43 protein-coding genes and 2 pseudogenes (1 of these 45 cut by a window edge) are annotated in these 48,530 nt (G+C 63.8%); 23 read left to right on the forward strand and 22 right to left on the reverse strand.

Annotated elements, in window-relative coordinates:
* Both Q322_RS0103645 and Q322_RS0103650 read left to right on the forward strand, forming a co-directional pair.
* Positions 1 to 329, forward strand: partial view of an MmcQ/YjbR family DNA-binding protein gene (locus Q322_RS0103645; RefSeq protein ID WP_029476034.1) — the 3' portion only. 28 nt of this gene lie to the left of the window's left edge; only the last 329 of its 357 coding nucleotides appear in the window; the start codon falls outside the window, past its left edge; the stop codon is at positions 327 to 329.
* Positions 326 to 889, forward strand: coding sequence for a hypothetical protein (locus Q322_RS0103650; RefSeq protein WP_029476037.1), 564 nt, complete (start codon positions 326 to 328; stop codon positions 887 to 889). Before Q322_RS0103645 ends, Q322_RS0103650 begins: the two co-directional genes overlap by 4 nt.
* A gap of 2 nt (positions 890 to 891) precedes the next feature.
* Here the strand turns inward: Q322_RS0103650 and Q322_RS0103655 are convergent, their stop codons facing one another.
* Positions 892 to 1,662, reverse strand: coding sequence for a class I SAM-dependent methyltransferase (locus Q322_RS0103655; RefSeq protein WP_029476039.1), 771 nt, complete (start codon positions 1,660 to 1,662; stop codon positions 892 to 894).
* A gap of 70 nt (positions 1,663 to 1,732) precedes the next feature.
* Between Q322_RS0103655 and Q322_RS0103660 the strand changes: the two genes are divergently transcribed.
* Positions 1,733 to 2,611 (forward strand): LysR family transcriptional regulator, encoded by an 879-nt coding sequence (locus tag Q322_RS0103660; RefSeq protein ID WP_029476041.1) that lies wholly within the window; start codon positions 1,733 to 1,735, stop codon positions 2,609 to 2,611.
* A 50-nt stretch (positions 2,612 to 2,661) separates the two neighbouring features.
* On the opposite strand, the gene Q322_RS21530 is transcribed toward Q322_RS0103660, so the two are convergent.
* The 4 genes from Q322_RS21530 to Q322_RS0103680 form a co-directional block, all read right to left on the reverse strand.
* On the reverse strand, positions 2,662 to 3,387 hold the full coding sequence (locus Q322_RS21530; RefSeq protein ID WP_051668105.1) for a c-type cytochrome: 726 nt from the start codon (positions 3,385 to 3,387) through the stop codon (positions 2,662 to 2,664).
* Positions 3,388 to 3,671: 284 nt separating this feature from the next.
* Positions 3,672 to 4,061 carry an MGMT family protein gene (locus Q322_RS0103670; RefSeq protein WP_245593123.1) on the reverse strand — a complete coding sequence of 130 codons (390 nt, stop codon included), beginning with the start codon at positions 4,059 to 4,061 and terminating at the stop codon, positions 3,672 to 3,674.
* Positions 4,062 to 5,939, reverse strand: a complete 1,878-nt coding sequence (locus Q322_RS0103675) for an N-acetylmuramoyl-L-alanine amidase (protein WP_029476047.1) — start codon at positions 5,937 to 5,939, stop codon at positions 4,062 to 4,064.
* 207 nt (positions 5,940 to 6,146) lie between these two features.
* Complete coding sequence (locus Q322_RS0103680) at positions 6,147 to 7,058, reverse strand: peptidoglycan-binding domain-containing protein (RefSeq protein WP_029476049.1); 912 nt, start codon at positions 7,056 to 7,058, stop codon at positions 6,147 to 6,149.
* Between the two features lie 148 nt (positions 7,059 to 7,206).
* On the opposite strand from Q322_RS0103680, the gene Q322_RS0103685 reads away from it, so the two are divergent.
* Positions 7,207 to 7,887 (forward strand): winged helix-turn-helix domain-containing protein, encoded by a 681-nt coding sequence (locus tag Q322_RS0103685; protein ID WP_029476051.1) that lies wholly within the window; start codon positions 7,207 to 7,209, stop codon positions 7,885 to 7,887.
* Positions 7,888 to 7,931: 44 nt separating this feature from the next.
* Here the strand turns inward: Q322_RS0103685 and Q322_RS0103690 are convergent, their stop codons facing one another.
* The 10 genes from Q322_RS0103690 to Q322_RS24395 all read right to left on the reverse strand — a co-directional run bounded on the left by Q322_RS0103690 (position 7,932) and on the right by Q322_RS24395 (position 21,307).
* A complete protein-coding gene (locus tag Q322_RS0103690; protein WP_029476053.1) occupies positions 7,932 to 8,813 on the reverse strand; it encodes a TAXI family TRAP transporter solute-binding subunit in 882 nt (293 codons plus the stop codon).
* 22 nt (positions 8,814 to 8,835) lie between these two features.
* Positions 8,836 to 9,030: a hypothetical protein gene (locus Q322_RS0103695; RefSeq protein WP_029476055.1), complete on the reverse strand. Its 195-nt coding sequence runs from the start codon at positions 9,028 to 9,030 to the stop codon at positions 8,836 to 8,838.
* 13 nt (positions 9,031 to 9,043) lie between these two features.
* The gene (locus tag Q322_RS0103700) at positions 9,044 to 9,817 is read right to left on the reverse strand and encodes a hypothetical protein (protein WP_051668108.1); all 774 of its coding nucleotides are present in this window, start codon (positions 9,815 to 9,817) and stop codon (positions 9,044 to 9,046) included.
* Between the two features lie 126 nt (positions 9,818 to 9,943).
* Positions 9,944 to 10,963 (reverse strand): C39 family peptidase, encoded by a 1,020-nt coding sequence (locus Q322_RS0103705; protein ID WP_051668110.1) that lies wholly within the window; start codon positions 10,961 to 10,963, stop codon positions 9,944 to 9,946.
* Positions 10,964 to 11,357: 394 nt separating this feature from the next.
* A complete protein-coding gene (locus tag Q322_RS0103710; RefSeq protein ID WP_029476062.1) occupies positions 11,358 to 12,395 on the reverse strand; it encodes an NADP-dependent oxidoreductase in 1,038 nt (345 codons plus the stop codon).
* Positions 12,396 to 12,462: 67 nt separating this feature from the next.
* On the reverse strand, positions 12,463 to 13,719 hold the full coding sequence (locus Q322_RS0103715) for a cation:proton antiporter (RefSeq protein ID WP_029476064.1): 1,257 nt from the start codon (positions 13,717 to 13,719) through the stop codon (positions 12,463 to 12,465).
* A 64-nt stretch (positions 13,720 to 13,783) separates the two neighbouring features.
* Complete coding sequence (locus Q322_RS0103720) at positions 13,784 to 14,614, reverse strand: WecB/TagA/CpsF family glycosyltransferase (protein ID WP_281173613.1); 831 nt, start codon at positions 14,612 to 14,614, stop codon at positions 13,784 to 13,786.
* A 3-nt stretch (positions 14,615 to 14,617) separates the two neighbouring features.
* Complete coding sequence (locus Q322_RS0103725) at positions 14,618 to 16,177, reverse strand: O-antigen ligase family protein (RefSeq protein WP_245593124.1); 1,560 nt, start codon at positions 16,175 to 16,177, stop codon at positions 14,618 to 14,620.
* A gap of 519 nt (positions 16,178 to 16,696) precedes the next feature.
* On the reverse strand, positions 16,697 to 17,905 hold the full coding sequence (locus Q322_RS24390) for a hypothetical protein (RefSeq protein WP_156952860.1): 1,209 nt from the start codon (positions 17,903 to 17,905) through the stop codon (positions 16,697 to 16,699).
* Between the two features lie 327 nt (positions 17,906 to 18,232).
* Positions 18,233 to 21,307, reverse strand: a complete 3,075-nt coding sequence (locus Q322_RS24395; RefSeq protein ID WP_029476071.1) for an alanine--tRNA ligase-related protein — start codon at positions 21,305 to 21,307, stop codon at positions 18,233 to 18,235.
* A gap of 444 nt (positions 21,308 to 21,751) precedes the next feature.
* Here Q322_RS24395 and deoC point away from each other — a divergent pair, with 444 nt between their 5' ends.
* The 5 genes from deoC (at position 21,752) to Q322_RS0103760 (ending at position 26,570) form a co-directional block, all read left to right on the forward strand.
* Complete coding sequence (gene deoC, locus Q322_RS0103740) at positions 21,752 to 22,414, forward strand: deoxyribose-phosphate aldolase (protein WP_156952861.1); 663 nt, start codon at positions 21,752 to 21,754, stop codon at positions 22,412 to 22,414.
* A complete protein-coding gene (locus Q322_RS0103745; RefSeq protein WP_029476074.1) occupies positions 22,414 to 23,019 on the forward strand; it encodes a Maf family nucleotide pyrophosphatase in 606 nt (201 codons plus the stop codon). Before deoC ends, Q322_RS0103745 begins: the two co-directional genes overlap by 1 nt.
* Positions 23,016 to 23,798: a rod shape-determining protein MreC gene (gene mreC / locus Q322_RS0103750; RefSeq protein WP_029476076.1), complete on the forward strand. Its 783-nt coding sequence runs from the start codon at positions 23,016 to 23,018 to the stop codon at positions 23,796 to 23,798. The genes Q322_RS0103745 and mreC overlap by 4 nt, the downstream gene beginning before the upstream one ends.
* Positions 23,798 to 24,418 carry a Rod shape-determining protein MreD gene (locus tag Q322_RS0103755; protein ID WP_245593125.1) on the forward strand — a complete coding sequence of 207 codons (621 nt, stop codon included), beginning with the start codon at positions 23,798 to 23,800 and terminating at the stop codon, positions 24,416 to 24,418. The genes mreC and Q322_RS0103755 overlap by 1 nt, the downstream gene beginning before the upstream one ends.
* A 70-nt stretch (positions 24,419 to 24,488) precedes the next feature.
* A complete protein-coding gene (locus Q322_RS0103760) occupies positions 24,489 to 26,570 on the forward strand; it encodes a penicillin-binding transpeptidase domain-containing protein (RefSeq protein ID WP_051668114.1) in 2,082 nt (693 codons plus the stop codon).
* Between the two features lie 28 nt (positions 26,571 to 26,598).
* Here the strand turns inward: Q322_RS0103760 and Q322_RS0103765 are convergent, their stop codons facing one another.
* On the reverse strand, positions 26,599 to 26,913 hold the full coding sequence (locus tag Q322_RS0103765; RefSeq protein WP_245593126.1) for a metal-sensitive transcriptional regulator: 315 nt from the start codon (positions 26,911 to 26,913) through the stop codon (positions 26,599 to 26,601).
* Between the two features lie 82 nt (positions 26,914 to 26,995).
* On the opposite strand from Q322_RS0103765, the gene Q322_RS0103770 reads away from it, so the two are divergent.
* On the forward strand, positions 26,996 to 28,381 hold the full coding sequence (locus Q322_RS0103770; RefSeq protein WP_029476083.1) for an MBL fold metallo-hydrolase: 1,386 nt from the start codon (positions 26,996 to 26,998) through the stop codon (positions 28,379 to 28,381).
* Positions 28,382 to 28,390: 9 nt separating this feature from the next.
* Here the strand turns inward: Q322_RS0103770 and Q322_RS0103775 are convergent, their stop codons facing one another.
* The 3 genes from Q322_RS0103775 to Q322_RS0103785 form a co-directional block, all read right to left on the reverse strand.
* The gene (locus Q322_RS0103775) at positions 28,391 to 29,839 is read right to left on the reverse strand and encodes a mercuric reductase (protein WP_051668115.1); all 1,449 of its coding nucleotides are present in this window, start codon (positions 29,837 to 29,839) and stop codon (positions 28,391 to 28,393) included.
* 434 nt (positions 29,840 to 30,273) lie between these two features.
* Positions 30,274 to 31,212, reverse strand: a complete 939-nt coding sequence (locus Q322_RS0103780) for a PEGA domain-containing protein (RefSeq protein WP_034417473.1) — start codon at positions 31,210 to 31,212, stop codon at positions 30,274 to 30,276.
* Positions 31,213 to 31,322: 110 nt separating this feature from the next.
* Positions 31,323 to 31,820 carry a hypothetical protein gene (locus Q322_RS0103785; RefSeq protein WP_034417475.1) on the reverse strand — a complete coding sequence of 166 codons (498 nt, stop codon included), beginning with the start codon at positions 31,818 to 31,820 and terminating at the stop codon, positions 31,323 to 31,325.
* 97 nt (positions 31,821 to 31,917) lie between these two features.
* Here Q322_RS0103785 and Q322_RS0103790 point away from each other — a divergent pair, with 97 nt between their 5' ends.
* The 12 genes and pseudogenes from Q322_RS0103790 to Q322_RS0103815 all read left to right on the forward strand — a co-directional run bounded on the left by Q322_RS0103790 (position 31,918) and on the right by Q322_RS0103815 (position 44,723).
* A complete protein-coding gene (locus Q322_RS0103790; protein WP_245593127.1) occupies positions 31,918 to 33,807 on the forward strand; it encodes an outer membrane protein assembly factor BamB family protein in 1,890 nt (629 codons plus the stop codon).
* A 330-nt stretch (positions 33,808 to 34,137) separates the two neighbouring features.
* Entirely contained in the window at positions 34,138 to 35,454 is a 1,317-nt protein-coding gene (locus Q322_RS0103795) for a nucleotide sugar dehydrogenase (protein ID WP_029476092.1), read from the forward strand.
* Positions 35,451 to 36,440 (forward strand): Gfo/Idh/MocA family oxidoreductase, encoded by a 990-nt coding sequence (locus Q322_RS0103800; RefSeq protein ID WP_051668118.1) that lies wholly within the window; start codon positions 35,451 to 35,453, stop codon positions 36,438 to 36,440. Before Q322_RS0103795 ends, Q322_RS0103800 begins: the two co-directional genes overlap by 4 nt.
* A gap of 1 nt (position 36,441) precedes the next feature.
* The gene (locus Q322_RS0103805) at positions 36,442 to 37,044 is read left to right on the forward strand and encodes an acyltransferase (RefSeq protein WP_029476096.1); all 603 of its coding nucleotides are present in this window, start codon (positions 36,442 to 36,444) and stop codon (positions 37,042 to 37,044) included.
* The gene (locus Q322_RS0103810) at positions 37,041 to 38,159 is read left to right on the forward strand and encodes a DegT/DnrJ/EryC1/StrS family aminotransferase (RefSeq protein WP_029476098.1); all 1,119 of its coding nucleotides are present in this window, start codon (positions 37,041 to 37,043) and stop codon (positions 38,157 to 38,159) included. The genes Q322_RS0103805 and Q322_RS0103810 overlap by 4 nt, the downstream gene beginning before the upstream one ends.
* Positions 38,149 to 39,372: a lipopolysaccharide biosynthesis protein gene (locus tag Q322_RS23045; protein WP_156952862.1), complete on the forward strand. Its 1,224-nt coding sequence runs from the start codon at positions 38,149 to 38,151 to the stop codon at positions 39,370 to 39,372. Before Q322_RS0103810 ends, Q322_RS23045 begins: the two co-directional genes overlap by 11 nt.
* Entirely contained in the window at positions 39,369 to 40,475 is a 1,107-nt protein-coding gene (locus Q322_RS22195; RefSeq protein ID WP_084147769.1) for a glycosyltransferase, read from the forward strand. Before Q322_RS23045 ends, Q322_RS22195 begins: the two co-directional genes overlap by 4 nt.
* Positions 40,476 to 40,510: 35 nt before the next feature.
* Positions 40,511 to 40,675, forward strand: a pseudogene (locus tag Q322_RS24885) (hypothetical protein); the annotation flags it as partial.
* An 87-nt stretch (positions 40,676 to 40,762) separates the two neighbouring features.
* A pseudogene (locus Q322_RS24890) lies at positions 40,763 to 40,930 on the forward strand (DapH/DapD/GlmU-related protein); the annotation flags it as partial.
* 340 nt (positions 40,931 to 41,270) lie between these two features.
* A complete protein-coding gene (locus Q322_RS22200; RefSeq protein ID WP_162176578.1) occupies positions 41,271 to 42,161 on the forward strand; it encodes an O-antigen ligase family protein in 891 nt (296 codons plus the stop codon).
* Positions 42,162 to 42,256: 95 nt separating this feature from the next.
* Positions 42,257 to 43,087, forward strand: coding sequence for a glycosyltransferase family 2 protein (locus Q322_RS21540; protein ID WP_084147771.1), 831 nt, complete (start codon positions 42,257 to 42,259; stop codon positions 43,085 to 43,087).
* A 64-nt stretch (positions 43,088 to 43,151) separates the two neighbouring features.
* Positions 43,152 to 44,723 (forward strand): hybrid nucleoside-diphosphate sugar epimerase/sugar transferase, encoded by a 1,572-nt coding sequence (locus tag Q322_RS0103815; RefSeq protein ID WP_029476100.1) that lies wholly within the window; start codon positions 43,152 to 43,154, stop codon positions 44,721 to 44,723.
* A 22-nt stretch (positions 44,724 to 44,745) separates the two neighbouring features.
* On the opposite strand, the gene Q322_RS0103820 is transcribed toward Q322_RS0103815, so the two are convergent.
* The 3 genes from Q322_RS0103820 to Q322_RS0103830 all read right to left on the reverse strand — a co-directional run bounded on the left by Q322_RS0103820 (position 44,746) and on the right by Q322_RS0103830 (position 48,020).
* Positions 44,746 to 45,591: a hypothetical protein gene (locus tag Q322_RS0103820; RefSeq protein ID WP_029476102.1), complete on the reverse strand. Its 846-nt coding sequence runs from the start codon at positions 45,589 to 45,591 to the stop codon at positions 44,746 to 44,748.
* A gap of 34 nt (positions 45,592 to 45,625) precedes the next feature.
* On the reverse strand, positions 45,626 to 46,732 hold the full coding sequence (locus tag Q322_RS0103825; RefSeq protein WP_029476104.1) for an LptF/LptG family permease: 1,107 nt from the start codon (positions 46,730 to 46,732) through the stop codon (positions 45,626 to 45,628).
* Positions 46,733 to 46,976: 244 nt separating this feature from the next.
* Positions 46,977 to 48,020: an LptF/LptG family permease gene (locus tag Q322_RS0103830; RefSeq protein WP_245593128.1), complete on the reverse strand. Its 1,044-nt coding sequence runs from the start codon at positions 48,018 to 48,020 to the stop codon at positions 46,977 to 46,979.
* A gap of 141 nt (positions 48,021 to 48,161) precedes the next feature.
* Between Q322_RS0103830 and Q322_RS23790 the strand changes: the two genes are divergently transcribed.
* Positions 48,162 to 48,530: helix-turn-helix domain-containing protein (locus Q322_RS23790; protein ID WP_162176577.1), on the forward strand; the 369-nt coding region annotated here is incomplete at its 3' end.

The following is a 48,530-nucleotide window of genomic DNA, read 5'->3' on the forward strand; positions in this document are numbered from 1 at the left end:
CGTGCGCGCGGCTGGCCTGCTCGGAGGAACCCTTTCCCTTCGGCCCTGGAACGCTGGTGTTCAGCGTAGGTGGCAAGGTCTACGCCCTGAGCGACATCACGGCGGACCCCCTCACGCTGTCGCTCAAGGTGCGCCCGACCTATGGAGAAGAACTACGCACCGGCCACAACGCCATCGTGCCCGGCCCTCACCTGAACAAGCGCCGCTGGATCACGGCGACGCTGGACGGCAGTTTGCCAGACGCGCTCGTGGAGGGGTTGCTGGAGGGCAGTCACGCGCTGGTGGTGGCCGGGCTGACGCGGGCGCAGCGGGCGGCGCTGGTCCTGTGAATTCCCAGCGCCGCCCCCGCCTGGCCCGCACCCTGGGGCTGGGCGGGCTGTGGCTGGCCGCCGCGCTGGTGCTGGCGGTGTGGGTGGGGGTGTTCACGGCGCTGATTCCGGCCCGCGCCGTGCTGGAACGCACCGACCGGCAATTGCTGACTCTGGAAACCCGCCTGGCCGACGCACAGGCCACCCTCGCGCCGTTTGATCCGCTGGCCGGTCCGCAGACGCTGGGAGCGGTGCAGGCGCTGAACCGGCTGGCGGTGGGCGCACGCGCCGCGCCCTTTCTGGACCGCGCCTTTGGACCTGAGGCCCTGAACGCCGCCGTGACCCTGACCGCCGGGTGGGAGGAGGCCCTGAAAACCCGTCCGCCCCTGCCCGCGCTGGCCGAGGCCCGTGCGGCGGCGGCGGACGGGCGGGCAAGCGTGCGGCGCATGGGGCGACGGCTGACGCTGGGCGCGTGGGCGCTGTGCGGGCTGGTTACGCTGCTGGGTGCGTGGTTTGCGGCGGGGCAGTGGGCGCTGTACCGGCTGGCATTGGAGGCCGAGGCCCGGCAACTGGCGAGGTGAAGTCAGGGCCTTTCCAGCCGCACCACCATCATCTGCTCGTGGTGGGCGGTCAACTGGCCCCCGGCGTCGTACTCCAGCCCGGCAGCCTGCCGTTCGGATTCGCTCAGGGCGTCGGCATGGGCGCGCAGGCGCTGAACCGTTTCGGGGGTGCAGCCGGACTGCGCCGTCCACCACATGAAGTCCAGGCGGTAGGGAACCAGCGTGTGCTGCGTCCACACGAAGCCCGCCGCCTCCGCCAGTTCCCGCCACGCCTCCACGGTGCGCTGGGCGTGGTGGCTGGGATCGCGTGTGCTCTGGTACTCGTCCATCCACAGTTGCGCGGCGGGGGTGGGGCTGATCTGATCGGCGATGACCAGCCGCCCGCCCCCTTGCAGCACGCGAAAGGCCTCGGCCAGAAAGCGGTCCAGGTGCAGGAAATGGTGCGGGGCGTGGCGCGACGTGACCAGCATGAAGCAGGCGTCGGCGAAGGGCAGGGCCTCGGCGCTGCCCACCACGAAGCGGGCGTTGGTCTGCCCGTCGTCCTGTGCGCGTCGGCGGGCGTGGGCCAGCATCTGGTCGGCCAGGTCCAGGCCCACGACTTCGCTTACAAAAGGAGCCAGGGCGTGTGCTGCATTGCCCGTGCCCGTCGCCACGTCCAGCGCGCGGTCCTGCTGGGTGGGCGCGGCAAAGTCCAGCAGCACCGGCAGGCTGGGGCCGTGGCGGTGGACCTCGCTGGCGGCGTACTTGCTGGCGTTGGCGTTGAACTGCGCGCGGCTGGACGAGTCGTCTGTCATGTCCCGATTGTGCGCGGCCCCGGCCATGACTTCAAATCATGGCTGATGTTCAGGGGTATAACAGAAGCTGATGGCCACAGCAGAGGCGTTCCGGGTATTCGTGGCGATTTACCGGGCGGGCAGCGTCAGCGGCGCGGCGCGCGAACGCCACCTGACCCAGCCCGCAGTCAGCGCGCAACTGGCGGCGCTGGAAGCCCGCGTGGGCGAGGCGCTGTTTACCCGCACGCCGCGCGGCGTGACCCCCACCGAGCGCGGCAAGCTGCTGTACGCCGCCCTGGACGACGCCGTGGACCGGCTGGACAACGTGGCCCGCAGCCTGCGCGTGTCCCGCCTGCCGTCCTCCGGCACGCCGCTGCGTCTCGGCTCCACCCCGGAGTTTTTTCAGGGTCACGTGCTGCCGCGCCTAGGCGACTGGACCCAGCCGCTGCTTCTGAGCTTCGGTGAGGCGCGTGGCTTGCTGGAACGGGTGGAGGCCGGGGCGCTGGACGCCGTGCTGGTGGGCCTGTCCCCCCAGAGCCGCGCCCTGAGCGAACGTCCGCTGGCCGAGGTGCCCTACGTGCTGATCGGCCCTGCCGACTGGCCCGCGCCGGACGTGGGCTTGGGCGGGCTGGCCGCGTGGCTCAGCGCCCGCCCCTGGGTCAGCTCCAGCGTGGAGTTGCCCGTGACCCGGCGCTTTTTTCTGGGCGTTCTGGGGCAGAGATTCGCGGCCCGGCAGGCGCTGGTGGCCCCCGATCTGCGCGCGGTGGTGGGGGCGGTAGAGGCGGGACTGGGAGCCACGCTGGTGCCGCTGTTCGCCGTTCAGGACGCCCTGGCGCGGGGCCGCGTGCGCGAACTGTGGGACGCCCGGCCATTGATCGCCCCGGAACGCTGGCGCATGGTCTACCGCGTGGCGGACGAGGACCGGGCAGACCTGCGGGCGCTGGCCGGGCGGCTGGGCGCGGACCGGTAGAGAAAACCGCCGCCCCGTTGATGTGGGCGGCGATTTCAGATAGACAACCTTCAGTTCAGGGTCTTGATGTGCGCCAGCACGTCGGCAATCTGGGTGTCGCTGAGCTGGGCCTCGGCAAAGCGGGGCATCACCGCGCTCAGCTCGCGGCCCTCGGGCAGTACGCCCTTACGCAGCACGGTGGTGAACTGCGCCAGCGTCCAGCCCTTGGGTCCCTGATCGGTGAGCAGGCTGGGGCCGATGCCGCCGCCGCCGCCCGCACCGTGGCAGCCCGCGCAGTTGCTGGCGAAGATGGTGGTTCCGGCCTCCGCATTGCCCTCGGCAGCGTTGGGGGTGGGGGCAGCGTCGCCCTGGCCGCTGGCGGCCACCGACTCTGCCGCCGCGTTGGTGTCCTGCTGGGGCGGATTGCCGGTAGTGCTGTTGGCCACGGCGGGAGACTGCGCGGCGGGCAGTTCGCCCCCGCTGGTCTGGTTATCGGCGGGCGTCTCGGTGGTGGGGGCGCTGGTGGTGGCCGTTTCGGGGGTGCTGGACGTGTCGGGCTTGGCTGCGGTGCCCGTGGCCGGTTTCTCCGATCCGGTCATGGCCGAGCCGCCGGGGGTGGAATCCGCGCTCTGCTCGGCTGCCGTGGGCGCTTTGGCCATCTCGCCGGGAGCGGCCATCAGGCGGGGGGTCACGATCAGCAGGGTGACGCCCAGGACCACGCCCAGGGTCACGCCGCCCATCCAGGAGACCAGGCTCCCCTCTACCCAGAGGTTGCGGCGATTGTGCGTTCTGTTCATGCGCTCAGCATACGCTGGGAGCGCCGGGACGTGCCGCCCCTGCCCCTTTTAGGCGGCCTTTAAGCAGGTGCTAACGGCCCCTTCCGGCGCGGCTCTGGAACAAGCGTGGGAGAGAATTGCCGTATCAGGCGAGGCGCTAAAAACGCAGGCGGCTGGATGTCCTGAGCGCCTGTCCGCCGCTGAGCTGTTCCTCTCCCATCCTCTCCCGCGCCGAGCTGTGCCAGTCCCGCGAAAGGACGGAGGAATGCTCTCACCATTTGCCACCGTATGAAATTGCCGCTGTATTAAAACAGCGCCTCAGGCGGCGCGGCGCGGTCCTCCTCGGGCCACCACTGCTGCGTGGGCAAATCGCAGCGTCCGGAAGCGTCGAAGACGACGCCCTCGGCGGTCAGCAGCCGCTCCTGAAGGTCCCCGAACCCCAGTTTGTGGGTGCTGACGCGGCCCTGGGCGTTGATAACCCGTTGCCACGGCAGCTCGGCCCCCGCCCCGTCCTGGCCGCCCATCAGGCCGTTCATGACCTGGCCTGCCTGCCGCGCCGCGCCCGGCTGCCCGGCCAGCAGCGCCAGTTGGCCGTAGGTCACGACCCGGCCCGGCGGAATGCGTGCCACCAGCGCCAGCACCCGCGCCTGAAAATCGCCGGAAACCTGACGGCTGTGCTCAGGCCCCTCTGGCACCTACTTGCCTGCGCCGCCCACTGCGCCGCCGTCCACGATGCCCGTGACCAGCGCCTCGCGAATGCCCGTGGCAATGCCCAGCGCCACGCGGTCACGGTAGTTGGTGTCCTGCAAATTCAGGCCGTCCACGGGATGGCTGGTATAGCCGATCTCGACAAGCGCGGCGGGAATGCGGCTGTTGCGCAGCACGGCCAGCGACTGGCTGTTCTTCAGGCCCTGCGAGTACGCCCCGGTTTCATTCACCACGTTGTTCTGGAGCAGCGCCGCCAGAGTGCTGGACAGCGGGTGGTTGGGGTTCCACCACGTCTCGACGCCGTAGCCGCGCAGGGCGCTGCGGGCGTCCATCGCGTTGACGTGGATACTCACGAACAGTTGCGTGCCGGGGGTGCCCATCTTGGCGCGCATGGTCAGGTCAGTGTTTTTGTCGGTACTCAGCGCGCTGTCGCGGTCACGGGTCAGGACCACGTCCACCCCAGCGGCGCGCAGCAGGGCGGCCACCCGCAGGGCCACGTCCAGCACCACTTCTTTCTCGATCACGGTCCCCACCGCGCCGGGGTCCCTGCCGCCGTGGCCAGGATCGATCACCACGCGCGGGCGCACGTAGCTGGCACTCAGGGCCAGAATTGCCGTGCCGCGCGCCGCCGAAATGGCGGGAACGGTGGCCAGCAACTTTTGCTGTGGGGTTAGCGGCGTCAGATCGGCCAGCGCGGGCGACAGGTCGATGGCCAGCCGCGACAGCTCGCCGCTGGTGGGCGGCAGCAACTGGGCACGCCAGCCGCTGCGCGGCGTGGTGGGCGAGGCGGTCAGCAGCATAAAGGTGGCCCCGCCCGGCGTCGCCTCGGCCCGCCAGGAGCGCAGTTCGGGGCTGATGTTCTGCACCACCTGCGGCATGACGCTCACGCCCGTGAGTTCCACCCGCAGGCCGATCCCGCCCGGCACGATCCGGTAGGCAGTGCCCGGCGGCAGATCCAGCACCACGCGCGTCTGCCCCGGATTCTTGCCGATGCGCGGCGGAGTCAGCAGCGCGCCCCTGGCCGTGCCCGGCACCTGGCCCTCCAGGGCGCTGGGCATTTCCGGGTTGACGCCGGGCAGCGCGGGCGCGGGCGGCAGTGGGCCGCCGGGTGCGGGGGCCACATCATCGCCGGGGGGCAGCGTGGCCGGTACCACTGTCGCCGTCGGCACAGGAGGCGTGGGCGCGGCGGCGCGCGGCACCGACAGCACGGGGGGGGCCTTCAGGATGGGGGCCGTGGTCGCTCCTTTTGTGACCACTGGCGGCGTTGCTGCGGGTTGGACCGCCGCTGACGGCACACTGCCCTGCGCCACCGTGCGGACCAATCTGCCCAGTTCCGGGCTGGCCCCGCCGCTGAGGGCTGCGCCGAAGTCCAGGATCAGCACCCGCGCCCCGTTGGCCAAGGTGGCCTCGGTGGCCTGCCAGCCCCCGGTCAGCGACAGCGGGTAGGGCGTGATCAGGGTGGCCTGCCCGCCCCCGGCGCGGTACTCGCTGACGCTGCTGCCCAGCTTGCCGGAGACGGTGGGCAGCACCCGCGCGCCCTGCACGTCCAGCCGCAAGCCGTTAAAAGTGGGGGTCAGGGTGTAGCTGACGCCGGCGGGCAGATCAAAAACCACGCGCGTTGCTGTGCCGCTGCTGCTGGAACGCGGCGGCCCGAAGGAGGCGCTTTGCACGCCGGTCAGGCTGATGGGGGTCAGGTTGCTGGGGGCCGGGGCGGTGCCGGGCATGCCTTGCAGCATGGGCGCGGCCTGTGTGGGGCCTTCGCGCACAAAGGGGTCGCCGCCCTGTACCTGCCCCGGTTGTGCCAGCCCGGTTCCAGCCGCCCCTAGAAGCAGGGCAGATGAGAAAAGAATGATCTTCTGCTTCATAACGCTTTCCACTATTCAAGATTTTAAGTGAGAAACGCCGTGCTGGTCCTCATCAAGGCCACTTCTGGAGGGTGTTAAGAATCTCATAGAATATCTCAACTTGTATTCGAGTGAGGTCTAGGAGCGCGCCTGCGACAGGGTAAAAGGCTTCTCACGCCTGCTGCTCGGCCTCTGACCTCTTCCAGAAGCAACGTTAAACGCTGGTTCTCAGGGCGTCCGGGGGGCGTCGAAGTGCTGGGCGCTAGCGGAAAACAGGCGCTCCCAGGTCTTGCGGTCCACCACGCCGGTCACGGGCAGTCCGTTGGCCTGTTGAAAGGCGCGCACGGTCTGGGTGGTCACCGGGCCGTACCAGCCGTCGCCCTGCCCGGCGCGTTGCGGGCGCATCAGCGCGATCAGCCGGTTTTGCACCGCCAGCACGTCGGGGCCGTTCAGCCGCCTGTTCTGCAATTTCAGCGCGCGGCCAAACGGCACGGGCGCGAGATTTGGAGTGGCGGCCACTGCGGCATCCGAGGTGGGCGCTGTCTTGCGAGTGGGCGCTGTGGGCTTTGCAGTGGAATCGGAGGGCTGTGGTGAAGGCGGCGTCTCGGCAGACGGGCTTGCGGCGGATGTGGGCGCGGCAGGCGCGGCGGCCTCTGCCGGGGTGGCCGGTTTGGGCGGGGCGCTGGCCGCTGGCGTCAGGGTCACGCCGCCGATCTGCGTTCCGTCGTTTGGTGGGCTTGCGTCTGATCCGGCCTCCGACTGCGCGGGCGGCAGGTCCAGGTAAATCAGCGTCTGGGCGCGGCCATTCGGGTCCGGCTGAAGGCGCAGGTAGACGTAGCCGCCCGCCGTCCTCAGCCAGTTGTAGACGCTGCGCTGCCCATCGCGGCTGCGCCACACCCCGTACAGTTCTTTCGGCAGCGCCGCGCTCAGCTTCAGGCGTGCGTCTTCCACCGTGTTGCCCACACCCACGCACTGTTTTTCGGGCGTGCCGATCCCGGCAAAACTGGTCGGGCAGTCCCGCAGGACACCGCCCAGCATCTGCGCCGACTGCGTGGCCGCCGCTTCCAAGTCTGTCCTGCCCGGCGCGGTAGCGGCGGTGGCGACGAGCAGGGAGAAAGCCAGGGCAGCGGCGCGCTTCATACCTGTAGTGCTAGCACGCGCAAGCTGATGATGGCTGAGTGATTGGGCGGCCCGCTGTTGATCCGGCGTTGATTGATCCTGCGTTAATCCGGCGAACTTTCAGCCGTGGCCCGCGCGCGCTGAAAGTGGGGCGTTCAGACTGGGCGGCATGACCCCCACTCCCGCCGATGTCCAGCGCCTGACCGATGCCGACACCGCCCGTGCCCTGCGGCAGAACGTCGCCTTCCTGACCCTGTTCGTCGCCCCCCACTCGCCCAGCGAGATCGCCGTCTCGGCGGGCATGGCGGCCAACCTGGCACACCACCACGCCCGCAAACTGGCCGGGCTGGGCCTGCTGCTGGAGGTCCGGCGTGAGGGGGGCCGGGTGTTCTACCAACTGGCGGCGCGGGAGTTCCGGGTGCCGTGGACGGTGCTGCCGCCCGTCGATCCTGAAGGCGGCGAGGTGCTGACCCTACGGCGGATCACTGACAACTTTCAGCGGGCCTACGAGCGCTCCTTCCTGCCGCTGGGCAGCGAGGACGAGGAGGCCGTCATCGGGTTCAGCAACGCCCCAGGCGAGGCGGAAGTCCCCCCAAAACTTACCTCCAGACCGCTGGAATCGCATCCCAGCCATCTGGAAGCGCTGACCCTGCGGCTGACACCGGAGCGCTACCGCAAGCTCGTCGGTGACCTCAGCCAACTGCTCAAGGCAGCGGCGGCGGACGGCCTCAAAGATCAGGGCCAGGTCTGCACGCTTGCCGTCCTGGCCTCTCGCGGCGCGCTGGACGGCCAGGGCGAGTTCGTGGGGCGCACCTCGCACACCACCAGTTCTTTCCTGGGCGCGGATTGACCGTGCTGCCGCTTCCCTGTACTCTGGCCTCGCTGTACTCCGGCCTACCTGTACTCCGGCCACGGCCAGGTCTTGAAGGTCACCTGCTGCCATTTGGGGTGCATGCCCTCGTCTTCCTGAAGGTTGACCAGCCTGCCCTCGGCGCACTTCTTGTAGGCCAGCAGGCGCTGTTTCTTGTCCGGGGTCTTGAAGTCGCGGGTGACCAGCACGCTCTGCACGGCGACGGTGGGCACGCCCGAGACGCTCAGGTTGGGGTACAGCAGCTTGGCACCGGTGTAGATGCCCTCCAGCGGCGGGCTGAACGGCACCGGCACCAGCCGCACCCCGCTGAGGCCCTTGACCCACGCGGCAGGCTGCCCGATGACCGCCAGCACGGCGTCCACCTGCCCGGCGTTCAGGGCGGCGAAAGCGGCGGGCTGGTCCTTGACGGGCACGATGCTGTACGGCACCGCCAGTTTGGCGCTCAGCACCTTGGCGGTGATCACGCTGCCGCCCCAGGCCGCCACCCGCTTGTCTTTCAGATCACCGAACGTTTGCACGCCCGTTACGGTGGTCTTGCCCAGAAAGCTCTTGCTGGTCACGGGCGGTTTGGCGAACAGGTGAATTTCCTCGTCGTACAGCGGCAGCAGCGCCTTGATGTTCGCCACCCTGGGATCCTGATCGATCTGCTGGCGGGCCTTAAGAACGTCACTCTGCACGAAAGCCAGCGAGACTTCGTTGTTCATCAGCAGATCGATGTTGTCCAGGCTGCCGCCGGTGCCGCGCTCCTTGAGGTACGCGCTCTGGGTGCAGACCTGCCCGATGTTCTTGAACATGGCGCTGTAGGTGCCGGTGGGGCTGCCGGTGGCAACGTTAAACGAGGTGGGATCGGCGGCGTGGGCGAGGCCCAAGGTGGACAGCAGGAGCAGGCTCAGAGCGCGGGTCATAGTGGACCTCCAGGACAGGGATTCATTTCAGTTCGCCGTAACCGTCGCCGTTGGTGGTGGCTGGGGGCGTAACCGGACGGGATGGCGTGGCGGGCACAGAGGGAGTGGACACCGTGGCCCCGCCGCCAAAAAACCCCTGCTGATCCAGATAGACGGCGGCGGCACACAGGAGCAGGACGGCGGCCAGCACGGCGGTCAGGACGCGGGCGCGGGTCATCTTCTGGCCCCGCTCACGCGCCAGCTCCCCGCGCGTGGCCTGACTGAGCGCGGCCCGGCTGCCCGCCTGCCGCCAGCGCCTCGTCCAGCAGGGTGGCGTTGCGGCCCGCGCGGCGGGCGATCTCGCTCAGGGCGCTCTCGGTCACGTGGCGGTCCTCGGCGCTCAGGTTGGCCTGTTGCAGCGCGGAGGCCACGTTGCCCTTGGCCTGGCTCAACTGCGTGTCGATGCGCGCCTTCTTGATCTGGCGGTCAAACTCGCCCAGATCGGCGCGCAGGTCCGAGAGGTGGGTCTGGGCGCGGGCAAAGGCGTCGCGGCTGACCTGCAAGTCGTTTTCCCATCTTCCGGTATCGGCGGCGTCCATGTCGGCCCGGTTGGTATCGATCAGGCGGCGAAAGTCTTCCAGGTGCCCGTTGGCCTCGGCCAGTTGGCGACCCTTGGCGGTGATCAGGTCCTCGAACTGCTTGCGTTGCAAGATCAGCGTCTCCAGCGGCATGGCCCGCGCCACCGCCTCCTTGGCTCGCACCCGGCCCGCGCTCAGCGCCAGCATTAAAGCGGGCAGCAGCGCGATCACCGCCAGCAACGCCACGCCGAAGGCCAGGATGGTCACGGTGGTCAGCGCCACATTGAACAGCGCCACCACCGCGCCGCCCAGCACCGCTAGGGCCAGCACGCCGCCGCCCGTCGCCAGCGCGATCTTGCCCGCCGTGACGGGCCGGGGGGCCAGTTCGGTGCCGCTGCTCTCAGGCCGCAGCTTGATCACCGTCTCCTGGGGGACAGGTTCGTTCATGCTTCTTTATACGGCTGGCGAGGCTGGGAAGTTGCCGGGGAGGGTGGGGGAGAGGACACGGAGGGCGGCAGAGACATGTCCATCATTCACTGCCACAGCCGCTCTCTCAGAAGGCAGCCAGGGGGATCACAACTTCGCCAGTTCCGTCTGTGCCGCCAAAAAACCGGGGCGCAACCGCAGCGCCTCGCGGTAGGCGGCCTTCGCGTCGGCCACGCGGCCCAGTCCGGTCAGGGCGCGGCCCCGCCAGTAGTACATCTCCTCATGGGCGGGAGCGTCGCGCAGCACCGCGCTGGTCAGACGGAGGACGTCGTCGTAACGGGCGTTGCGGGTGTACGCCTCCAGCGGGCCGAAGGAATACCACAGCGTCCGCCACGGCAGGCCGCCCACGGCGTGCGCCGGGCGGGTGGGATCGAGTTTCGGATCTGGCCGGGCCGCGAACGCCGCGTCGAAGGCCCGCACCGCGCCGCGCGAATCGCCCAGATTCAGTTTGGCCTGTCCCACATTCAGCCACGCCACCGCGTCGTTCTTCTTCTCGGCCTCGTTCAGCGCCACGCGCAGGGCGGCACGTTTCGAGACGCGCGCGTCGGCGTGGTAGCCCAGCGCCGCGTCCAGTTCGGCCTGCCGCGCTCTGGGGGCGATCACCAGATAGGTGCGCCCGAACGCACGCCACAGCTCGTCCAGCTCGGCGTAGCTGAAACCCAGGCGGCCCATATACGAGTCCAGCGCCGAGAAGGTGCCTCCCGCGTCGTCGTAGCCGGTCAGCAGGCGGTAATGACCCATGCCGCCGCTGTCGTGTGTGACGAACCACGTTTCGGCGATCACCGGGAACCCGGCGGCCAGCAGCCGCCTGAGCATCAGCGGTGTGCCGCCGCGTGCCAGATGAACGCTCATGCTCTGGCTGCGCGCAAAGGCGGCCAGTTCCTCCGGCGACACGTTCACGTCGCCCCCATTGGTCTTGAGCTTTGGGGCGATGTCGTACTGGTTCAGGGTGCTGCCCCAGCGGCTCAGGGCCATGCCCACCGTCACCGGGCCGCAGTTGTTCAGCCGCTGGTACTCGTGCGTGATCTTGCCGACGCTGACCTGCGCGGGCAGCGCCGAGGCCACTCCGAGCAAGCCGCAGGTGAGCAGGGAAAGGAAGACGCGCACTGCCGTCCATCATGACCAGCGCTCATGATCTGCGACTGAGGCGGGAAAGTGACGGGGAGGGCATTCACAGGATCGGGCGGCGTTATGACGGCATCAGAGAACAAGGATAAATGAGAGCATCCATTGTCTCTAATGCTCGGCAACATTCAATCACCGTCCTGGGCAGAACAGACGACAGACGCCCATGAGGACGCTCGCCCGCCCATTCGGTCAACAGCACACAACCCTTTCGACAAACGCTCCAACGGGGCGTTTCTGACCGCTGGCAACAGGAGACCGCCCGGCCACCATAGATCGATTCTGGAGTGAGCTTGACAGCGCCTTGCTGAGCCTTTTTCGGAGGTGATCCCCTCAGGCATCGGAGGTGAGGGGATCACCTTCGAGACTTTTGAGGCTACAGCTTAACCACCATCTTTCCGGTGTTCTGGCCGTCCAGCAGGCCCATGAACGCGCCGGGCATGCTGCCAATGCCCTCCACCACCGTCTCGTCGTAGTGTAGCTCGCCGGACGCGATCCAGCCGCCGACCTCCTGAACGAACTGGGAAAACAGGTGGCTGTAGCTGCTGACGATAAAACCCCTGAGCGTGAGCTGTTTGCCGATGGCGAGGGCCAGATTGCGCGGGGCGCTGGGGGCCTCGGTGGCGTTGTACTGGCTGATCGCCCCGCACAGCGCCGCCCGCCCGAAGGGGTTAAAGGAAAACAGCGCCGCTTCCAGATGATCGCCGCCCACGTTGTCGAAATACACGTCGATGCCGTCTGGCGCGGCCTCGCGGAGCTGCTTGCCGACCGGGCCATCTTTGTAATTGAAGGCGGCGTCGAAGCCCAGTTTCCCGGTCAGGTGCGCCACCTTGTCGGCGGACCCGGTGCTGCCGATCACGCGCGCGGCCCCCTTCAGGCGGGCGATCTGGCCCACGGCGCTGCCCACTGCCCCCGCCGCACCAGAGACGAACACCACGTCCCCCTCCTTGAAGGCGGCAATTTCCAGCAGCCCCACGTAGGCGGTCAGGCCGGGCATGCCCAGAATGCCCAGGTAAGCGCTGGGGGAGACGCCATCCTGGGCGTCCACCTTGCGGGCCGCCTTTGCTGAAAGCAGCGCGTGGGTGCGCCATCCCTGATCGTGCAGCACCAGATCGCCGGGCTTAAGGCCGTCCGCATTCGAGGCCACCACCTCGCCCACCGCGCCGCCGGTCATGGTCTCCCCCAGCGCGAAGGGCGGCGTGTAGGACTTCACGTCGTTCATGCGCCCGCGCATGTATGGATCAACGCTCAGAAACAGGTTGCGGATCAGGACCTCGCCCTCGCCCGGCTGGCCCAGCTCGCGCTCCACCAGCGCAAAATCGCTGTCTGTGGGCGCACCCTGGGGACGGGCGGCCAGTTGGATCTCGCGGGATAGTGTTTTTTCACGGGATACCGTTTTCTCTGAAGTCGTCATGACGGTATTGGGCTGCCTGCACAGCGGCAGAAATGTGATCTAAGATTCAATTAACGCTGCTTCTGATCTATGCGTCCGGGCTGGCAGCGGCGGCCTTGCGGGCCAGTGGCAGGATGGTCAGGCCCTGCACGGCAATGGTGAACAGCACGATGGCGTAAGTGACGGTCACGATGTGCGTGCGGTACACCGTGGCGGGCAGGCTCAGGGCCAGGCTGATGGCGATGCCGCCGCGCAGGCCGCCCCAGGTCAGCAGCCGGACGGTGTACGCGCCATAGCCCTCGCGGGCGCGGACCAGTGCGAAGGGCAGCGCGACGCTGACCCAGCGGGCGGCCAGCGCCACGGCGATCAGCACGGCGCTGGCGATCAGTTGCGCGCCGGTGGTGCGGGTCAGCAGCACATCCAGCCCGATAAAGGCAAAGAGGAGGATGTTCAGGACCTGATCGATGGTTTCCCAGAAGCTCTCTACCAGGTCGCCGGTTTCCTCGCTGAAGACCTGATGCCGGTTGGCCGAGATCACCAGCCCGGCCACCACCATCGCCAGCGGCCCGCTGACCTCCATCGCGGCGGCGGCCACGTAGCCGCCCACGACCAGCGCCAGCGTGACCAGTACCTCTACGGCGTGCTGGTTGATGCTGCGGACCATCAGATAGCCGACGCCGCCCAGCAGCCCTCCGAACAGCAGGCCCCCGCCCGCCTCCCGCACGAACAGGGTGAGGACGCCCAGCGCGGTCACGCCGTCCTCGTGCCGCCCGCCGATGCCCGCGATGCCCGCCAGCGCCAGAAAGATCACCACGCCCACGCCGTCGTTGAACAGGCTTTCCCCGGCGATCAGCGTTTCGATCCGGGCGGGCACCCGCGCCCGTTTCAGCAGGTCCAGCACCGCCACCGGATCGGTGGGGCTGATCAGCGCCCCGAACAGCAATGCCCAGATCAGCGGCACGTCCAGCCCCACCAGCCCAAAGACGAAATACGCCGCGAAGCCGATGAGAGCGGTGCTGATCAGCGTACTGAGAAAGGCCAGGGTCAGGATGCTGCCGCGCTGGCGCAGCAGTTGCCGGGCGTCCAGGCCCAGCGCCCCGGCGAACAGCAGCACCGCCAGAATGCCGTTCAGCACGAAGTTGGTGAAGTTCAGCGTTTGCAGCAACTCCGCCGCCCAGCCGCGCACGCCCGGAATCAGGCCAAAGGCGTCCAGCGTGATCAGCACGATGCTCGCCAGCGCCCCGGCCAGCGTGACGCCCACGGTGGTGGGAAAGTGGAAACAGCGCTCGTTGAGGTAGGCCAGCAGCGCCGTGACACACAGCAGCATGGCAAAGGCGGTCAGCATCGGCTCAAGGATAGTGCGGCGCTGAGTCGAGAGTGCGTTGGACAGGAATCAGGACGCCCCAGCCTCAGCCTTTACGCGCTGTCCGCCCCTGGTCAATCACTTTCTGGCCCAGCAGTTGTAGCGCAAATTTGCCCACGAAGCGGGGGTTGTGCTTGGCGTAGCGTTTCCACAACCGGCGCGGCTCCATGATCAGGCGGAACAGCCACTCCAGCCCCAGCTTCTGCATGGCGGCGGGGGCCTGCTTGACCCGCCCGGAGTGGAAGTCGAAGGCGGCCCCCATCCCCAGCAGCACGGCGTCCAGACGCCCGGTGTGGGCAGCCATCCAGCGCTCCTGCTTGGGGCAGCCGATGCCCACGAACACGATTCTGGCCTCGGAGTCAACGATCTGCTGCGTGTACAGCGCGTCTTCCTCGGGGGTGGGGGGCCGGAAGGGTGGCGCGATCATGCAGGCCAGTTCGATGCCCGGATACTCGGTCCGCAGGAACTGCGCAAATGCCTCCAGGCTCTCGGGCGTGCCGCCGTACAGCGCGATGGGCACCCCTTCACGGGCGGCGGCCTCGCAGACATGCAGCATCAGGGTGGGGCCGTAGACGCGCTCGGCCTGCGCCGTGCCCAGCGCCTTCAAGGCCCACACCAGCGGCATACCGTCGGGGGTCACCAGATCGGCCCCGTTTACCACGTCCCGGAATTCCGCGCTGTCGCTGGTTTCCATCACCATGTGAACGTTGGAGGCGCAGACGTAACGCGCCTCGCCCACCTGCGCCCAGGCAACAATCTGCGCCGTGGCGTCCGCGTAGGTGGTGGCGTCCACCCGCATGCCCAGGACCAGGCGGGAAGTTGGGGTGGGCGGGGCGGACACGGCAGGGCGCAGATCGGGCGAGGTGGGAAAAGACATCGTTCAGGACTCCTTGAAGAGATTGGGGGCAGGCAGGGCGGTGGGCGGCGGCAGGGCAGATTCGGACAGCACAGGAGTTTCAGACAGTGAGACCCCCCGGCGCTGGGCCTCCATGACCGCCAGCCCGAAGCCGAATAGGCACCAGAACCAGATGCCCCCCTGCGGTCCTTCCAGGTACACGTCGAACGCCGCGTTGACTAAAAAGGCCATCCAGTACGCGAAGATCCACAGATTCAGGCTGGCCCACAGCGTTTGACGGGCGGCGCGTGCGCGGGCGTAGGCGCGCAGCAAGCTGAACCCAAAGGCTAGTTGCAGGACCACCCAGGCCAGGAAGCCCGGCACCCCGGAGCGGGCCAGAAAGGTCAGATGGCCGTTGTGCGGATTTCTCAGCGAGTTGTCACTGTAGACCTGAAAACCGTCGGAGTTGGCTAGGTTAATGCCGTACCCCTTGCCGGTCCAGAAATAGGGGCCGTAAACCGTGTAATCCACGATCTCGTTCCACCAGTCCAACCGCCAGGTGCGGGTGCCCTCTCTGGAATTTGAACCGGAATCGCCGACGATGCTCTGGGCATTGAGCACCAGGGCCTCGGCGGAAATGTCCCGCTGTCCCCCCAGATTAATCTTGAGATTGGTGGCGACCAGCAGCGTGAGGATCAGGGCCACCAGGTACAGGGGCCGCCCCCAGCCGCTGCGGGGCCTCAGCAGAATAATGAATACGCCGCTGGCAAGAACGGCCAGCAGAGCCGCGCGGCTCGGGGAAATGGCCAGACAGCCCACCAGCAACAGGCCCCACCACAGCCACTCCTGCCAGCCCCGGCGGCCTCCCGGCGCTGTGAACCGCTGGTGCAATCCCAGCAGCAAGAAAGCCACGATCCCCGCCAGGTGCACGCCGATGTCCCCGGCCTTGGGCGACAGCAACGGCGTCCCACTGCCCGGCCACTCGGGAATGACGCGCTCAAACAGCTTGAAGAGGACCAGGCTCAAAGGCGCGAGGAACAGGAACCACGGAATCAGCCGGGCGTACTGTTTCAGGACCTGCTCCAGCCAGCCCAGGCGCAGCAGCAAGCCCGCCACGATCAGCGCAAAGGCCGCGTAGAGCCAGATCACGCTGTCACGTAGCGCATCGACTTTGTACAGGCTGATGTACGGCACGGTGCTGATCAGGCCGATGAGCATGAATACGCCCAGCAGCGCCAGCAGGCCCCGGTAGTGGCGAATCCCGACTGTGCCCACCCGCCACAGGGCCAGCAGGCTGAGGGCCAGCGCCAGTTCGCCCACGAACAGCGGGGCAACTCCGATGTACGAGTACCCCTTGCCCAGAAAAGCGTAGCCGATCAGCGAGACCCCGATGAAGCCCAGGGCCAACTGAGACAGGCGGTCCCAGGCGCGCGTCACTCCGGCGAGCAGGACCACTAGAACGGTCACCGCCCCGGCCAGTAGCGGCTGCTTGACGGCCAGCAGGCCCACCAGCAGCGCGGCAACCAACAGGACCAGCCACACCGGCCACCCGATGCGCGGGGAGGGACTTGCGGCCCCGGGGTTTCGCAGCGGCATGGACTTCATACAGACTCCGGTGGACAGGTGTCAGGAAGACCTAGAAACTTGAGTGGGCGTTTAGGAGTTCTCATGGGCGCTGCTCCCGACAGGGCAGCGGGAAGAGGATAAATGGGTTTCGGGCGTGGAGTGGACCAACCCGCGCTGCCCCAGTGTGGATGCGAAACAGACGGAACCTGTGTCACAGGTTGTTTGCCGTGAAAAGATGAGAATGCTAACTGGCTGCTGAAGTCCAGGTATCCAGAGTTTGCGGCGGCTGAGGCTCCTGAGACAGATGGCGGACGGACGGCCCAGGGAGGGGCCGGTTCGGGGCAGGTGACAGGGTGATTGGACATTAAGGTGGACAGGCGGCTTGCAGACATGCTTCTCCCAGAAGTTGGTGCGGACCCGGCCCGAACTTCGTAACGCGCCGGAATGTAGACCGTGGGCCGCTAACAAAAAATAAACGGGACGCATTGCCTACCGAGTGGCGGCTGAATCGTGGGTGTGGAGCGCCCGCGTGGGGGACGGGCTGAGGTCTCCCTGGGTCTATTTGGACACGGGTCCCACCGTGATCCTGGCCGCTTTCAGCTTGGCCAGCCAGCGGGTGTATTCCTCGCGTTCCATAGTCAGGGTGATCGGGCCAGGCAACACCCTGTTGGCGCGGCACTTTCCCGGTTCGCAGTCGGGAAACCAGGTGGGATTCTGGGCTTTGCGGCCCTTCAGGGGTATGGACCAGCCCACTAGATTGTCCCGCACCGTGATGTTAAAAAAGGTCTTCCTAGCCTTGTCGCCGCTCGCGTCCCACACGTATAGACCTACGTTTTGGGCCGGGATGGGCGCTCCGCTGGGCAGATAGCCGCTTGAAATTACACGGTTGTAATAGACCTCGATGTCGTGACCGGCGGACACAGCGATGCCATTGTTCGAGGTACTCACGACCTGGTTTCGGTAGACCAGAATGTAGCCTACCGCCTCGGCCACGGTCTTGGCACTGCCATCGCCTGCGTTGATGCCGCCGCCAGCGTAAGTGCTGACCCGAGGGTTGATGGCATACGCCCCCTGGATGTAGTTGTCGTGGATCTTGATCCGGCTACTGGGCACCCCGCTGGACAGGTACATGTTGATATTTTCCTCGGGCCGGCTCTTGCCGGGATCGTTGATTACCTGGTTCCAGGCGATTTCTGCGCCGCTGATCTTCCTGACCGCGTTGAACTGCACGAACTGCACCAGGCGATATTCCTTGTCCGAGTAGCGGCCCTTGCCCACGCTGTAGCGCCCGTCAATGTTGCGGACCTTGTTGCGCAAAATCTTGACGGTTTCCCCCAGTTTTGCACTGCCCTTGTAGGCCCGCAGATAGATCCCCGAGGTGCCGATCAGCTCGTTGTTCTCCACCACGATATTCTTGAATTCCTCGGCGGCCAGGAAGCGGCCAGGATAGCGGTACTCCTTGAGAGGCCGGTCTGGATTGAGGGCCACGCCCCTGGTATTGCGGACCGTCAGATTGGCGCTGCGGAACGCGGTGTAGATCAGCGTTCCCTTGCTCTGGATATTGGAATTCTCGATGATGACCTTCTGGCTGGTGGTCACGGTCACCGCCGGAACTTTGGGGTCCAGACTCTGCCAATTGCCCCGGTAGGTGCCGCCCTTGCTAATCACGATAGGCTTGCTGTACCGGATCGTCTGCGCCCCGCCCACAGAAGCGGCGGCGAAAAAACAGCACATCACGAGAGCGAGGAAACGAAAACCCAGAAGCATGAGGCCACACTATAGGTCGGCTGGATGGGCTGTGTGGCTCAGGTGCTGGCCGGGGGCACCGGTGTGGGCGGCTGATCACCCCCATCTGGGGGCCATAACCACTCCGCAGGAGATAGGAATGACTTTGGAGCATCTGTCAAAAGAGTGGTCTGCTCTTGACCGACTGGGCGGGCAAGCGTCTCCATGGGCATCTGTTCATGACGACCGTCTGTTCTGCTCAGGACAGTGAATGAATGTTGCCGGGCATCTGGGATTGGTACAGCTCCGTAGGAGAGAATGGAAACCTTCAGTTGTCTTTTTCTCTGATGCCGTTATCCGGACAGTACTCTAAAAAGCCGTGTCTAGCGCCTCCAGCGCTGCCTCCGCGTCCGTAATTCCCGCCTGCGCCATGTCCGGGCGGCCCCCGCCCTTGCCGCCGCCCGCCGCCGCCAGCCTGCCCACCAGTTGCCCGGCGTGTGCCCCGCGTGCCACGGCGTCCTTGGTGGCCTTGACCACCAAACCCTTCTCACCAGCGACGACGACCACATCCGCCCCACTCTGGTCCAGCAGCTTGTCGGCAGCGCCGCGCAGTTCGTTACCCTCAATGCCTGCCAGTTTCAGGGACGCCACCTTGAAGCCGCCCAGCTCGCGCACCGGGGGGGCCGCGCCGCTGCCCCCGCCCATCTGCGCCTCGGCCAGTTGGCGGCGCACCGCAACCGTTTCCTTCTCGGCGGCCCTGAGCTGCGCCTGCAAGCCAGACACGCGGCCCTCCAGACCGTCGGGATTGGTGTTGAGCATGGCAGAAACGCGCGCCGTTCCCTGGAGGCGTTCGCGCAGCCAGTCGGTGGCCGCCTCGCCCGCCAGCGCCTCGACGCGGCGGACTCCGGCGGCCACATTCTCGTCCCCCAGGATCACAAACGCGCCGATGTCCCCGGTCCGCTTGACGTGCGCCCCGCCGCACAGTTCCATGCTCGCCACGGCCTGCCCCCCGTAGGACACGTTGCCGCCCACACTGACCACCCGCACGGTGTCGCCGTACTTCTCGCCAAACAGCGCGGTTGCCCCTGCCGCCCGCGCCTGGGCAATCGGCATTTCCTGCCACGTCACCGGGAAGTTGGCACTGACCCAGCGCGACACCAGCCGCTCCACGCCCGCAATTTCATCCGCCGTCATGGCCGCGCCGTGTGAGAAGTCAAAGCGCAGGCGGTCTGGGGCCACCAGTGATCCGGCCTGCCGCACCCCCGAACCCAACACGGCCCGCAACGCCGCATGCAAAAGGTGGGTGGCGGTGTGGTGCCGCTGCGTCGCCTGCCGCTCCCCGGACACCACGCCGCGCACGCTCTGTCCGGGTTTCAGTTCGCCGGACTCAATCGCCACGTCATGCAGGAACACGCCGCCGGGGGTCTTGCGGGTGTCGCGGACCACGCCTGCGCCCCTTCCACCATCAACACTGTCCCATTCCAGGCGTCCGGTGTCGCCCACCTCGCCGCCGCCCTCGGCGTAAAACGGCGTGCGGGACAGCACCACCGTCGCCTCGTCCCCCGCGCCCAGGTGTTCCAGACGTTCGCCCGCCACCAGCAGGGCCAGCACCTCGCCGTCAGCCTCCAGGTAGTCATAGCCGACAAATTCAGTAGGCGACAGGTCTTCCAGCGCCTCCTGCGCCCCGAACAGTTCGGACTTGCCGTACTTGCTGCCCGCCCGCGCGATGTTCTGGGCGTTTTCCAGGCTCTCGGCATATCCGGCCTCGTCCACGCTGACGCCGTATTCCTCGGCAATTTCCTTGGTCAGATCAACAGCAACGCCGTGAGTATCAGAAAGCTTGAATGCAGTTTCGCCCAGCAATCTAGGTTCCAGAGATGATAAGGCGTCAGCAATACTTCTTCCCAAATTAGTTGTGATCGGGGAAATGCCTTTTATAGTATCCGCCGATATTTGATCCTGTAAGCGGCGAAACTCCTCAGCTATTCCGCTTGATTGAATCTTTTTAATATAATCTGCTATCTCTTTATTGTTCTCGCGGATTTTTTCCAAGCTTTCAAATTGTTGGGAGGAGAGACTCAAGTTTTCAAGCTGCTTAAATGCGCCATAATTTAGTTCTTTTTCGAGACGTTTGATGCTTTCGGATAATGGCTCACTGCTACCTTGAATTGCCTTGCTTAGATTAATGTTGGATAGATTTATTTGTTCAAAAAGCTTACGCAAGTTCTTGGTAGATGACGCAATTGATGTATTGAGAGTTTCGGAAATTGATTTTTCCACGAGAGGCATTCCGTCCTCCAGCGTCCTCAAAAACCGTTCTTCCTCGCTCCTGATCGTCGCCTCCACCCGTGCCTGCTCCGTCCGCAGCTCGGGGTAGGCGTCGCCCATACTGCTCACCACCAGCGGGACCAGCTTGTACAGCGTCGGCTCGCGCAGGCCCAGCAGATAGGCGTGACGGCTGGCGCGGCGCAGAATCTTGCGGATCACGTAGCCGCGCCCGGTGTTGCCCGGCGCGGAGCCATCCGCAATCACCATGCTCACGCTGCGGACATGTTCGGCTACCACGCGGTGCGAGACGTTCTGCGGCCCCTCGTAGGGCTGCCCGCTCAGCTCCGCGACTTTAGCGATAATCGGCCCGAACACGTCGTTGCTATAGAAGTCGTACACGTCCTGGACGACGGTGGCAATGCGCTCCAAGCTCATGCCGGTGTCAATGTTTTTGAAGGGCAGGTCTACCAATGTGGGCGTGCCGTCCGGCTGCGGTTCCTGGCGGTCAAACTGCGGAAAGACGTTGTTCCACAGCTCTAAAAAGCGCGCACTCTCGCAGGTTTCGGCGTACTCGGCCCAGGTGTCGTCGCCGTACTTCGGCCCCCGGTCATAGAAGATCTCGCTGCACGGCCCACACGGTCCATTCGGGCCTTCCTTGGGTGCGTCGGCGGGCCAGAAGTTCTCGTCGGCCCCGAAGCGCAGCAGATGGTCTTCGGGCAGGCCAATGTCCTTCGTCCAGATGTCGAAGGCTTCCTCGTCGTCCTCGTAGATCGTGACATAGACCTTGGATTTGTCCAGGCCCATCCACTCTGGGCCAGTCAGGAACTCCCATGACCAGGTCAGCGACTCGCGTTTGAAGTAGTCGCCGAAGCTGAAATTCCCCAGCATTTCCAGCAGCGAGCAGTGCCGTAGGGTGCGCCCCACGTTCTCGATGTCGCCGACGCGCAGGCATTTCTGGGCGGTGGTCACGCGCTTGTTCGCGCCCTGCTCGAAGCGGGCAGGCGCGCCCATGAACTGCGCCTTGAAGGGCTGCATGCCCGCCACGGTAAACAGCGTGGTGGGATCGGGGGCCACCGTGCTGGCGCTGGGCAGGCGCAGATGGCCCTTGCTCTCAAAGAAACTCAGGAATTTCTCGCGGATCTCGGCGGTGGACAGCGGGGAGGATGGAGCAGTCATGCGGGCGAGTTTAGCGCGGGGACCGGGAGCGAAAAGGACGCAGGAGCCGGTGCGTGGGCTGCGGGGAGAGGCGGAAGTGCTGCGCCGCCACCTCACCTCGCGTCAGTCAGGGTCAGCACGCTGAGGCATGTTCTGGCAAGGGTTCTCGCTGCTGGCGCTGGCCCTCGCGCTTTGGCCCTCGCGCTTGTCCCCGTGCTGGCCCGACGCGCCTAGCAGACCCGTTGGCCTGGAGCGGGGGTTACTGGAACGGCTGACGATGCCCTTCTACAGTCCGGCCTCCACGACAGCTCAGATTCTGGCGGACCCACTCCTTGCTGAAGTGAAGGACAGACGGCACTTTTCTGGCAGTTCTGGGATTGATCAGACCGGATGCGCCCGTTCCCGTCCCCCTTGCTCCACCGCTCCGCCGCACTTCTCAGCCCGCCCACCCGTATGCTGGGAGGCGTGAAGCTCGCTCCCTACATTGACCACACCCTGCTGAAAGCCACCGCGACGCCCGCTGAGATTTTCAGACTGTGCCAGGAAGCCCGCCAGAACGCCTTTTACGCCGTGTGCGTCAATCCCGTGTACGTCGCGCAGGCCCGCGCCGAGCTGGAAGGTAGCGGGGTCAAGGTCGCCACCGTCTGCGGCTTTCCACTGGGGGCCGTGACCTCCGGGCAGAAGGCGGTGGAAGCCCGCCTGAGCGCCGAAGACGGCGCGGACGAGGTGGACATGGTCATACACATCGGTGCGGCGCTGGCCGGGGACTGGGAGACCGTGCAGGCCGACGTGCGCGCGGTGCGGCAGGCCATACCGGGGCAGGTGCTGAAGGTGATCATCGAAACCTGCTACTTGGACGACCAGCAAAAGCGCGGCGCGACCGAAGCCGCTGTTGCAGGCGGTGCGGATTTTGTGAAGACCAGCACCGGCTTTGGCACCGGGGGCGCGACGCTGGACGACGTGCGCCTGATGCGCGAGGTGATCGCGGGCCGCGCGAAGATCAAGGCGGCGGGCGGCGTCCGCAGCGCCGAGGAGGCCCACGCCATGATCGAGGCCGGGGCGGACCGCCTGGGCACCTCGGGCGGCGTGGCGCTGGTGGCGGGCGAGCGCAGCGGTGAGGGCTACTGATGCCCGCTCAGGCCCCCGAGGTCGTCCTCGCCTCCGGCAGCCCAAGACGGCGCGAACTCCTCACCCTGCTGGGCGTGACCTTCCGCGTGCAGATCAGCGGTGAGGACGAGGACAGCGCCGAGACGGACCCGCACAGGCTGGCCGCCGAATTGGCCGCCCTCAAGGGCCGCAGCGTGGCCGCCCTCAATCCCGGCGCGCTGGTGATCGCTGCCGATACGGTGGTGGCGGTGGACGGAGTGCTACTCGCCAAACCCACCGACGCCGCCCAGAACGCTGACTTCCTGCGCCAGCTCTCGGGCCGCACGCACGGGGTGTTTACCGGCGTTTCCGTGTTCATGGGTGGCCATGAGCGAACCGAAGTGGCCCGTACCGACGTCACCTTCCGCACCCTGTCCGACACAGAGATCGACCACTACGCCCAGTCCGGCGAGGGGCTGGACAAGGCGGGCGGCTACGGCGTGCAGGGGCTGGGGCAGGCGCTGGTGTCGCGCATCGACGGCGAATTCTCGAACGTGGTGGGCTTTCCGATGTCGCTGGTGATTGGGTTGCTGCGCGCCCACGGCGTGCCGGTCTGGGGCGCGGTCCAGGAGGCGGCTCCGGCGTGACGGGCGGGCGTCAGTTGGGGCTGGTCTTTGCCGGGCTGCTGCTGCTCAGCATGGTCCTGACCCGGTTTCAGGTGGTGCCGCCCACAGCGCTGCGCTCGGTGACTGCGCCAGTGTCGCAGGTGGGCGTGGTGGTGGCCGACAACCTGCGCCGCGCCGTGACCACCGTCGCCGTGCAGCGTGACCTGCGCGCCGAGGTCAGCCAGCTCCAGCAGGAAAACGACGTGCTGCGCCAGCGCAACGAACTGCTCATGCGGGAGGCCAGCCGCCTGAAACAACTGGAGGTCATCACCCGCACGCAGGCCCCCAACGCGGTGGGTATCGCGCAGGTGATCGCGGTGGACCCCAGCCCGCTGCTGTCGCGCCTGACCCTGAACCGGGGCACGCGCGACGGCGTGCGGGTGCGGATGCCGGTCACAGTGCCGGGCGGGCTGGTGGGGCAGGTCACGGGGGTCAGCGCCCGGCAGGCCACAGTGGTTTCGCTGGTGGACCCCGAAAGCACCGTGGGGGTCACCTTGCAGGGCGGCGGCGGCGGGCGCGGGCTGGCCCACGGCGTGCCCCCGAACCGCCTGCGCGCCGAGTTCGCCCGCAGCGTGCCGATCAAGGCGGGCGACGTGCTGGTCACGTCCAGCCTGGGCGGCGTGTACCCGGTGGGCGTGCGGGTGGGCAAGGTGGAGCGGGTGTTGCCGCTGGGGCCGAACGACGTGAACCGCTCGGTGATCGTGCGGCCCGCCGTGGACCTGGGTGTGGTGGAAGACGTCGTCATTCTGGAGGGCCTGTAATGCTGGGTAGGCGGGGGCTGGGCAATAGGGGAGTGGGCGGTGGACGCTTGAATGGCAGTGGCCTGGGCCGGGGCGGCCTGGGGCCGCGCGCCAGCCTGCCGCAGCGCGGGCCAGCGCGGGTCTTGCGGGCGGTGGTCTACGCCGCGCTCCTGATCGCCGTTCAGGGGGTGCTGTCGCGCCTGGCCGACTCGCTGGGGCTGGCCGCCCCGGACCTGTTCCTGCTGACCGCCGTGGCGCTGGCGTGGCGCATGGTCCCGGCCTGGGCGCTGGTGGCCGCCTACGGCGTGGGGCTGGGGCAGGACCTGCTGGGGGGCGGCGTGCTGGGCCTGCACGCGGCGGGACTGGCCGGGGCGGCGCTGCTGGCGCTGCTAATCCGCCGTTACGTGGCCGATTCCGGCCCGGTCCAGATCGTGCTGAGCGTGGTGATTGCGGTGGCGGGCGAATGGCTGACCTTTGCGGCGCTGGCCTACTGGTTGCGCTCGGACCTGATCACGGTCAGTCTGTTGCTGGACACGGTTCCTGCCCTCCTGCTGGGAACACTGCTGGCCTATCCGCTGTGGGAATGGGCCGTACGCTGGGGCATCGGCCCGCGCCCCGGCCCCCAGGAGAAACTGGCGTGAGGAGGGAGCAGCTTGTGCTTGTGGGCGACGTGATGTGGAGCACTGGTTTTGATCGCTCAGCGGTGTCCCCATGAGCCGTGCCGAGAATCCCCTGCACCGCCCTGATCGGCAGCACGAGCGGCTGAAACGTGAGCGTAGGCGGGCCGCTCCCAGGGCCGACAAATCCGGCGGCAGCCGGGCTGGGGCCATCGGGAACGGCGCTGGAAGGGTGGGCTGGGTGGCCCTGGCTTTCAGCCTGGGGCTGCTGGGCCTGGGGGCGCGGCTGTACGCCTTGCAGGTCACGCAGCACGGCCAGTACGCGGTGCAGTCGGCCAGCAACTTTCAGCGCGACGAGGTGATCCGTGCCCTGCGCGGCGAGGTCCGCACCCGCGACGGCCTGCTGCTGGCCACCAACCGCCTGGCCGTGGATCTGGTCTACACCGGGCGCAGGGCGGCGGAGCGGGGCGAGGCCATTGCCGCCTGGGACAAGATCGTGTACCTGGCCGGAATCAAGCCCACTGCCCTGAAGGACGGCCAGCCGCGCGAACCGGATTTCAGGCAGGAGACCGAGACCGTGCTGGCCCGCAACGTGGCGCAGGAGCGCCTGGCCGCCCTCTACGAGTACACCGTGTTGATTCCCAGCCTGGAACTGCGCGAGCGCGTCGAGCGCATCTATCCCGAGGGCAAGATGGCCTCCCACCTGCTGGGCTACGTGCAGGAGGCCAATGACCGCCAGGTCAAAGACGACGGCTACACGGTGGGCGATCTGGTGGGCCGCTCCGGGCTGGAGTACAGCCTGCAAAAGACGTTGGAGGGCAAGAACGGCGTGCTGCGGCGCGAGGTCACCGCGACGGGCCGTCCCCTGACCGAGCGCGTGATCGATCCCGGCCAGCGCGGCCAGGACGTCATTCTGACCATCGACAGCCGCCTGCAACGCGCCGCCGAGAACGCCCTGCGCCAGGGGCTGGCCGACGTCAACGAGGGCCGCAAGAAGTACGGCATGCCCCCCGAACCCTTCACGCGCGGCGCGGTGATCGCCATCGATCCGCGCACCAACCAGGTGCTGGCGATGGCCTCCAGCCCGTCCTACGATCCCAACTGGTTCTCGCGGGTGCCCAGCCCGGACCCGGCGGCCAAGAACTGGGCGATTGACCCGAACCGCAAGAACGCCGCGCTGGACGCCGTGACCAGCAACCGCGCGGTGCAGGCGTACAACCCCGGCAGCGTCTTCAAGATCGCCACCACGCTGATGTATGTGGAGCGCTGGGGCAACTTCTCGCTGTCCTGCGCGCCGACATACTATTTTGGGCGGGCGCGCTTCAACAACTGGTCCCACACCAATCTGGGCGTGGTGGACGGGCGCAAGGCGATTGCCTTCTCGTGCAACCCGTGGTACTACGACTCGGCGGTGCGGGCTACGCCGGGGGTATACTCGCGCCAGCTCAAATCGCGCCTGACCGAGCTGGGTTTTGGCCGCCCCACCGGCCTGGAAATCGTGGGCGAGAAGACCGGCACCCTCACTGACATCAACGATTACGGCACCCCCGAAAATCCGTGGTATCCGGGATCGGGCCTGAACATGAGCATCGGCCAGGGCGACGTGCTGGTCACACCCGCGCAACTGATCAAGGTGCTGTCCACTGTGATCAATGAGGGCCAGGAGCGCCCGCTGACGGTGGTTCAGGCGGAGGGCGGCAAGGCCCCCGCACGCCCCGCGCCCACCAGCGCCATCCGGAATGGCAACACCGAGGTCTTCAAGTTCGTCAAGGAGGGCATGAACTGGACGACGGCCATCCGGGGCGGCACGGCCAGCACCAAACTGGGCACCAGCCTCTTCCCGGTGGTCACGGCGGGCAAGACCGGCACCGCCGAGAACGGCATCAGCGCCCGCCCCGATCAGGGCTACGCCTACACCCACGCGTGGTATGAGGGCTACGGCCCGGTGGGGGACCCGACGTTCGCGGTGGTGTCCTTCTTCCAGAATGGCGGCGAGGGCTACGGCCCCGGCATCAACGCGGTCAAGCGCATGTTCGCCGCGCGCTGGTGCGTCAAGCTGGATGACAGACTCAGCGCCCTGCCGCTGGCAGATCAGCAGCCCTGCCTGGGCGAGCTGGACCACATGCGCGAGGTCTACCGGATTCGCGCCGAGCGGGAAGCGGCGGGGCAGCCGTAAAGAAGACCGGCCCCCGCAAGAAAACGCCCTAACCCCGCAGCAGTTTCACGGCTCTGACCACGTCCTGCGGCGTGACCGCCTCGCCGGGGCAGGCGCGGCAGCCGCTGGCATACTGTTCGAGCATCTGGTCGCCCGCTGCGTCCAGGGCGCTGCGGACGCCCGAGAGCTGGATCAGGATGTCGTGGCAGTCACGTCCCTCCTCAATCATGCGTTGCAGGCCGCGCACCTGGCCCTCGATGCGGCGCAGGCGCTTCAGGACTCTGTGGTCGGTCTCGGTCACGGCGATCTGGGTCACGGCGGTCTGGGTCAGGGTGGGCTGGTGCTCGGCGGCGTTTGGGGTCACGGTGCTCCTTTGAATCTCTTGTGAATCTCTTGACTTTATACCCCCCCTGGGTATACTGTCAAGCTCTAAGGGGAGGTGCGCCATGTATTTCAAGCGCTTCTACGACACCGATCTGGCGCAGGCGTCCTATCTGCTGGGCTGCCAGAAGACCGGCGAATGTCTGGTGATCGATCCGATGCGCGACGTCCAGATTTACCTGGATGAGGCCGGGGCGCAGCGCCTGAGGATCACCCACGTCACCGAGACGCACATCCACGCCGATTACCTGTCGGGGGCGCGCGAACTGGCCGCCGTGAGCGGGGCGCGGCTGCTCCTCTCGGCAGAGGGCGGGGCGGACTGGCAGTACGGGTTCGGGCATCAGCCCCTGCGCCACGGCGACACTTTTAAAATCGGCAACATCAAGATCGGGGTCCGGCACACGCCCGGCCACACCCCGGAAAGCCTCTCCTTGCTGGTCACGGACCTGCCGCGCGGTGATCTGCCGGTCATGCTGCTGACCGGCGACTTTGTCTTCGTGGGCGACGTGGGCCGCCCGGACCTGCTGGACACCGTGGCGGGCGGCACCGACACCCGCTTTGCGGGCGCGCGGCAGATGTTCGCCTCGCTGCGCGAACAATTCCTGAGCCTGCCGGACCACGTTCAGGTGTGGCCCGCGCACGGGTCTGGCAGCGCCTGCGGCAAGGCGCTGGGCGCAGTCCCCAGCACCACCGTGGGCTATGAGCGGGCGCTGGCGTGGTGGTCTTCCCCGGTGCAGCGCGGCGACGAGGCGGCCTTCACCGGCGAGCTGCTGAACGGCCAGCCCGACGCGCCGTCGTATTACGCCCGGATGAAGCGGCAGAACAGGGATGGCCCGGCAGTGCTGGGCAACCTGAAGCCGTTACCGGAGCTGAACGCTGCGGAGGTCCTTGCGCGGCTGGCAGACGGCGCACGCCTGATCGACACCCGCCCGCGTGCCGAATATCAGCGGGCCGCGCCCACGGGCAGCCTGCACCTGCCGGACGGCAACACCCTGGAAACCTGGGCGGGCTGGCTGCTGGACCCGGAACGCGAATACATGGTGCTGGTCCCTGCCGAACGGGCCGGGGCACTGCGCCGCCGCCTGTGGATGGTGGGGGTGGACCGCGTGACCGGGTTTGTTGAATCTGCCGACGGCCTGCCTGCCGAGTCGGCCCAGCCGTTCCCCGCCGCCGAACTCGGGCAACATGCCGCCGCCCTGATTCTGGACGTCCGCAGCCAGAGCGAACACGCGCAGGGGGCGATTCCCGGCAGCCGCCAGCTCCACGCGGGCCGCCTGCCCCGCTCTCTGGATGACCTGCCGCGTGACCGCGAGATCGTCGTCCACTGCCAGAGTGGAGCGCGCAGCGCCGCCGCCGCCAGCCTGCTGCGCGCCGAGGGCTTCAAGGTGTCCGAACTGGCCGGAGGCTATGAGGCGTGGGTGGCACAGGGACAGACCACACCGGCCCAGTAGCGCCAGCGCTCAGCCGCTGTCTTCCGTGCCGGACAGCGTTTCTGGCTTGCCCATGAACAGGTTGTTGATGGACTCGCACAGCGTCGGGTGGGCCAGCGTGGCGTCGCGGAGGTCCGCGCCCCTCAGGCCGCCCATCATCGCCAGTTGCAGGGCGCTCATGACCTCGCCGCCCTCGTGGCCCAGCACGGTGGCCCCCAGCAGCAGGTCCGTGGCGTCGTCCACCACCGCGCGCATCAGACCCGCCGTCTCGCCGGTCTCGATGGCGCGGGCCACGCTGGACATCGGCAGGGTGTAGATGCGGGTGGGGCGGCCCAGCTTCCGCGCCCCCTGGCGGTCCAGGCCCACCCGGCCCAGTTGCGGATCGGTGAACAGCGTGTACGGCACGGGTCGCCCGCCGACCTCGCGCCCGCTGCCGCGCAGCAGGGCGTCGCGCACGATGCGGTGGTCGTCGTAGGAGATGTGGGTGAAGGCGGGGCCGCCCTTGACGTCGCCCAGCGCGTAGACATTCTCGGCGGCCCGCAGATGCCCATCCACCTGAATCTCGCCGTGCTGGCCCAGTTTCGCGCCCGTCGCCTCCACGTTCAGCCCAGAGGTGTTGGGCGTGCGCCCCACCGCCACCAGCAGGTGCGAACCCGTCAGGGTCTGCGTTTCACCGTCCCGACGAATCTCCAGCGTGATCTCGTCGCCCTCGCGCTGGGTCTGGAGAGCCTCCGCGCCCAGCAGGAAGGTCACGCCCTCGTCTTCCAGCACCGCTTGCAGCGCGTTGGCCACATCCTCATCTTCATGACTCAGCAAGCGTTCGCCGTGTTCTACCACCGTCACCCGGCTGCCCAGTCGGGCATAAAGTTGCGCGAATTCCAGGCTGATGTAGCCGCCGCCCAGGATCAGCAGGTGCGTGGGCAAGTCGCGCAGCAGCAGCAGGTCGCGCGAGGTCATGGCCCCCACGTCCTGCACGCCCGGCAGGTCCGGCATGCGCGGACTGGCCCCCACGTTGATGAACACGTACTCGGCGCTGAGCTGCCGGGTGCCGCCGTCGTTCAGGGTGACCTCTACCTGCCGCACGCCGGTAAACCGCGCCTGGCCGTCCAGCAGCTCCACCCCGGCCTTCAGGACGCCCGCGCGGCTGCCCTCGCGGAAGTCCCGGACGATGCCCTGCACGCGGTCCACGATCCCGTTCAGGTCCACCGCTACCGGCCCGGCGCTGACGCCCAGCGCCCCCGAGCGGCGGGCCACATGCGCGGCGCGGGCGCTGGCGATCATGGCCTTGGTGGGCGTGCAGCCCTCGTTGACGCAGGTGCCGCCCACATGCTCGCGCTCGATCAGCGTCACGTGCCAGCCCGCCCCCGCCAGCGCGCCCGCCAGCGGCCCGCCCGCCTGCCCCGCCCCGATGACCAGCGCCGTGGTGGCCGGGGAAGGCGAATTGGAAGGGGGACTATCCGGGATATTCGTCTGGGTCATGGCAGCTCCTGGTGGGCCGTGCTGGGATAGATCTGGGCCAGCAGGTGTACGCCAGCGGATCTGAAAAGGTTCAAAGCGCCGGTGGGGTCAGGGGTTCCCAGAGCACTCTTGGGAGGTGGACGAACCCTCCTTTGGGGGGCAGCGTTCCCTTTCCACGCCTCCCTGTCTGGCACAGCGCCGCAACCCGGCACCAGCGGGCGGGGGAGAGGACGGGACGGGCGCAGTCGGTTCCCACGCCGATGCAGGATAAAAAAATCTCAGGTATTGCATGCAGCGGGTCCGCCGCTGAATGGCTCCCTCACCCCAACCCTCTCCCGCAGGGGGAGCGGGAACGGCATGCTGATGCGGTCGTCTCACCGTGATTTTATCGGTCGAGCGGCGGCAGAGATCTGTGCCCCTCCTCGCCTGCCCGTCAGAAAACCCTATTGCCGCGTTCAGCGCACGCTACAGGTGAATTCCGGCGTGGCGCGGCACACGATGACCGTGTCCTCCCGGACCTTGACACGCACCAGCAGGGTCTCGGTGCGGGCGGCGGGGTCCGGTGGCACAGTCTTGATCGGCACCACATTGACGCCGATCACGCCGGGGCGCACCCGCAGGCGCAGGGGCGTGATGCCGCCCTCCTGCCTCTCGATCAGCACGCGGGCGGGTACGTCGCTGTCCACCCGCAGGCCGCCGGTCTCGGGGCGCAACTGTGCCGTGACGCGCGTGGTGGTGTCCGGCCCGACGCTGACCCGCTGTGACACGGTGTCGAAGCCGCCGTGGGCCACGGCCACCGTGACCTGGCCCTCGGGAACGTCGCGCAGGATCAGGGGGGCGCTTCCCACCCGCCGTCCGTTGACCCGCACCTCCGCGCCGGGCCGCGAGGCGGTGACCTCCAGGGTGCCGAAATTCACCACCCGGTAGACCGTGGTGGCCACCGTGTAACTTCCGGCGGGCCGCCCAGCCGCCGCCGCCTGCACCACGCGCGCCACGTCGTCCAGCGAGCGTACGCCCGCCGCCGCGCCCAGGTCCAGCGGGGACAGGCTGCTCACCGTAAAGACCTGCGTGAACCCCTGTGTCCCCGGTAGCGCCACCGTGACAGGCGTGCCTGCCGGGACCGCGCCCACGGCGATCACCTGCGCGCCGCCGGACTGCGGCACCAGCACCGCCGTCACGAAGGCGGGGCGGTCGGTGCGGAGGTGCAGGGCCGATGGGCCGGGTGGGCGGTACAGCCCGTCCTCGCCGGTGACGGCCTGCACGGGCGCGGGCGTCAGGGTGGCCTGGACCTGCACCTGGGCCTGCGGCTGCGCCCGCAACGGCGCGGGCACGCAGGCGCTGAGCAGGCCGGTCAGGAGCGCACCCACCAACAGACGGACAACGCGGCTTTTCATGGCTACAGCATAAAAGATTGCCGCCCGGCAATACGGCGGCAGGACACCAAAAAACTGACCCCGGGCCAACCTGGGGTCAGTTTACGGGGGTCAGCCCATGACAGGTGAGATCAGGGCAGGCGCTTCATGATGGACTGGAGGCTGGCGCTGTCGGCCCAGGCCATGCCCTTTTCCACGTACATGCGGGTCATGTCGGTGTCGCCGCGTTGCAGGGCCAGGTAGGCCAGCTTGGCGGCGCTCAGAGACGCCCACTGCTTCTCGGTGTCGTTCAGGGTGCCCAGGCGCTCCCAGGCGTTGTAGGCGTTGATCCACCACTGGGTCTTGGTGTAGAGCTGCGCCAGGTAAGCGTTGTAGTCGCGGTTGCTGGCTTCCATGCTGGCGGCGTAGTACGAGTGGTCCACGGCGGCCTTCCACAGCGTGCGGTCGTAAAAGGACACCGGGTAGGCCACGTCGGCCTGCACGGCGTATTCCTGCGCCTTGGCGTAGTTCTCGGCGGCGCTCATCGAGGCCGGTCCCATCATGTCCATGGTGGCGGGGGCGGGGGTGGTGTCCTGCGCGGCGGCCAGGCCAGTCAGCGCAAACGCGGTCAGCATGAGAATCTTCTTCATAACGTCAGTCATCTTAGGCCGTACCCTGGCAGGCGTCCACGCCCCTCCCCCCCTATTCACCGTTGCGTAAAGGCAATGTAAAGGAGCTTACCTTCAGATGAGGATCCCTCTCGGTCACCCTGCCCGCACACCCGCCGCCCTGACCCCCCACCTGCTGACCCTGGGCCTGCTGTGCGCTGGCGCGATGTTCTCGTCGGTGCAGGCCCAGACCGCGCCCTCTGCCAGCCCGCCCTCTGCACGCCCGCCTGCCGCCAGCCCGCCCAGCGCCGCCCAGCCCAGCGCCGCCCAGCCCAGCGCCGCCCAGATTGCGCCGCAGTTCAGGCCGCCCACCATCGACTGGACCAGGGAAGCGCGCGTGATCTCGGGCGTGTCGGTGGCCCCGGGCGGCGACCTGGTGTTTATCGGCAGCGACGCGCGCATCCACCGCACCGACGCCGGGGGCAGCGAGCTGTGGAACTACGCGGCGGGCGATCTGGGCCGCGCCTACCCGGTCATCACGCCGCAAGGGGGCGTGATCGCGGCCAGTTACGACGACTCGGTCTACGCGCTGGACACGACGGGCAAGCTGCTCTGGAAACTGCGGCTGGACGGCGACATCTTCGCCACGCCCGCGCTGCGCGCCGACGGCAGCGTGATCGCCGCCACAGCAGGCGGCACGGTCCACGCCCTGAGTGCGGCGGGCAAGACGCTGTGGACCTTCAAGGCGGGCGCGCCGGTGTTCAGCAGTCCGGCCATCGCCGCCGACGGCACCATCTACCTGGGCACGCAGGGCAGCCAGCTTCTGGCACTGACCCCGGACGGCCAGCTCAAGTGGAGTTTCCGCGCCGGATCGCTGGTGTTCAGCAGCCCGGCCATCGACGCGGCGGGCAACATCTATTTCGGGTCCAGTGACCGCAAGCTGTACTCGCTGGACCCGGCGGGCGCGCTGCGCTGGACCCGGCAGACCGGGCTGTTCGTGAATGCCAGCCCCATCGTGACCAGCACCGGGCTGGTGGTGGTGGGCAGTTACGACGGCCAGGTGTACGCGGTGAAAACCGACGGCCAGGACGCCTGGACCTACGTTGCCGGGTCACCCGTGGCCGCCCCCGCCGCCGAACTCAGCGACGGCACGGTGGTGGTGCCGGACCTGAGCGGCACCCTGCATGCCATCAGCGCGGGCGGGCAGCCGCTGTGGCAACTGCGGACCGGCAAGAAGATGGATCTGGGCGTGACCGTCAGCGACGCCGGAACGCTGTACTTCGTCACCGAGGGCGGCGGTCTGAACGCCGTCCGGGGGCTGCGCCCGCTGGCGGTGGGGCCGTGGACCACCTTTCACGCCCTGCCCAGCGCCGTGGGCCGCGCGCCCAGCGCCGGGGAACTTCAGGCCGCCGCCCAGGCCCGCAAGGGGGCCGCCAGCGCGGTGCTGAGTGCCCTGACGCCGCTTGCACCTGTCGCCACTGCACCCATAGCAACGGGGCCGACGGCCATTACTCCGCCTGTGCCCATTTCGCCTGCGCCCACTCCTGCGGTTCCCGCTCCCCCTGCGCCCACCGCGCAGGTTCCGCCCCCGAGTTCGGCAGCCCCAGCCCCAGCCTCTGCCTCTGCCTCTGCCTCTGCCCCAGCCCAGCCTGTGCCGCTGCTGACGCCGCAGCAGCAGGCCATCGTCGCCGCCGGGGTCGCCCGCGCCGACGGCGGCCAGATCTACCTGCCGCTGGCCGCCAGTGCCGGGGCGCTGAATCTGAGCGTGGGCAGCGTGACGCCGCGCAGCGCCAACATCATGGTGGACGGCGCGCTGCTGGCGGTGACCGTGCGGGTCTTTAACAACGTGCCCTTCGTGCCGCTCTCGGCGCTGGCCGGTCTGCCCGGCACAGCGGCCCGGCTGGACCTGACCCCCGCCCCCGCCGTCACCCTGACCCGCGCGGACCAGGACATCACCTTTCCGATCAGTCTGGTGCAACTGGTGCCGCTGCGCGAGAAGCCCGAATTTCCCGGCGTGCTGCCGAAATAGAGCCGGACAGGACAGGTCCCCACCAGACGGGGGGCGGGAGCTGGAGTCGGCGTCGTCAACGCGCCAGTCTCGCCGCACGGTCACCATTGCGGGCGCGGCGGCCAATGGCGCGGAACTGCCGGTATCCAGCAGGTTCACCGCCTCGCCGCCGTGTCGTGCTTGCCGAGTCGCTGGCGACGGGCAGGCCACCTGAGGACCTGCCCCAGACCCGCACTGACCAGTCACGTCACAGGGTCCCCGGCGCGCTCGGGTGAACACACCGGGGCCAACGCCATGCGTCACGGGATATTTATCACGTCGGTTGGCGACGCGCTGGCTATCATGGTTTCTATGATCAGGACAGATCCGGTTTCCATGCTGGTGGAAAAAATACAGGCGCGGACCGCCAGGGTGGGTGTGGTGGGGCTGGGCTACGTGGGCCTGCCCTTTCTGGTAGAAAAGGCCAAGGTGGGCTTTCAGGTGGTGGGCATCGACCGCAGCCCCGAGCGTGCCGGGATGGTGGCGCGCGGCCAGAACTACATCGGCGACGTGCAAGACGAGGACCTGAGCCGCATCGTGGAGCAGGGGCTGGTCAGCACCACCACCGATTTTGCGGTGGTGCCCGAGCTGGACGTGATCGTGATCTGCGTGCCCACGCCGCTGGACCGCAACCTGACGCCGGACCTGAGCTACGTGCGCAGCGTGACTGCCGAGATCGCCGACCGCCTGCGCCCCGGCCAACTGATCAGCCTGGAAAGCACCACCTACCCCGGCACCACCGAGGAGGTCATGAAGCCCATCTTAGAGGCGGGCGGATTAAAGGCGGGCGTGGACTTTTTCCTGGCGCACTCGCCCGAGCGGGTCGATCCAGGCAACGCGCGCTACACCACCAAGAACACCAACAAGGTGGTGGGCGGCAACGACCCGGTCAGCCTGGAGGTGGCCGTCACCTTTTACCGCCAGACCATCGAGCACGTCGTGCCGGTCAGCAGCGCCAAGGCCGCCGAGATGGTCAAGGTCTACGAGAACACCTTCCGGGCCGTGAACATCGCCCTGGCCAACGAGATCGCGCTGCTGTGCGACCGCATGGGCATCTCGGTGTGGGAGGTGCTGGACGCGGCGTTTACCAAGCCCTTCGGCATCATGCCCTTTTATCCCGGCCCCGGCGTGGGCGGCCACTGCATCCCGCTGGACCCGCACTACCTGGAGTGGAAGGCGCGCGAGTATAACTTTCAGACGCACTTCATCGCGCTGGCGGGCGAGACCAACCGCAAGATGCCCGAATTCGTGGTGGACAAGGCCGCCCGGGTGCTAAACGGGGCGCGCAAGGCGCTGAACGGCTCGCGGGTGCTGCTGCTGGGCATGGCCTACAAGAGCGATCTGGACGACTACCGCGAATCCCCGGCGCTGGAGGTCTACCGCCTGCTGCAAGCGTCCGGCGCGGAGGTCTCCTTTCACGACTCCTGGACCCCGGAGGTCAATGAACACGGCGTCCAGGCCAGCGGCGTCGAGTTGACCGATGGGGTCTTGCAGGACGCCGATCTGGTGATCATCACCACCCGGCACAGCGACGTGGATTACGCCAACGTGGTCGAGCAGTCCCAGGCGATTCTGGACACCCGCTACGCCACGCGCGGATTGACCAGCGACAAGGTGACGCTGCTGTGACCCCGCAGACCGCTTCTCCAGGCCAGACCCCTGCGCCAAATACGGACCAGAAACGCTTCGGCCTGACCGGGGTTTCGGGGTATATCGCGCCCCGGCACCTGAAGGCCATCCAGGACACCGGCAACGTGCTGAGTGCGGCCCTCGATCCCTTCGATTCGGTGGGCATCATGGACTCGTACTTTCCAGACGCCGAGTTCTTCACGCAGCCCGAGATTTTTGAGCGCTACCTGTACGACGCGCGCCGCCGGGGCCACCCCGTGGAGTACCTGGGCATTTGTAGCCCCAACTACCTGCACGACCCGCACATCCGCATGGCGCTGCGGGCCGGGGCCGACGCCCTGTGCGAGAAGCCCATCGTGCTGAACCCCGGAGACATCACGGCCCTGAAAGAAGTCGAGGAAGAAACCGGGCGGCGGGTCTGGACCATCCTGCAACTGCGCGCCCACGCCGCGCTGGTACAGGTCAAGGCCGGGCTGAACCCCAGCGCTGGCGGCAAGGCCGAGGTGGACCTGTCGTACATGACCAGCCGGGGAACGTGGTATCTGCGGAGCTGGAAGGGCCGTGTGGACCAGAGCGGCGGCCTGGCCACCAATATCGGCGTGCATTTCTTCGACATGCTGGCCTGGCTGTTCGGCGATATCGAGCGGGTGGAGGTCCACCAGCGCAGCGAGACCGTGTGCGCCGGGTATCTGGAACTGGAACGCGCCCGCGTGCGCTGGTTTCTGTCGATTGACCCCCGCTACCTGCCCCAGGAGCAGCAGGCCAGGGGCCAGCGCACCTACCGCTCCATTACCATCGACGGCCAGGAAATCGAGTTCAGCGAGGGCTTTACGGACCTGCACACCGAGGTCTACCGCCGCACGCTGGCGGGCCAGGGCTTTGGCCTGGACGACACCTACCAGGCGATTGCCACGGTGGCCCAGATTCGCAACCAGCCGGTCGTGAGCGCCGCACCCGATACGCGCCACCGCTTTCTGGGGGCCTGAGATGACCCGCAACGATGCCCAGGGCAAACCCTGGTGGAAACACGACAGCGCCTGGGTGGACGACGGCGCGCAGATCGGCGATGGAACGAAAATCTGGCACTTCAGCCATGTCATGGGCGGCGCGGTGATCGGCGAGGGCTGCTCACTGGGCCAGAACGTCTACGTGGCGAATAACGTCACCATCGGCCAGGGCGTCAAGATTCAGAACAATGTCAGCGTCTACGAGGGTGTGGTGCTGGAGGACTACGCCTTTTGCGGTCCCAGCATGGTCTTTACCAATGTCCGCACCCCGCGCAGCGAGTTTCCGCGCAACAGCAGCGCCGACTACACGGTGACGCGGGTGGGGCGGGGGGCCAGCATCGGTGCGAACGCCACCGTCGTCACGGGCGTCACGCTGCACGAGGGCGCGTTTGTCGCGGCGGGCGCAGTGGTCACGCGCGACGTGCCCGCCTTTACCATCGTGGCCGGGGTACCCGCGCGGCCCATCGGTTACATGAGCGCGTGCGGGGACCGCCTGGACTTTGCCGGAGCGGACACCGTGACCGATTCGGCAGGCCACACCTACCAGAAACTCAGCGACACCGAAGTCAGGAGGCTCATGTGACCGCCACCGCAACACCACAGATTCCCATTCTTGACCTGAAACCCGAGATCGACGAGCTGCGCCCCGAGATCATGGCGGCCATCGGGCGCGTGCTGGACCGCAGCGATTTTATTATGGGCGAGGACGTGCATCTGTTCGAGGCCGAAGTTGCCGCGTACCTGAATGTGAAGCACGCCATCGGCGTCAACAGCGGCACCGACGCGCTGGTGATCGCCCTGCGCGCCCTGGGCATCGGCCCCGGCGACGAGGTGATTACCACGCCGTTTACCTTTTTTGCCACTGCCGAGAGCATCAGCATGGTGGGCGCGAAGCCTATTTTTGTGGACATCGACCCGGCCACATTGAACCTGAACCCGGACCTGATCGAGGCGGCCATCACCCCGCGCACCCGCGCCCTGATGCCCGTTCACCTGTACGGCAACCCGGTGGACATGACCCGCATCATGGAGATTGCCCACAAGCACGGCCTGAAGGTGGTCGAGGACTGCGCCCAGAGCTTCGGCGCACGCTGGCGCGGCACGCAGACCGGCACCATTGGGGACTTCGGGGCGTACTCCTTCTTTCCCAGCAAGAACCTGGGGGCGTATGGCGACGGCGGGCTGCTGGCCACCGACGACGACGCGCTGGCCGACACCGCCCGGATGCTGCGCGTTCACGGCAGCCGCAAGAAGTACCACAACGAAACTGTGGGGTACAACAGCCGCCTGGACACCATTCAGGCTGCCATCCTGCGCGTGAAGCTGCCGCTCCTGGAGGGGTGGAACGCCCACCGCCGCGAGGTGGCCCGGCAGTACAACGAGAGCTTTTCTGGTTTACCGGAAATTATTACACCGACGTTATTTGAGGGACATGTTTTCCATCAGTATACTATCCGCGTTGTCAATAATAATCGCGATGCCTTCCAAGGCAAGTTAGCTGAACTTGGGATAGGTTCTATGATTTACTATCCTATACCTCAAGATGAGCTACCAATATATAAAGGGCTGTTTCCAGTTTTCAAATTCAGCCAAATGGCGGCCAATGACGTGCTGAGTCTACCTATTGGTGGATGCATAAATACTCAAAGCATAGAAGCAACAGTTTCGGCAGTTTACGGACTGCTTCATGCTAAATAGATCAAACTCTTTCAGTAGTATTTTTAAGATTCTAGGCGGTGGCGCACTTGGTCAAGCATTCGGGTTTTTACTCTTACCTTTAATTACTCGCGAATATTCTCCTAGCTCTATTGGTCAGTATGGTATTTATACAAGTATCATTACAGTTTTAGCAATAGTTTACTCCATGAGATACGAATTCGCTATCGGTAGCGCAGTTGATGGAGACGAAGTTTCGATCGTATCTGCGGCTATATGGCTTGCTTTAGCTTGCATGCTTTTATCTTACTTTTTAATCATTATAGGCCACTTCTGCGTACCTAGTTTATTAGAAAACCGCTTTTACGTATACTTTTTGCCGCTGGGGGGATTCTTTGCGGCAATTCTTCAGATATTGTCATTTTACTCTATAAAGTTACAAAACTTTAATTCCATTGCTGCTTCTAAGGGAATATATGGATTTTCAATAGCTATTTTGCAAGCTTTACTCGGCGCATTTTTTCAGTTCAAGGGCTCATTAATTGTATCCCACTCAATCGGCCAAATTTTTTCCGCCATCGTAATATTTCCTAGAATTTTGTTGGCTAAATTGAATAGCCCACTTCACTATATAGGCATACTCGTTAAGTATTCTAGAGCGGCAATATATCTAACCCCTGCTGGTGTAATTAATGCGATGTCCGTGGCCGTTCCGATTTTCGTAATTGGAAGCCGCTTTGGCAATGAATTTGCTGGTATGTTGGCAATATCCCAGAGAGTTTTTGCTACTCCTCTAGACCTTGTGGGGACTAGTATAGGTCAAGTTTTCAGTGGAAAAATTATGGATAGAAAAATCGAAAATTCTGTGAAGATTGCTGATTTCGCTTTATATTCGAGAATTCTTTTGGCGATTGGAGTTCTAACTGTCGGATGTGCAATATTGATGGCGCGTTTCTCTGGTTTATTCCTAGGAGAAAAATGGACTAGCGCGGGTGAAATATTTTTACCCGTTTCCCTTATTTATATAGCCCGCCTGTTTGGTAATACATTTGCTCAATCTGTCGTATTGGCGCGAAAGGAGCGACTTATACTGATAGTTGATATATTCCGCGCAATTGCTATTTTAATGGCGTTTTTACTGGCTAAGATTGAGTTCGTTCAATTAGTACATTTGTATTCCCTAATCATGGTTGGGTTTTATGTCGTAAGTTATTGGCTGGCCTACTCATCAACAAAAGAAGGTGTACTGGAATGATGTACGATGTTTGCGAAATTACCACTATTCACCCTCAGGATGACGCAAGAATACTTAGAAGTATCACTGCGCTTTGTGACAAATATGATAAGATTTGTTTCATAGCTCCATGGAAACGGTCTAACGCAATAGACCCCAAGATTGACATGAAAATGTGGACACTCCCGAATTCAAGAGCCTTAAGATTATTTAATAGTTTAATTGTATTCATTAAAGCCATGAATACGAATACAAGAATTTACCATTTTCACGACCTAGACTTCATTTTATTCGCAGTTCTGCTAAAATATTTGAAGAACAAACCAGTAGTCTATGACTGTCATGAAAATTATCCTGAGGAAATCAAATTTAATAAAAAGTGGATTCCATATTTCATTAGAAATCCACTATCTACTCTAGTTAAGCATGTGGAAAACTGGAGTGTTAGCAAGCTCGGAAATATTATTGTTGTGACGCCATCCCAAGTTGCGAGATTTGAATCAAAATGTTTGAATGTTGCGCTAGTAAGAAACTATTCTAGTATTGATCTTAATAGTAGTTCAAATGGAGATGCAATTGTTTATGTGGGCAGTTTGACGAAGACATATGGATTATATCAGCTAATTGACATTGCGAAGGCGCTCAAGAACGATGGAATCAAAATGTATGTTACTGATAGATTTGTATCTGATGTAGAACGGAAATACTTTATCAGTGAAATTGAAGATAATGATTTGAGTATCGAATTAATTCCCAAGGTTCCCGCTAGCCACATGTCTAAAGTTCTAAAGACGGCTAAAATTGGGTTATCCCCAAGTCAGCGCGCCCCAAATACTGAATTAGGATACCATTCGAAATTGATTGAATATATGGCTTGTGGTTTACCGATCGTAGCTAGCACAGTTAATGCCAATATGTTCGTCCTATCTCATGTACGATGCGGGTTTGCCGTAGAGCCTAGTGATATTGGGGGATATGTGAAGGCTATTCGTGATATATACTACGATAGTGAATTATGTGAAACGTTGAGATCTGCTGGATTTGATGCAGTTGAAAATGAGTTTGATTGGAAGATCGAAAAAAAGCACCTGTTTGAATCTTTCGAAGTTGCGTTAAAAAAATGATCAGGAATATCTATCGTAGAGTCAAGTCAAGCTATATGTATCGAATCCATAATATAAAGGCACCTTCTTCTGGATTCTACATTGGTGGTAGGGGTGTTATATCTAGCGATATTAATGTTGAAGAGTATGTTTATATCGGCCCACGGGCGTATATATGCCCCAACGTAACGATCGGGCGCTATACACTCTTAGGACCGGGAGTATCCATACTCGGTGGAGATCACATTTTCAATAATGTGTCACTACCAACTATATTTTCAGGTAGACCGTCAACTCCTAAGACAACAATCGGGAGGGATGTATGGATAGGATATGGAGTGATTGTTATGGCTGGTGTAACTATAGGTGAAGGTGCAATTGTGGCTGCTGGTTCAGTGGTGACGCGCGATGTACCACCTTACGAAATATGGGGTGGGAATCCTGCGAAACTAATTAAGGAACGCTTTTCGGGTGAAGAAAGGATAAATCACTCTAAGATAATAAACAGTGCTGTTCTAGAGCCAAGATTCGTTGGAAAGAAGTATAAGAATGAAGACTAAAGATGTGTGGGATATTATAACATTTAGTACACTAAGCATATATATGTATTATAATACGTTCAAGTCTCTTATGCCAGATATAATTGATTTAACTCCATTACTACTGTTAATATCAAGTGTATTGATAGTCCAATCTTTCGTAAACTATGGTCTCAACTTAAGACACGCGTTCATATTATTATTTGTCGCAGTCCAAGTTTTTCCAGCGATTTATAATATCACTAATGCCGAGTATAATACAAAATTCGCAAGACTTATGCTGATTACGATCCCCCCTATGTTACTTGCGGCGTCAATCGAAATAGACATCCAAAGAATAAAGATTTTTAGCAAATATTTAAGAATGTATGGATATATTATCTTGGGCGTGTGTTTGTTATACTATTTAACCAATAATGGCGATATTACAAGAGGTGGATTTGATGCTCCGATTTTAGTAGCGCGTTCAATACTGATTTTCGCTTTATTAATGATTCATTCTTCGATACATGGGTACATTAAACCAAAAATAGGTATCCCAATTTCTGTATTATCAATTGGAGTAGCCGTGGTTTCAGGATCAAGAGGCCCACTTGTTGCATTCCTTATCGCAATGCTAATTTTAGTGGCTTCTACTTATCGAAACTCGCGATCTAACAAACTGATGGTTTCTGTCTTATCTGCGTTTATCTTGTCTGTATATCTATTGCCATCTCCATATACTACTCGCTTGAGTAACATCTTGTCTGGTTCGTTAGATGTAAGTTCATTGACTCGCCTCGAAGCATGGCAGGCAGCCGCTTCAGCCTTCTCATCGAACATATTCGGTCACGGACTTGGAAGCTTTTCAAATGAAAATATATACAGCTTACTGGGATACCAGTACATTGCGTTAGCATATCCACACAATTTCTTGTTTGAAGGTGCATATGAAAGCGGAGTGCTATTTTTGGTACTTATTTTTATTACCATAATTGCAATTAGCCTACATTTGGCATTGAATAAGGAGCTTGGTCTCTCATGGATATTTCCGCTTCTGGTATTTTCACTAATTAACGCCTGTGTGAGTAGCGATATACCAGGAAATCGAGAACTTTGGATATTAACCGTGCTGGCAATTCCACGCGGGATTACCTACTTTATTAGATCCCGCGCCTTGTCAATCTAAGTAGATGCGTATTATTTTTAGTTGTAAGAATAGTACATCTTTTAAGTGGCATTAAAAAACAAATCGAGTCACTATCCACAAACACAGGAGAAGTAATGGTATCGACGCACAAAGTGTTAAGAGAAGGTGGTTACCGCACTACCGCCAACCACTATGAAGCGCAGCCAAAATATTCAATCGTCACAGTTGTGTACAATGGCGATAAATATATTGAAGATACAATTCTAAGCGTAATAGCGCAGGATTTTGACAGTATTGAGCATATCATCGTAGACGGCGGATCAACCGATAAAACTGTTGAAATATTAGAAAAATATTCAGACAAGATAGCATATTGGATCAGTGAACCAGATAAAGGAATATATGATGGAATGAATAAAGGCATTGAATTGGCTCAAGGAAAATATGTTGGTATTTTAAATTCAGATGATTACTATGAAAGTTCTACTGTGATTGAAAGAGTTGAGGAAACGTTTCAGGAATATGATCCTAGATGCGTATTCGCGCATGTTAAATTCATAAATCCGATAAACAATAAAACAGTGCGCATCTATAACTCAAAATCTAATCCAGAAAAACTATTCAAGTGGGGATTTATGCCCGCTCACCCTACATTTTTTGCTCATCGAGAAGATTATATAAAGTACGGGCTATATAAAGAAGACTACAAAATCGCGGCAGACTATGAGCTTTTAATACGTTTCTTGTATAGATTCAAATTAACATATAAAAAACTGGACAAAATCATAATAGTAATGCGAATTGGAGGCGCAAGCACTGGAGGGATAAAAAGTACACTACTGCTAAACAAGGAGATAATACGAGCCTGCAAAGAAAATGGAATATCAACCAATTACTTTTTTCTAGCATTAAAATACTTTAGGAAAATTAGAGAAATTGTTCCGTGGATAAATCTGAGAAAATAAATATGTATTGGTCTGACGAACTTGGTAAAGACAAGAGCTTAATTAAAAATAGGTGGATTCGTCTATGAAGCAAACTGTGCTGGTAGTTGGGGCAAATGGTTTTGTGGGCAAAACGGTGGTGCGCGATCTACTGCGCCGGGGCTACGGCGTGCGTGCTGCCGCGAGACAGCCTGTGGGCATTCCTGACGGCGCAGAGTACGCGCCACTGCCCGATCTGACGCAACCTGACATTGCCTGGGGCGATTTGCTCGACGGCGTGGACAGGATCATTTACCTGGCCGCACGCGTGCATGTCATGAACGATACGAACCCGGACCCGCTGGCCGCTTATATGGCGGTCAACCATGACGCGGCGCTAGCACTGGCACAGGCGGCGGCACAGCGGGGTATCGGGCGCTTCGTTTACCTCAGTTCCGTCAAGGTCAACGGCGAACAGAGTATCCGGCCCCTCACAGAGCTTGACCCACCCCAACCGACTGACCCATACGGAATCAGCAAGTTAAAGGCCGAAAACGCTCTGCTGCAACTGGGCCAGGAAACCGGGCTGGCCGTCGCTATTTTGCGCCCCCCGCTGGTGTACGGCCCCGGCGTGAAAGCCAATTTCATGGCCCTGGCGCGGGCGGCAGGCCGGGGGCTACCGCTTCCTATCGGGGCCGTTCAGAACAGGCGCAGCATGGTGTACGTCGAGAACTTGGCCGATCTGATCGCGGTAACGTTGGAGCATCCTGCCGCCGCTGGCGAGGTCTTTTTTGCCTCCGACGGCGAGGACCTGTCCACTGCCGCGCTCACCCGTGGTCTGGCCGAGGCGCAGGGCAGGGCAGCCCATCTGCCGCGCGTTCCCGTGGGTCTTCTGGCGCTGGCAGGCCGGATGACGGGGCGCGGCAACATGATTCAGCGTCTAACAGGTTCGCTTCAGGTCAGCAGCGAGAAGGCAAGGACACGACTGGATTGGACCCCCCCGTATCCCATGTGGCAGGCCATCGCCAGAACGGGGCGCAGCCTGAGTCAGCCCCCAGCGCAATCCACAGAACAGGTCAAAATTCACCTCTCCAGAAGTCAACGGCTGTATTTATCCGCCCGCACCCTGCTGGAAAAGGTTGCGGCCACTGCGGGCCTGATCATTCTGTCGCCTGTCTATCTGCTCCTGACGGTCCTGATCCGGCTGGATTCTCCCGGTCCCGCCCTTTTTAAACAGGAACGGGCCGGACAGCATCACCAGCCCTTCAAAATTTACAAGTTCAGAACCATGCGCTCCGACGCCCCCAATCTGTCCACCGAGGAGATGCAGCGCTCCGGCTTAAAGGTCATCACCCGCCTGGGCGCTTTCCTGCGGCGCACCAGCCTGGACGAGTTGCCACAGCTCCTGAATGTGCTGAAAGGCGAGATGAGCTTTGTCGGCCCTCGTCCTGCCCTAATGACCCAGTATCCCGTGCTGCGCCTCCGAGAACAGGCTGGCGTGGATCAACTGCCGCCCGGCATCACGGGCTACGCGCAAGTTACTGGGCGCGATGATCTTCAGGACGCCGAGAAGGTGGAGCGGGACGCCCATTATCTGCGCCGCGTTGGCCCCGGTATGGATCTCAAAATTCTTCAACTTACCCTGTACTCTGTGGTTAAGGGGACGGGGAACAAGTAACGCCAGAGCTTTAGCAGGCGGATCAGGGCGTTGTGGATGAGGCGCTATCCGGCACAAACTCCAGCCGCCGCACGTTCAGATTCCGGTTGGCAAGTGTCTCGTTATAAGCGTTGCTGACGGTAATGGTCGCCAGATCGGCCTTCAGTGGCAGTCGAACCTGTTGAAAGTTCGATGTTGTCTGCAAAACCTTGACCACCTTTCTCCCTTGCTTGAAGGTCAATATGGGGAAAGCACCATTTCCCTCACGCCCCTGCACCCGCATGGTCAGTTTTCCGGCGGCACAGGGAATCAGGGTCATGGGCATGTCCCGGACTAGGGTGGCAGCGCTGGCCTCGGGATACCAGTTGCCTGCGCTTTCCTTCGGCACGTTCACACTCTTGAAGCCATTGCAGTCAGGCGCAGTCAGCTTGATATCGCGCAACGTGGCAACACGAACATCGGCAAGATAGTAATCGTTAAAAAATCCAAGATAGATACGGCCCGCATGGGGGACGTTGACGCTGGCTGTCCGCTCCTGATTGAAACGCGGAGAAGCAAGAACCGTCGCATCAAGAACGACAGTCAATTGTGGGTCCTCGTCGCCAGCCAGATCGCCGTCTGCTGTAATTTTTAGCGTTCCCGGAGAGCAGAGGTCCGCCTCAATCCAGGCGTCACTGTCAAACTTGAATCCGGTTCCCTGCGGGATGACATAGTTGTCCCGGCGCTGATAACCCGGCTTGAAGATTGGCGGCTGCGTGCAAGCCTCAGCACGCATCGGCGGCACAGACAACTCCCTGACCTGTACGTTCTGCCTCCCCACCATCCCCAGTCCCGCCGCCACCACCACAGGCCCCATTCCCAGCGTCAGCGCCCGCAGCAGCGGCTTCATGGCTGTGTCCCTGTGCCACGTCCCATAGTTTGCCTCACCGCCGCGCCGTCAGCCACAGCAGCGCCGCCCCGGCCAGCACGGCGATCAGGTCCGGGGCGTAGGCGGCCACCACGCCCGACACCGCCCCGTTCTCGCCCATCACCCGGAAGACGCTCCCGGTGGCGTAGTACGCAAAGGTCAGCAGCAACGCCCACACCAGCCCCAGGTCACGCCCGCTACGAAAGGTGAAGACTGCCAGGCTGACCGCAAAAAAGGCCAGCGCCAGGGCGGCCAGCGGCTCGGCGAACTTGAGGTGCAGCGCCGTGAAGTCGGCGGGCGAACGGATGTTCTGCTGGCGGTACAGACTGGTCTTGGCCCACAGCTCGCGCAGCGGCGTGTAGATCGGCTTCAGCTCGCCGCCACCCGCGTCCAGATCGGCCTGCACGTCCTGCACCGGTAGCCTGCCGGTCTGGAAGGTCAGGATGGTCACGGGGCGCGCGTCCTGGTACGTTACGCGGCGGCCATCCCGCAGTTCCAGAACGTTGCTGCCCGGCTCCAGGCGGCCACTGCGGGCGGTGATGACCTCGCGGGGGGGCAGGCCAGCTTGCATGGTCACGATCCGCAGGTCTTCCAGTTCGCCGCCGGGGCCGATCTTACCCACGCTGATGGCGCGGTCCAGGGCGTCGCGCAGCACGATGCGCTGGCCGTCTGTCCCGACGCCGTCCAGACCAACCACGCGCGGGTTGTCGAAGACGATCTCCTGCTTGACCTTGCGCTCCTGCACCTTGGCGCGCGGCACCAGGCCCTCACCCAGCGCAAAGGCCAGCACGGTGACGCCCAGGCCCAGCGCCAGCACCGGCCACAGCAACCGGGTGGCCGGAATCCCGGCGGCCAGCGCGCCCTTCAGTTCCGAATCCGCGCTCAGACGCGACAGGCCCAGCAGCGTGGCGAACATCAGCGCGATGGGCAGGGCGCGGGCGGCGGCTTCCGGCACGTTCAACGCCAGCACCCGCGCCACCAGCAGCGGATTGGCCCCCTTGGCCAGCAGCGGCGCAATGACCTCCTGCAAGGCCGCCAGCACCAGCAGCACGATCACAGCGGCCAGCGCGCCCAGCAACAGCGGCAGGATCTCGGCCAGCACGTAGCGCTCGAAGAGTTTCATGGGTGGCCCTCTGGGGGTCTAAGGGTCCGAGGGTCTAAGGGTCCGAAGGCAAAAAGTTTGAAGCATAGGCTTGTGGGTGGCCCGGCGCGCTCACCCCCGCTGTCCCTGCGGGATGTCTTTTCCCTGAAAGGAGAGAGGACAAGCAGAGCATGAGCTTTTTTCCCATTCCCAGTCCTCCACCGGAAGGAGGGAGGGCCAACAATCCCCGTCCCAGTTGCCCCTGTCCCAGTTACCCCCGTCCCGGTCACCGCAGCCTCCAGGCCAGGCCGCCCGCCAGGAGCAAAAAGACCAGGTTGGGAATCCAGGCGGCCAGGCCGGGGTTCACCGCGCCCGCACCGGCCAGGCCCGGCATGGTGGTCCACAGCACATAGAAGCACACGATGAAGACCAGCACGGCGGCGAAGGCGGCGGCGCGGTTGCGGATCAGCAGGCCCAGCATCCCGGCGGCCAGGGCAAAGACGACCGGGGTGACCGGATCGGCGACGCGGGCGGCCAACTGGAAGGCGTAGTCGCGTCTCCCCTTGCGGCTCAACGTGTCCCCGGCCAGGGCGGCGCGCAGTTCGGCGTTGCTGACCTGCTGGGCGGCGGGCGGCGGCGGGCGCAGGGTGTCGCGTTGTGCGATCACCACATCGGTGGGCGACTGGCGCGGGTTCTGGCCGGGACGGGTGATCCAGGGGGCAAGCAGCGTCCAGGTCTGCTTGCCCGCATCCCAGGTGCCGGATTCCGCTGTGATGGTTTCGTCGCCTCGCTGAACCATCACGCCTTGCAGTTGAGCCACCTGACCATTCTGATCATTCACCACCCGGCCGGCGTGGTATAGCGCGCCGGGCGGCGCGTAGGTGTATTTTTCCTGTTGCGGCGGCGGTGTGGGCTGATCGTAAATGTTGAACCACGCGCGGTCCCAGTTCGCCAGCCCCGCCGGGACCAGGGTGCCCGCATTAAAGTACGCCAGCACGCCCACCAGCGCAAAGGGCAGCGCCAGCGGCCACACCAGACTCAGCGGGCGAATGCCGCTGGCCAGGACGGCCTTCAGCTCATTGTCGCGCTGCATACGGGAGAAGGCCAGCAGGATCGAGAACGGCACCGCCAGCACCAGCGTCTTGTTCAGGCTCTGCGGCAGGATCGATAGAAAGGCCGCCACCGCCTGACTGATCGGCGGGTCGTAAATCAGCAGTTTGCCCACGGTGGTGCTCAGGGCATCGGTCATGAGCAGTGTCAGAAACAGCGCCACGCCCGCCAGATACCAGCGCGCGATCTCGCCGAGTACGGTTCGGGTCAGGAGGGGCACGGGCGAGATTCTAGCGGCCCAGCATGAGGAAGGGGCGGATATAGCGGCGGTGGCGCTCAAATTTGGATGAGCAGTTCTCGGCAGCCAACCTGAACTTCTCCTTTTAATACGGATTCCGATTAAACAGTTTATAATAGAGGGATGAAACCTGCACTCCTCACTCGTCCCCTCGCACATCAAGCGGCTGACTTCTGGCAGCTCTTCGAGACCAGTACCTGTGCCGTCCAGCGGCGCAGAGCGCAATTCTTTGCGCTCCTGGCAGAACGTCGTCCCCTTGCCGAGATTCTGGCGCTGACCCGCTATAGCCGGGTCACGGCCTACTCACTGGTCAATCGGTATCACACCCTGGGTCTGGAGAGCCTCGCGGACGGACGACAGACCAATACTGGTGCGCCCCCTGTCTTGACCGCCGACGAACAGCAGCGTCTTGCTCGTCATCTGCATGAAGATTTTGAGCGAGGGATGGTCTCTGCGGGCAAAGACCTTCAGCACTGGATTCAAATGGAATTC

The sequence above is a fragment of the Deinococcus frigens DSM 12807 genome, assembly GCF_000701425.1.
In the GTDB taxonomy this organism is placed as follows: domain Bacteria; phylum Deinococcota; class Deinococci; order Deinococcales; family Deinococcaceae; genus Deinococcus; species Deinococcus frigens.

Bases quoted from the DNA above. Each gene is read 5' to 3' on its own strand.
- Q322_RS0103655 (WP_029476039.1), bottom strand. From the start codon at position 1,662: ATGACAGACGACTCGTCCAGCCGCGCGCAGTTCAACGCCAACGCCAGC.
- Q322_RS0103660 (WP_029476041.1), top strand. From the start codon at position 1,733: ATGGCCACAGCAGAGGCGTTCCGGGTATTCGTGGCGATTTACCGGGCG.
- Q322_RS21530 (WP_051668105.1), bottom strand. From the start codon at position 3,387: ATGAACAGAACGCACAATCGCCGCAACCTCTGGGTAGAGGGGAGCCTG.
- Q322_RS0103675 (WP_029476047.1), bottom strand. From the start codon at position 5,939: ATGAAGCAGAAGATCATTCTTTTCTCATCTGCCCTGCTTCTAGGGGCG.
- Q322_RS0103680 (WP_029476049.1), bottom strand. From the start codon at position 7,058: ATGAAGCGCGCCGCTGCCCTGGCTTTCTCCCTGCTCGTCGCCACCGCC.
- Q322_RS0103685 (WP_029476051.1), top strand. From the start codon at position 7,207: ATGACCCCCACTCCCGCCGATGTCCAGCGCCTGACCGATGCCGACACC.
- Q322_RS0103690 (WP_029476053.1), bottom strand. From the start codon at position 8,813: ATGACCCGCGCTCTGAGCCTGCTCCTGCTGTCCACCTTGGGCCTCGCC.
- Q322_RS0103695 (WP_029476055.1), bottom strand. From the start codon at position 9,030: ATGACCCGCGCCCGCGTCCTGACCGCCGTGCTGGCCGCCGTCCTGCTC.
- Q322_RS0103700 (WP_051668108.1), bottom strand. From the start codon at position 9,817: ATGAACGAACCTGTCCCCCAGGAGACGGTGATCAAGCTGCGGCCTGAG.
- Q322_RS0103710 (WP_029476062.1), bottom strand. From the start codon at position 12,395: ATGACGACTTCAGAGAAAACGGTATCCCGTGAAAAAACACTATCCCGC.
- Q322_RS0103715 (WP_029476064.1), bottom strand. From the start codon at position 13,719: ATGCTGACCGCCTTTGCCATGCTGCTGTGTGTCACGGCGCTGCTGGCC.
- Q322_RS0103720 (WP_281173613.1), bottom strand. From the start codon at position 14,614: ATGTCTTTTCCCACCTCGCCCGATCTGCGCCCTGCCGTGTCCGCCCCG.
- Q322_RS0103725 (WP_245593124.1), bottom strand. From the start codon at position 16,177: ATGAAGTCCATGCCGCTGCGAAACCCCGGGGCCGCAAGTCCCTCCCCG.
- Q322_RS24390 (WP_156952860.1), bottom strand. From the start codon at position 17,905: ATGCTTCTGGGTTTTCGTTTCCTCGCTCTCGTGATGTGCTGTTTTTTC.
- Q322_RS24395 (WP_029476071.1), bottom strand. From the start codon at position 21,307: ATGACTGCTCCATCCTCCCCGCTGTCCACCGCCGAGATCCGCGAGAAA.
- Q322_RS0103745 (WP_029476074.1), top strand. From the start codon at position 22,414: ATGCCCGCTCAGGCCCCCGAGGTCGTCCTCGCCTCCGGCAGCCCAAGA.
- Q322_RS0103755 (WP_245593125.1), top strand. From the start codon at position 23,798: ATGCTGGGTAGGCGGGGGCTGGGCAATAGGGGAGTGGGCGGTGGACGC.
- Q322_RS0103760 (WP_051668114.1), top strand. From the start codon at position 24,489: ATGAGCCGTGCCGAGAATCCCCTGCACCGCCCTGATCGGCAGCACGAG.
- Q322_RS0103770 (WP_029476083.1), top strand. From the start codon at position 26,996: ATGTATTTCAAGCGCTTCTACGACACCGATCTGGCGCAGGCGTCCTAT.
- Q322_RS0103775 (WP_051668115.1), bottom strand. From the start codon at position 29,839: ATGACCCAGACGAATATCCCGGATAGTCCCCCTTCCAATTCGCCTTCC.
- Q322_RS0103780 (WP_034417473.1), bottom strand. From the start codon at position 31,212: ATGAAAAGCCGCGTTGTCCGTCTGTTGGTGGGTGCGCTCCTGACCGGC.
- Q322_RS0103785 (WP_034417475.1), bottom strand. From the start codon at position 31,820: ATGAAGAAGATTCTCATGCTGACCGCGTTTGCGCTGACTGGCCTGGCC.
- Q322_RS0103790 (WP_245593127.1), top strand. From the start codon at position 31,918: ATGAGGATCCCTCTCGGTCACCCTGCCCGCACACCCGCCGCCCTGACC.
- Q322_RS0103795 (WP_029476092.1), top strand. From the start codon at position 34,138: ATGATCAGGACAGATCCGGTTTCCATGCTGGTGGAAAAAATACAGGCG.
- Q322_RS0103805 (WP_029476096.1), top strand. From the start codon at position 36,442: ATGACCCGCAACGATGCCCAGGGCAAACCCTGGTGGAAACACGACAGC.
- Q322_RS23045 (WP_156952862.1), top strand. From the start codon at position 38,149: ATGCTAAATAGATCAAACTCTTTCAGTAGTATTTTTAAGATTCTAGGC.
- Q322_RS22195 (WP_084147769.1), top strand. From the start codon at position 39,369: ATGATGTACGATGTTTGCGAAATTACCACTATTCACCCTCAGGATGAC.
- Q322_RS22200 (WP_162176578.1), top strand. From the start codon at position 41,271: ATGCTGATTACGATCCCCCCTATGTTACTTGCGGCGTCAATCGAAATA.
- Q322_RS21540 (WP_084147771.1), top strand. From the start codon at position 42,257: ATGGTATCGACGCACAAAGTGTTAAGAGAAGGTGGTTACCGCACTACC.
- Q322_RS0103815 (WP_029476100.1), top strand. From the start codon at position 43,152: ATGAAGCAAACTGTGCTGGTAGTTGGGGCAAATGGTTTTGTGGGCAAA.
- Q322_RS0103820 (WP_029476102.1), bottom strand. From the start codon at position 45,591: ATGAAGCCGCTGCTGCGGGCGCTGACGCTGGGAATGGGGCCTGTGGTG.
- Q322_RS0103825 (WP_029476104.1), bottom strand. From the start codon at position 46,732: ATGAAACTCTTCGAGCGCTACGTGCTGGCCGAGATCCTGCCGCTGTTG.